The 57671-nt window shown below is 68.7% G+C and carries 50 protein-coding genes (1 of these 50 running past the window's edge); 29 read left to right on the forward strand and 21 right to left on the reverse strand.

Annotation, left to right across the window (positions count from 1 at the left end; genetic code table 11):
- The 4 genes from cydD to hisC form a co-directional block, all read right to left on the reverse strand.
- Positions 1-1673 (reverse strand): thiol reductant ABC exporter subunit CydD (gene cydD, locus WH07_RS01040; protein WP_046494357.1); only part of this gene is annotated, 1673 nt, incomplete at its 3' end.
- Between the two features lie 84 nt (positions 1674-1757).
- Positions 1758-2756, reverse strand: a complete 999-nt coding sequence (cydB, locus tag WH07_RS01045) for a cytochrome d ubiquinol oxidase subunit II (protein ID WP_046494277.1) — start codon at positions 2754-2756, stop codon at positions 1758-1760.
- A gap of 27 nt (positions 2757-2783) precedes the next feature.
- Positions 2784-4292, reverse strand: a complete 1509-nt coding sequence (locus tag WH07_RS01050; RefSeq protein ID WP_046494278.1) for a cytochrome ubiquinol oxidase subunit I — start codon at positions 4290-4292, stop codon at positions 2784-2786.
- Between the two features lie 342 nt (positions 4293-4634).
- Positions 4635-5741 carry a histidinol-phosphate transaminase gene (hisC, locus tag WH07_RS01055; RefSeq protein WP_046494279.1) on the reverse strand — a complete coding sequence of 369 codons (1107 nt, stop codon included), beginning with the start codon at positions 5739-5741 and terminating at the stop codon, positions 4635-4637.
- Between the two features lie 623 nt (positions 5742-6364).
- Between hisC and WH07_RS01060 the strand changes: the two genes are divergently transcribed.
- The 3 genes from WH07_RS01060 to WH07_RS01070 all read left to right on the forward strand — a co-directional run bounded on the left by WH07_RS01060 (position 6365) and on the right by WH07_RS01070 (position 10046).
- Positions 6365-7477, forward strand: coding sequence for a LacI family DNA-binding transcriptional regulator (locus tag WH07_RS01060; RefSeq protein WP_079022854.1), 1113 nt, complete (start codon positions 6365-6367; stop codon positions 7475-7477).
- A 382-nt stretch (positions 7478-7859) separates the two neighbouring features.
- On the forward strand, positions 7860-8963 hold the full coding sequence (locus tag WH07_RS01065) for a metallophosphoesterase (RefSeq protein ID WP_046494281.1): 1104 nt from the start codon (positions 7860-7862) through the stop codon (positions 8961-8963).
- 147 nt (positions 8964-9110) lie between these two features.
- Positions 9111-10046, forward strand: a complete 936-nt coding sequence (locus WH07_RS01070; protein WP_046494282.1) for a membrane protein — start codon at positions 9111-9113, stop codon at positions 10044-10046.
- A 288-nt stretch (positions 10047-10334) separates the two neighbouring features.
- Here WH07_RS01070 and thiC read toward each other — a convergent pair whose 3' ends face one another.
- Positions 10335-12203 carry a phosphomethylpyrimidine synthase ThiC gene (gene thiC, locus WH07_RS01075; RefSeq protein WP_046494283.1) on the reverse strand — a complete coding sequence of 623 codons (1869 nt, stop codon included), beginning with the start codon at positions 12201-12203 and terminating at the stop codon, positions 10335-10337.
- A 158-nt stretch (positions 12204-12361) separates the two neighbouring features.
- Between thiC and WH07_RS01080 the strand changes: the two genes are divergently transcribed.
- Entirely contained in the window at positions 12362-13849 is a 1488-nt protein-coding gene (locus tag WH07_RS01080; protein ID WP_046494284.1) for a YibE/F family protein, read from the forward strand.
- A 137-nt stretch (positions 13850-13986) separates the two neighbouring features.
- Here the strand turns inward: WH07_RS01080 and WH07_RS01085 are convergent, their stop codons facing one another.
- From WH07_RS01085 to WH07_RS01095, 3 genes are all read right to left on the reverse strand, one after another.
- Complete coding sequence (locus WH07_RS01085) at positions 13987-14421, reverse strand: SsgA family sporulation/cell division regulator (protein WP_046494285.1); 435 nt, start codon at positions 14419-14421, stop codon at positions 13987-13989.
- A 551-nt stretch (positions 14422-14972) separates the two neighbouring features.
- Complete coding sequence (locus WH07_RS01090) at positions 14973-15191, reverse strand: DUF5326 family protein (RefSeq protein WP_046494286.1); 219 nt, start codon at positions 15189-15191, stop codon at positions 14973-14975.
- 162 nt (positions 15192-15353) lie between these two features.
- Positions 15354-15671 carry a cupin domain-containing protein gene (locus tag WH07_RS01095; RefSeq protein WP_046494287.1) on the reverse strand — a complete coding sequence of 106 codons (318 nt, stop codon included), beginning with the start codon at positions 15669-15671 and terminating at the stop codon, positions 15354-15356.
- Between the two features lie 14 nt (positions 15672-15685).
- Between WH07_RS01095 and WH07_RS01100 the strand changes: the two genes are divergently transcribed.
- The 4 genes from WH07_RS01100 (at position 15686) to WH07_RS01115 (ending at position 18876) form a co-directional block, all read left to right on the forward strand.
- Entirely contained in the window at positions 15686-16063 is a 378-nt protein-coding gene (locus tag WH07_RS01100; RefSeq protein ID WP_046494288.1) for a phage holin family protein, read from the forward strand.
- The gene (locus tag WH07_RS01105) at positions 16056-17207 is read left to right on the forward strand and encodes a cystathionine gamma-lyase (RefSeq protein ID WP_232788661.1); all 1152 of its coding nucleotides are present in this window, start codon (positions 16056-16058) and stop codon (positions 17205-17207) included. Before WH07_RS01100 ends, WH07_RS01105 begins: the two co-directional genes overlap by 8 nt.
- Positions 17208-17450: 243 nt before the next feature.
- Complete coding sequence (locus WH07_RS01110; protein ID WP_046494290.1) at positions 17451-18344, forward strand: LysR family transcriptional regulator; 894 nt, start codon at positions 17451-17453, stop codon at positions 18342-18344.
- A 52-nt stretch (positions 18345-18396) separates the two neighbouring features.
- Positions 18397-18876 carry an NUDIX domain-containing protein gene (locus WH07_RS01115; RefSeq protein WP_046494291.1) on the forward strand — a complete coding sequence of 160 codons (480 nt, stop codon included), beginning with the start codon at positions 18397-18399 and terminating at the stop codon, positions 18874-18876.
- A 57-nt stretch (positions 18877-18933) separates the two neighbouring features.
- Here WH07_RS01115 and WH07_RS01120 read toward each other — a convergent pair whose 3' ends face one another.
- A complete protein-coding gene (locus WH07_RS01120) occupies positions 18934-20415 on the reverse strand; it encodes a globin domain-containing protein (RefSeq protein WP_106409486.1) in 1482 nt (493 codons plus the stop codon).
- Between the two features lie 854 nt (positions 20416-21269).
- Positions 21270-21911, reverse strand: coding sequence for an HAD family hydrolase (locus WH07_RS01125; RefSeq protein ID WP_046494292.1), 642 nt, complete (start codon positions 21909-21911; stop codon positions 21270-21272).
- 76 nt (positions 21912-21987) lie between these two features.
- Here WH07_RS01125 and WH07_RS01130 point away from each other — a divergent pair, with 76 nt between their 5' ends.
- The 3 genes from WH07_RS01130 (at position 21988) to WH07_RS01140 (ending at position 24191) form a co-directional block, all read left to right on the forward strand.
- Positions 21988-22539: a hypothetical protein gene (locus WH07_RS01130; RefSeq protein ID WP_046494293.1), complete on the forward strand. Its 552-nt coding sequence runs from the start codon at positions 21988-21990 to the stop codon at positions 22537-22539.
- Positions 22540-22544: 5 nt separating this feature from the next.
- Positions 22545-23582, forward strand: coding sequence for a GNAT family N-acetyltransferase (locus WH07_RS40740; RefSeq protein ID WP_046494294.1), 1038 nt, complete (start codon positions 22545-22547; stop codon positions 23580-23582).
- Between the two features lie 156 nt (positions 23583-23738).
- Positions 23739-24191 carry a GNAT family N-acetyltransferase gene (locus WH07_RS01140; RefSeq protein WP_046494295.1) on the forward strand — a complete coding sequence of 151 codons (453 nt, stop codon included), beginning with the start codon at positions 23739-23741 and terminating at the stop codon, positions 24189-24191.
- Between the two features lie 133 nt (positions 24192-24324).
- Here WH07_RS01140 and WH07_RS01145 read toward each other — a convergent pair whose 3' ends face one another.
- Positions 24325-25734, reverse strand: coding sequence for a serine hydrolase domain-containing protein (locus WH07_RS01145; RefSeq protein WP_079022862.1), 1410 nt, complete (start codon positions 25732-25734; stop codon positions 24325-24327).
- Between the two features lie 191 nt (positions 25735-25925).
- Between WH07_RS01145 and WH07_RS01150 the strand changes: the two genes are divergently transcribed.
- The 4 genes from WH07_RS01150 (at position 25926) to WH07_RS01165 (ending at position 29096) form a co-directional block, all read left to right on the forward strand.
- The gene (locus WH07_RS01150; RefSeq protein ID WP_046494297.1) at positions 25926-27302 is read left to right on the forward strand and encodes a pyridoxal phosphate-dependent decarboxylase family protein; all 1377 of its coding nucleotides are present in this window, start codon (positions 25926-25928) and stop codon (positions 27300-27302) included.
- 35 nt (positions 27303-27337) lie between these two features.
- Positions 27338-27958, forward strand: a complete 621-nt coding sequence (locus WH07_RS01155) for a GNAT family N-acetyltransferase (RefSeq protein ID WP_052744182.1) — start codon at positions 27338-27340, stop codon at positions 27956-27958.
- Positions 27955-28590, forward strand: coding sequence for a DUF6875 domain-containing protein (locus WH07_RS01160; protein ID WP_046494361.1), 636 nt, complete (start codon positions 27955-27957; stop codon positions 28588-28590). Before WH07_RS01155 ends, WH07_RS01160 begins: the two co-directional genes overlap by 4 nt.
- A gap of 137 nt (positions 28591-28727) precedes the next feature.
- On the forward strand, positions 28728-29096 hold the full coding sequence (locus WH07_RS01165) for a VOC family protein (RefSeq protein WP_046494298.1): 369 nt from the start codon (positions 28728-28730) through the stop codon (positions 29094-29096).
- A 19-nt stretch (positions 29097-29115) separates the two neighbouring features.
- Here WH07_RS01165 and dnaB read toward each other — a convergent pair whose 3' ends face one another.
- Positions 29116-30603, reverse strand: a complete 1488-nt coding sequence (gene dnaB, locus WH07_RS01170) for a replicative DNA helicase (RefSeq protein WP_046494299.1) — start codon at positions 30601-30603, stop codon at positions 29116-29118.
- Between the two features lie 423 nt (positions 30604-31026).
- Between dnaB and WH07_RS01175 the strand changes: the two genes are divergently transcribed.
- The gene (locus tag WH07_RS01175) at positions 31027-32364 is read left to right on the forward strand and encodes an MATE family efflux transporter (RefSeq protein WP_046494300.1); all 1338 of its coding nucleotides are present in this window, start codon (positions 31027-31029) and stop codon (positions 32362-32364) included.
- Between the two features lie 11 nt (positions 32365-32375).
- Here WH07_RS01175 and WH07_RS01180 read toward each other — a convergent pair whose 3' ends face one another.
- The 6 genes from WH07_RS01180 to rpsF form a co-directional block, all read right to left on the reverse strand.
- Positions 32376-32945, reverse strand: a complete 570-nt coding sequence (locus tag WH07_RS01180) for a S26 family signal peptidase (RefSeq protein WP_046494301.1) — start codon at positions 32943-32945, stop codon at positions 32376-32378.
- Positions 32942-33529 carry a hypothetical protein gene (locus tag WH07_RS01185; RefSeq protein ID WP_046494302.1) on the reverse strand — a complete coding sequence of 196 codons (588 nt, stop codon included), beginning with the start codon at positions 33527-33529 and terminating at the stop codon, positions 32942-32944. Before WH07_RS01185 ends, WH07_RS01180 begins: the two co-directional genes overlap by 4 nt.
- A 402-nt stretch (positions 33530-33931) precedes the next feature.
- A complete protein-coding gene (gene rplI, locus WH07_RS01190) occupies positions 33932-34378 on the reverse strand; it encodes a 50S ribosomal protein L9 (protein ID WP_046494303.1) in 447 nt (148 codons plus the stop codon).
- 18 nt (positions 34379-34396) lie between these two features.
- Positions 34397-34633 carry a 30S ribosomal protein S18 gene (gene rpsR / locus WH07_RS01195; protein WP_003967857.1) on the reverse strand — a complete coding sequence of 79 codons (237 nt, stop codon included), beginning with the start codon at positions 34631-34633 and terminating at the stop codon, positions 34397-34399.
- A 44-nt stretch (positions 34634-34677) separates the two neighbouring features.
- Positions 34678-35262 carry a single-stranded DNA-binding protein gene (locus tag WH07_RS01200; protein ID WP_046494311.1) on the reverse strand — a complete coding sequence of 195 codons (585 nt, stop codon included), beginning with the start codon at positions 35260-35262 and terminating at the stop codon, positions 34678-34680.
- Positions 35263-35356: 94 nt separating this feature from the next.
- Positions 35357-35647, reverse strand: coding sequence for a 30S ribosomal protein S6 (gene rpsF, locus WH07_RS01205; protein ID WP_006604399.1), 291 nt, complete (start codon positions 35645-35647; stop codon positions 35357-35359).
- 264 nt (positions 35648-35911) lie between these two features.
- Here rpsF and WH07_RS01210 point away from each other — a divergent pair, with 264 nt between their 5' ends.
- The 3 genes from WH07_RS01210 to WH07_RS01220 all read left to right on the forward strand — a co-directional run bounded on the left by WH07_RS01210 (position 35912) and on the right by WH07_RS01220 (position 38616).
- On the forward strand, positions 35912-36226 hold the full coding sequence (locus WH07_RS01210; protein WP_046494312.1) for a hypothetical protein: 315 nt from the start codon (positions 35912-35914) through the stop codon (positions 36224-36226).
- Between the two features lie 110 nt (positions 36227-36336).
- Entirely contained in the window at positions 36337-37455 is a 1119-nt protein-coding gene (locus tag WH07_RS01215; RefSeq protein WP_046494313.1) for a lipid II:glycine glycyltransferase FemX, read from the forward strand.
- A 129-nt stretch (positions 37456-37584) separates the two neighbouring features.
- The gene (locus tag WH07_RS01220; RefSeq protein WP_046494314.1) at positions 37585-38616 is read left to right on the forward strand and encodes an alanine racemase; all 1032 of its coding nucleotides are present in this window, start codon (positions 37585-37587) and stop codon (positions 38614-38616) included.
- Positions 38617-38755: 139 nt separating this feature from the next.
- Here WH07_RS01220 and WH07_RS01225 read toward each other — a convergent pair whose 3' ends face one another.
- Together WH07_RS01225 and WH07_RS01230 are read right to left on the reverse strand one after the other, a co-directional pair.
- Positions 38756-40246 (reverse strand): glycosyltransferase family 87 protein, encoded by a 1491-nt coding sequence (locus WH07_RS01225; protein WP_046494315.1) that lies wholly within the window; start codon positions 40244-40246, stop codon positions 38756-38758.
- Between the two features lie 132 nt (positions 40247-40378).
- Complete coding sequence (locus WH07_RS01230; protein WP_046494317.1) at positions 40379-43039, reverse strand: transglycosylase domain-containing protein; 2661 nt, start codon at positions 43037-43039, stop codon at positions 40379-40381.
- A gap of 370 nt (positions 43040-43409) precedes the next feature.
- Between WH07_RS01230 and WH07_RS01235 the strand changes: the two genes are divergently transcribed.
- From WH07_RS01235 to WH07_RS01245, 3 genes are all read left to right on the forward strand, one after another.
- The gene (locus tag WH07_RS01235; protein ID WP_046494318.1) at positions 43410-44117 is read left to right on the forward strand and encodes a PadR family transcriptional regulator; all 708 of its coding nucleotides are present in this window, start codon (positions 43410-43412) and stop codon (positions 44115-44117) included.
- 56 nt (positions 44118-44173) lie between these two features.
- The gene (locus tag WH07_RS01240) at positions 44174-45256 is read left to right on the forward strand and encodes an inositol-3-phosphate synthase (protein ID WP_046494319.1); all 1083 of its coding nucleotides are present in this window, start codon (positions 44174-44176) and stop codon (positions 45254-45256) included.
- Between the two features lie 127 nt (positions 45257-45383).
- Positions 45384-46667 carry an MFS transporter gene (locus WH07_RS01245; RefSeq protein WP_046494364.1) on the forward strand — a complete coding sequence of 428 codons (1284 nt, stop codon included), beginning with the start codon at positions 45384-45386 and terminating at the stop codon, positions 46665-46667.
- On the opposite strand, the gene WH07_RS01250 is transcribed toward WH07_RS01245, so the two are convergent.
- A complete protein-coding gene (locus WH07_RS01250; protein ID WP_198533694.1) occupies positions 46639-48105 on the reverse strand; it encodes a CCA tRNA nucleotidyltransferase in 1467 nt (488 codons plus the stop codon). The two genes, WH07_RS01245 and WH07_RS01250, sit on opposite strands and share 29 nt — an antisense overlap.
- A 212-nt stretch (positions 48106-48317) precedes the next feature.
- Here WH07_RS01250 and WH07_RS01255 point away from each other — a divergent pair, with 212 nt between their 5' ends.
- The 7 genes from WH07_RS01255 to trxA all read left to right on the forward strand — a co-directional run.
- Entirely contained in the window at positions 48318-50645 is a 2328-nt protein-coding gene (locus tag WH07_RS01255) for a DUF6049 family protein (RefSeq protein ID WP_046494322.1), read from the forward strand.
- 45 nt (positions 50646-50690) lie between these two features.
- On the forward strand, positions 50691-52856 hold the full coding sequence (gene murJ / locus WH07_RS01260; RefSeq protein ID WP_046494323.1) for a murein biosynthesis integral membrane protein MurJ: 2166 nt from the start codon (positions 50691-50693) through the stop codon (positions 52854-52856).
- Positions 52857-52975: 119 nt separating this feature from the next.
- A complete protein-coding gene (locus tag WH07_RS01265; RefSeq protein ID WP_046494324.1) occupies positions 52976-54688 on the forward strand; it encodes a protein kinase family protein in 1713 nt (570 codons plus the stop codon).
- Positions 54689-54713: 25 nt separating this feature from the next.
- Positions 54714-55418, forward strand: coding sequence for an RNA polymerase sigma factor SigM (gene sigM / locus WH07_RS36920; RefSeq protein ID WP_079022855.1), 705 nt, complete (start codon positions 54714-54716; stop codon positions 55416-55418).
- On the forward strand, positions 55415-56383 hold the full coding sequence (locus tag WH07_RS01275) for an anti-sigma factor family protein (RefSeq protein ID WP_046494326.1): 969 nt from the start codon (positions 55415-55417) through the stop codon (positions 56381-56383). The genes sigM and WH07_RS01275 overlap by 4 nt, the downstream gene beginning before the upstream one ends.
- Before the next feature lie 118 nt (positions 56384-56501).
- Positions 56502-57473 carry a thioredoxin-disulfide reductase gene (gene trxB, locus WH07_RS01280; protein ID WP_046494327.1) on the forward strand — a complete coding sequence of 324 codons (972 nt, stop codon included), beginning with the start codon at positions 56502-56504 and terminating at the stop codon, positions 57471-57473.
- A 42-nt stretch (positions 57474-57515) separates the two neighbouring features.
- A protein-coding gene (gene trxA / locus WH07_RS01285) for a thioredoxin (protein ID WP_046494328.1) crosses the window boundary here: on the forward strand, positions 57516-57671 show its 5' portion. It continues 177 nt past the right edge of the window; only the first 156 of its 333 coding nucleotides appear in the window; the start codon lies at positions 57516-57518; its stop codon lies off the right edge, out of view.

Raw genomic sequence — 57671 nt, forward strand, 5'->3', positions numbered from 1 at the left:
CCCACGCCCCGCCCCGGACCCGTCTCGCCCTCCGACCGCCCCCGCAGCGCGATCACACGGTCCGCCACCGCGAGCAGCGCCGGCCGATGGACGACGAGCAGTACCGTACGGCCCCGGGCCAGCCGCCGTACCGCCTCGACGATGCCCGCCTCCGTCTCACCGTCGAGCGCCGCCGTGGGTTCGTCCAGCAGCACCAGCGGCCGGTCGGCGAGAAACGCCCTGGCCAACGCGAGCCGCTGCCGCTGACCGGCCGAGAGCCCGGCACCGTCCTCGCCGAGCACGGTCCGCACCCCCTGGGGGAGCACCGCCACGAACTCGTACGCCCCCGCCTCCCGCAGCGCTTCCCGTACCGCCGCGTCGTCCGCCTCCGGCCGGGCCAGCCGTACGTTCTCCGCGATCGTCCCGGCGAAGAGGTACGGCCGCTGCGGCACCCAGGCGATCCGCTCCCGCCAGCGGTACGGATCGAGCGAGGCCAGATCGCGGCCGTCCACCCGTACCCGCCCTTCGTCCGGCGCGGTGAATCCCAGTACGACATCGAGCAGCGTGGACTTCCCCGCCCCGCTCGGCCCGACCAGGGCGACCGTCTCCTCCGGTTCGACCGTCAGCAAGGCCGCGTCCAACGAGGGTTCCTTACGGCCCTGATGGCGTACGGTCACCGCCTCCAGCTCCAGCCGTGGCGCACCGGAGCCGGGGATCACCTCCGTACCGCTCGCCGGAGGCCCGGTCTCCAGGACCGTAAAAATCTCCTCGGCGGCCGACAGCCCCTCGGCCGCCGCGTGATACTGCGCGCCCACCTGGCGGATCGGCAGATAGGCCTCGGGCGCGAGGACCAGCACCACCAAGCCGGTGTACAGATCGAGATCGCCGTGCACCAGCCGCATCCCGATACCGACCGCGACCAGCGCCACCGACAGCGTCGACAGCAACTCCAGCGCGAAGGACGAGAGGAAGGCGATCCGCAGGGTACGGAGGGTGGCCTGCCGGTACTCGGAGGTGATCGTACGGATCGACTGGGCCTGTGCCTTGGCCCGGCCGAAGACCTTGAGGGTCGGCAGCCCGGCGACCACATCCAGGAAGTGGCCCGACAACCGGGACAGCAGCCGCCACTGACGGTCCATCCGTGCCTGGGTGGCCCAGCCGATCAGCACCATGAACAGCGGGATCAGCGGCAGGGTCACCACAATGATCGCCGCCGAGACCCAGTCCTCGGTGACGATCCTCGCCAGGACCGCCACCGGCACCACCACGGCGAGTCCGAGCTGAGGCAGATAGCGCGCGAAGTAGTCGTCCAGGGCATCGACCCCGCGCGTGGCGAGCGCGACCAGCGAACCGGTGCGCTGCCCGCTCAGCCAGCCCGGACCGAGTTCCGCCGCCCGTTCCAGCAACCGCCCACGCAGCTCGGACTTGACCGCGGCGCTCGCCCGGTTGGCCGCCAGCTCGGTCAGCCAGGCAACCAGAGCGCGCCCGACGGCGACCGCGGCCAGCAGAAGCAGGGGAGTACGCAGCCCTGAACCATCGAGCCCGCGCTGGAACCCGCCCACCACCACCTCGGCGATCAGCATCGCCTGAGCGACCACCAGCCCTGCGCCGACCAGCCCCAGACCCACCACGGCAGCCAGAAAAAAGCGGGTCGCGCGGGCATATCGCAACAGGCGCGGATCGATTGGTTTCACGTGAAACACCTACTCCCGATGCCGGCCGACACTCATGACTCCGGTGACCCTGGGCGCATCACCCAGCGAATCCCCCATAGCTGCTCACGCGTCCGCTATGTGCTGTGTCCCGATCCGCTTGCGGAACACCCAGTACGTCCACCCCTGGTAGAGCAGCACCACCGGAGTCGCGATCCCGGCGCACCAAGTCATGATCTTCAGCGTGTACGGGGTGGACGAGGCGTTCGTCACCGTCAGGCTCCAGGCCGGATCCAGCGACGACGGCATGACATTCGGGAAGAGCGTCAGGAAAAGCATCGCCACGACGGCCACGATCGTGACGCCGGAGAGGGCGAACGACCAGCCCTCGCGCCCCATCGCGACAGCCCCGACCGCACCGGCCAGCGCCGCCACGGCCACGATCAGCGCGACCAGACTCGTACCGTCACCGTTGTCCGCCTGGGTCCAGAGCAGAAAACCGAGCGCCAGCAGGGCGGTGAGCAGCCCCAGCCCGACGGCCAGCTTCCTGGCCCGGACCCGTATGCCCCCCACCGTTTTGAGCGCGGCGAACACCGTGCCGTGGAAGGTGAAGAGGGTCAGCGTGACCAGTCCGCCCAGCAGCGCATACGGATTGAGCAGGTCCCCGAAGCTGCCGACGTACTCCTTGTGCGCGTCGATCTCGACGCCCCGCACGATATTGCCGAAGGCGACACCCCACAGCACCGCGGGCAGCAGCGAGGTCCAGAAGATCGCGTGCTCCCAGTTGCGCTGCCAGTTCTCCTCGGGCCGCTTGGCCCGGTACTCGAAGGCGACACCGCGCACGATCAGACAGACCAGGATGAGCAGCAGCGGCAGATAGAAGCCGGAGAAAAGGGTGGCGTACCACTCGGGAAAGGCGGCGAAGGTCGCCCCGCCCGCGCTCAGCAGCCAGACCTCATTGCCGTCCCAGACGGGCCCGATGGTGTTGATGAGGACCCGCCGCTCCTTGCGGTCGCGGGCCAGTAGCTTGGTCAGGATGCCGATGCCGAAGTCAAAGCCTTCAAGGAAGAAGTAGCCGGTCCAGAGAACGGCGATCAGAACGAACCACACATCGTGGAGTTCCATAGCTCCTCACGTCCCTCGGTCGAATCGTCAGTACGAGAAGGCCATCGGCCGGTCGGCGTCCGCCGGATCGCCGCCGATCTTCGTGGGCGGATGAAGATCCGCGTCCGTCAGCTCCGGCGGCCCGGCCTTGACGTACTTGATCAGCAGCCTGACTTCGATGACCGCGAGGACGGCGTACAGCAGGGTGAAGACGATCATCGAGGTGAGCACCTCGGCCTGCGAGACACCGGGGGAGACCGCGTCGGCCGTGCGGAGCACCCCGTACACGACCCAGGGCTGGCGACCCGTCTCGGTGAAGATCCAGCCCCAGGAGTTGGCGATCAGCGGGAAGAGCAGGGTCCAGAGGGCGGTGATCCAGTACCACTTGGCGAGCTTCGGGCTCAACGCCTTCTTCCTGAAGAGGACAAGATGCGGCACCTCGTCCTCTCCGGTCCGCAGGGCGGGCGGCAGCAGAAACTTCTTCCGGGTCAGCCAGAGTCCGAGCAGGCCGATGGCGAACGACGCCATGCCGAAGCCGATCATCCAGCGGAAGCCCCAGTAGGCGACCGGGATATTGGGCCGGTAGTCGCCGGGCCCGTACTTCTGCTGCTCGGACTTGTTGACGTCGTTGATGCCGGGGACATGCGAGCTGAAGTCGCTGTTGGCGAGGAAGGACAGCAGTCCGGGGACCTCGACGGCCACGGTGTTGTGGCCCTTCTCGACATCTCCGTACGCGAAGAGCGAGAAGGGCGCGGGCGCCTGGCCCTCCCAGAGGGCCTCGGCCGCGGCCATCTTCATCGGCTGCTGCTTGAACATGACCTTGGCGAGCGTGTCACCGCTCACGGCGGTGAGCAGTCCGGCGATCACCACCGTGACCAAGCCGAGGCGGAGCGAGGTCCGCATCACCGGGATGTGCTTCCTGCGCGCGAGATGGAAGGCCGCGATTCCGACCATGAACGCGCCGCCGACCAGGAAGGCGGCCGTCAGGGTGTGGAAGAACTGGGTGAGCGCGGTGTCCTGGGTGAGGACTTTCCAGAAGTCGGTGAGTTCGGCGCGTCCGGCTTCCTCGTTTATACGGAAGCCGGTCGGATGCTGCATCCAGGAGTTGGCCGCCAGGATGAAGTAGGCGGAGAGGACCGTGCCGATCGAGACCATCCATATACAGGCGAGATGGATCTTCTTCGGCAGCTTGTCCCAGCCGAAGATCCACAGTCCGATGAAGGTGGACTCGAAGAAGAAGGCGATCAGCGCCTCGAAGGCGAGCGGGGCTCCGAAGATGTCACCGACGAAGCGCGAGTAGTCGGACCAGTTCATCCCGAACTGGAACTCCTGCACGATGCCGGTGACGACCCCCATCGCGATATTGATCAGAAAGAGCTTGCCCCAGAACTTGGTGGCTTTGAGGTACTTCGGATTCCCCGTGCGGACCCAGGCGGTCTCCAGGCCGGCGGTGAGCGCGGCGAGCGAGATCGTCAGGGGGACGAAGAGGAAGTGGTAGACGGTGGTGATGCCGAACTGCCATCGGGCCAGGGTCTCCGGCGCCAGAGCCAGGTACACGTCGCCTTCTCCTTAATCGCCTTGCACAACCGCCTTGTGCGCCTTCACCGCGGTGGTGACGGCGACGGCTTGCCCCTTTCACCCCGGACATACCGCAACGAACAAGGCGAGCTTGTGAACGCGTTCACATTCACAAGCATTATGTCGCACACGCTTCCGGACCGGCGCAGGGGGGGTCGAAGACAAGCCACCAGCCATCCCCGGTCGGCCACCGGCCGCCCCCGGACATGCGGAAGGGGCGGCCCCGAAGGGACCGCCCCGCCCGGCATCGCCCGGCACTCCCGGCCACGACAGGCCCGGCTAGGGTCTTTCGTTTGGGCCTGGCTGGATCAGGAACAGGCCCTACATCTCCTTGCGGAACGTCTCGGCCGCCTGAAGGAACAGGTCATTGGCCTCGTGCTCGCCGATCGTGACCCGTACCCCCTCGCCCGGGAAGGGCCGTACGACCACGCCGGCCGCCTCGCAGGCCGCCGCGAACGCGACCGTACGCTCGCCGAGCCGCAGCCAGACGAAATTGGCCTGGGTCTCCGGCACGGTCCAGCCCTGGCCGACCAGCCCCGCGTGCACCCGCTCGCGCTCGGCGACCAGCGCGCCCACCCGCCCCAGCAGCTCGTCCTCGGCACGCAGCGAGGCGATCGCCGCCTCCTGCGCGATCTGGCTCACGCCGAACGGGACCGCGGTCTTCCGCAGCGCGGCGGCCACCGGCTCATGGGCGATCGCGAAGCCCACCCGCAGCCCGGCCAGACCGTACGCCTTGGAGAACGTACGCAGCACCGCCACATTCGGGCGGTCGCGGTAGATCTCCACCCCGTCCGGCACCTCGCCGCCCTCCGCACCCCGCCCGGGCCGGATGAACTCCCGGTACGCCTCGTCGAGCACCACCAGCACATCGCCGGGCACCCGGTCGAGGAACCGTTCCAGCTCGGCCCGGCGCACCACCGTGCCGGTCGGGTTGTTGGGGTTGCAGACGAAGATCAGCCGGGTCCGCTCGGTGATCGCCTCGGCCATCGCGTCCAGGTCGTGCGCGTCGCCCGGGGTCAGCGGCACCTTTATGGAGGCCGCGCCCGCGATCTGGGTGATGATCGGGTACGCCTCGAAGGAGCGCCAGGCGTAGATGACCTCGTCACCGGGGCCCGAGGTGGCCTGGAGCAACTGCTGGGCGACCCCCACCGACCCCGTACCGGTCGCGAGGTGCGAGACGGGCACCCCGAAGCGGTCGGCCAGTTCCTCCATCAGCCCGCTGCATGCCAGGTCCGGGTAGCGGTTGAAGGCGCCCGCGGCCTCGATGGCCCGCTCCATCACGCCCGACAGCGGCGGGTAGGGGTTCTCGTTCGAGGACAGCTTGTACGCGGCGGGGCCGCCGGACGCCGTCGGCTTGCCAGGTTTGCCCGGCTTGTACGTGGGGATGCCGTCCAGCTCGGCACGCAGCTTGGGGCTCGTCTCGCTCACCGCAGGTCCTCCTCGGCCGTTCACGGGTCCGTACGACTTCGACTCCGGCATCACCGTCATGGGTACCGGCGTCGGCGCCGGCATCGATGACGACTTCAATGCTGCACACCTTATGAGGATTCGTGTCCGCTGCGAATGGCCACTGAGGGAGGCCCGCCCCACACCAGCCCCCACACCGGCCGCGCGCCCGCCGCACTCCCGTCACACCCCGGCCGCGCGCCCGCCGTGCACCAGCCACACTCCCGTCACCCCCTGGCCTGCGGCCGCAGGACACGCGCCGCGCGGCTGCCGGCCCCGCCCCGACAGCCGCAGGACGTCCTGCGGGAGGCCGGCGGATGGCCTTCGGGAAGCCCGCCCGGGGAGGGGCGCACGCGCTTCACTGGCGCGCGCCGGTGGCACACGCCGTGGCGCGCGTCCCCCGTAGAGGTGAGTTGAGACCTCTTCGAAACATGGCCCCTTCGCCAGGTCCATGCCGCTCGTTGCATGGCAGAACATAGCTACACGTGTTAACTCCCTTGCCTTCCAAGGCCATTTACCGCCTTCAACCATGCAAAAACGTGCCTGCCCATAGGTGATTGTGCGACCGGACCCACCGCCCGCCCGAGCCCTACTATCGGCTCGCCATGACAGCAGCAGGGAAACACCAGGTGAGCCGGACGGACACATCCCGCCGGGGCAGCCGGCAAGGTCGGGCGGGCATCCGGGACGTGGCCGCCGCAGCCGGTGTCTCCATCACGACTGTCTCGGACGCGCTCAACGGCAAGGGCCGGTTACCCGACGCCACCCGACGCCATGTCCGAGAAGTCGCCGAACGCCTCGGCTACCGGCCGTCCGCCGCCGCCAGAACCCTCCGTACCGGCAAGTCCGGCCTCATCGGCCTGACGGTGACGACGTACGGGGATGAACCTTTCACCTTCACCGAGTTCGCCTACTTCGCCGAGATGGCCAGGGCCGCCACCTCCGCCGCACTCGCCCGCGGATACGCCCTCGTCATCCTCCCCGCCACCTCCCGCCATGACGTCTGGGCCAATGTCGCGCTCGACGGCACCGTCGTCATCGACCCCTCCGACCACGATCCCGTGGTCACCGAACTCGTCCGCCAGGGTCTTCCCGTCGTCTCCGACGGCCGGCCCGCGGGCACCCTTCCCGTCACCGCCTGGGTCGACAACGACCACGAAGCGGCCGTCCTCGATCTGCTCGACCATCTCGCCGCGGCCGGCGCACGCCGGATCGGCCTGCTCACCGGCACCACCACGGACACCTACACCCGGCTCTCCACCACCGCCTATCTGCACTGGTGCGAACGAGTCGGCCAGGACCCGGTCTACGAGTCCTATCCCGCCCACGACCCGTGCGCGGGGGCCGTCGCCGCCGACCGGCTGCTGGCCCGCCCGGACCGGCCCGACGCCGTCTACGGGCTCTTCGACCCCAACGGCACCGATCTGCTCGCCGCCGCACGGCGGTACGGACTGCGCGTACCGGACGACCTTCTGCTCGTCTGCTGCAGCGAGTCCACCGTGTACGCCTCGACGGAGCCGCCGATCACCACGCTCTCGCTCAAGCCGCGCCGTATCGGCACCGCGGTCATCCAGCTCCTCATCGACGCCATCGAGGGGCTGGAGACCGACCGGCCGGTCGAGCAGGTGATACCGACCGAACTGATCGTCCGGACCTCCTCCCAGCGCCGCCCTCCGCGCACCACGGTCAGCGCGCCCCGGTCCCCCGCGGGTGACTGACCATCAGTACGGCGGACCATCAGTACGGCGGACCCCGGGCCGCGCGAGGCACAGCACGCGGCCAGGGGCTGCCGAGAGCCCCGGAACACATCGGGAACAGGTGGTACGGGCGGGACGGACAGGGCCGGTGGAGAACTGGTTGAGCCGGTGCAATGACCGGTGAAGACCCAGACCTTTGACATTTCGGGCGATCGGCCAGAAAACAGCCGGTGAACCAGAGGTGCAATCGGATTCACCACCCCTGGTGCGTCACACGGGAGGACCCGCATTCCTATGATGGGCGCACGACACCACGGACCTTCGCTCACCGCCGACGGGCTCACCCCCACCGGCCGGGCGGGCCCCACGGGTGTACGGCGGCACGACGGCGGTGGAGGGGTCGATGACACAGGGGGCCGGCCAGGGACCCGTGGTGCGGACGGCGACGTTGCGCGACTTCCGCGTACCGCCGTACGCGCTGGTTCCCGTGCAGTCCGGAGAACCCGGCCCGTCAGGCCCCACGGCCGCCGGCCCGTCCGGGCACCCCGGCAACGCGGTCCCCGATGACGAGTTGCCGGAGGGCTACACCCCCACCGAACGCGATCTCCCGGTGATCAACCGGGGGGACACGGTCCAGGTGCACGTCGGCCCCGCGGCGGAGTCGTCGGTGCCCGACGGTCTCGGCCCGCTCTATGTCGTCGGCGATGTCCACGGTTATCTCGACGAACTCCTCGCCGCGCTGGCCGAACAGGGGCTGATCGACGCCGACGGCCACTGGACCGCGGGCACCGCGCGTCTCTGGTTCCTCGGCGACTTCACCGACCGCGGTCCCGACGGCATCGGTGTCATCGACCTCGTGATGCGGCTCTCCGCGGAAGCGGCGGCGGCGGGCGGCTACTGCAAGGCCCTGATGGGCAATCACGAACTTCTGCTGATCGGCGCCAGACGCTTCGGCGACACCCATGTCAACTCCGGTGCGGGTACGGCCACTTTCCAGGCGGCCTGGCTGCTCAACGGCGGTCAGCGCACCGATATGGAGCGCCTCCAGGACGTCCATCTCCAGTGGATGTCCCGGCTCGACGCGGTGGTCGAGGCGGACGGACATCTCCTCCTGCACTCCGACACGACGGCCTATCTGGACTACGGATCCACGATCGAGGACGTCAACGACACGATTCATCAGATCCTCACCCGCAATGACGCGGACGAATGCTGGGATCTGTTCCGCAAACTCACCAAGCGCTTCGCCTTCCGCGACGAAGGCGGCCCCGAGGCCGTACGGGAACTGCTCTCCCGGTACGGCGGAGAGCGCATCGTCCATGGTCACAGCCCGATTCCCTATCTGCTGGGCGAAGTCGGCACCGAAGACGCCTCGGACGGCGAAGCCGACACGGGTCCGCTGGTGGAAGGGCCACACGTATATGCCGACGGACTTGCCATCGCGATGGACGGCGGAGTGACGATGGCAGGAAAGCTGCTGGTCGTCCGGCTTCCCCTGGAGAACTGAGACAACAGGGTCCAGCCGATTTATGTAAACCCCCTGTCACCCCACGCCGAAACAGCTCTACCATCGGCTTATCCGTAGCAGGCTCTCCTCCGTTTCCGCCAACTGCCCGTACCACGCGGGCGAGCCGGCCCTACGGAGCATCGGGGGATGCACATGAACAGCGCTCCGCACCTGCTGAGCGAGGATCGCGCGGAATTCGAGCGGATCCTCGATGACGTGCTGCACAACGCGCACGAGCGCCCTGATCTCGCCGCGATCGGGGAGCGGCTCAACAGCGAGCAGCTACGCACCATGGCCCTGAAGTCCACGGCGCGGATCACCACGGCCGCGGCCGCCGAGTACGAGCACTACAGAAAGATCCGCGAGGAGTTCCGCTCACCGAGCCTTTCCGCTTCGACCGGCTCGGACTCCGTACGGGCCGACTCCGTACGGGCCGACTCGGCGCGTCCCGACTCGGTCCGCTCCGGTTCAGCTCGCTCCGACACGGCTCGCCACGACTCGGCGCGCGATTCCGTGCCGACCCCGGCCGACGCCGAAGTGCCGGTGTCCGGCGCGGGGTTCACGGCGATCATCACGGTGCTGGTCCCGGTCCTCGGCGGCATCGCCGCGATGATCTTCCTGCTTGTCGGCTATCTCCTCAAAGCGCTCAGCCGACCGCCCGCGTTCGCCGACAGCCTGCTCGCCGTGGGCTGGTTCTTCGGTGCCATCACGGCGCTGGGCATCCTGGCCGCCGCGATCGGTCTGCTGGTCACGGCTCTGCGCAACCGCAAGACCCAGCTCCCGGCCGAGGAGTCGCCGAGCGGTGAGCTGCCCGACGAGGTGGCCAGGGCCCGGGAGGCCTGGCGCCACGCACTGCTGGAGCGGGGTGTTCTGCCCTTCCTGCGCGACGTTCTGGCCGACCCGAGCGCGGACCCGGCCGCCCCGGGACCGGCCCGGCCGGCCAAGCACCTGCCCAAGATCGGCTACAGCCGGCCGGACTTCACCAGCCCGGACGAGGGTGCCGCCACCGACCGGCGCCCGAGCTTCACCAGCCCGGACTTCACCAGTCCCGATTTCGGCGGCCCGGACCACCGACCGGAGTGACCCCGGCCGGGACCAACATCCCGGGTGCCCCCGGACCGGCCGAGATCCCCGGGGACCTCGGGGGCCTCGGCTTGGCCGACCACCAGCCGGAGTGACCTCCGGCCGGTGCCTGGCTGCGATCGCCCGCCGTTCCACAGGCCTGCCCTGCAAAGCTCAGCGCGGTGTTCAAGGCCCGGCGCCGGGCCCTGTCCGGTCAGGGCCGTGTCGGTCGGTGCCCGGGCCGTGTCCGACACATCCCGTCCGGCACGGCCCGGGCCCGGCGCGCTGCCGGTCCTCAATCCGCTGCGCTCACTCCGCCAGCGGCAGATAAACCCGATTGCCGGCCGCGGCGAATTCCTTGGACTTCTGTGCCATGCCCGCCTCGATCTCGGCGTCCCCGATCGCGGTACCCGCCACGCCCGCGCTTCCCGTACCGTCGCCGCCGCTCTCCATCTCGCCGCCGTGCCGCCGCCGGATGTCCTGGGAGATCTTCATCGAGCAGAACTTCGGGCCGCACATCGAGCAGAAGTGCGCCGTCTTCGCCGGTTCGGCGGGCAGCGTCTCGTCGTGGAACTCCCGGGCGGTGTCCGGATCCAGGGCCAGATTGAACTGGTCCTCCCAGCGGAACTCGAACCGGGCGTCGGACAGCGCGTCGTCCCACGCCTGCGCCCCCGGGTGCCCCTTGGCGAGGTCCGCGGCATGCGCGGCGATCTTGTACGTGATGACACCGGTCTTGACGTCGTCCCGGTCCGGCAGCCCGAGGTGCTCCTTGGGCGTGACGTAGCAGAGCATCGCCGTACCCCACCACGCGATCATCGCGGCGCCGATGCCGGAGGTGATGTGGTCGTACGCCGGGGCCACATCGGTCGTCAGCGGGCCGAGCGTATAGAACGGCGCCTCCTCGCAGATCTCCTGCTGGAGGTCGATGTTCTCCTTGATCTTGTGCATCGGGACATGGCCGGGGCCCTCGATCATGGTCTGTACGCCCAGCCGCTTGGCGGTCGAGTTCAGCTCCCCGAGCGTGCGCAACTCGGCGAACTGGGCCTCGTCGTTGGCGTCCGCGATGGACCCCGGCCGCAGGCCGTCACCGAGGGAGTACGTCACGTCGTACGCCGCGAGGATCTCGCACAGTTCCTCGAAGTTCTCGTACAGGAACGACTCCTTGTGGTGTGCGAGGCACCACGCCGCCATGATCGAGCCGCCGCGCGAGACGATGCCCGTCTTGCGGCGCGCCGTCAGCGGAACGTACCGCAGCAGCACCCCGGCATGGACCGTCATGTAGTCGACGCCCTGCTCGGCCTGCTCGATGACCGTGTCCTTGTAGATCTCCCAGGTCAGCTCCTCGGCCTTGCCGTCGACCTTTTCGAGCGCCTGGTAGAGCGGCACGGTGCCGATCGGCACGGGGGAGTTGCGCAGCACCCACTCACGAGTGGTGTGGATATTGCGGCCGGTGGAGAGATCCATGACCGTGTCGGCGCCCCAGCGGGTCGCCCAGGTCATCTTCTCCACCTCCTCCTCGATGGACGAAGTGACCGCGGAATTGCCGATGTTGGCGTTGACCTTCACCAGGAACCGCTTGCCGATGATCATCGGCTCGATCTCCGGGTGATTGACATTGGCCGGCAGTACGGCACGGCCCGCGGCGATCTCCTCGCGCACGACCTCCGAGGACACGTTCTCCCGGATCGCGACATACTCCATCTCCGGCGTGATCTCACCACGCCGGGCGTACGAGAGCTGCGTCACGGTCTGTCCGGCACGCGCCCGTCGCGGCTGGCGCGGCCTGCCGGGGAAGACCGCGTCGAGGTTGCGCAGCCCGCCACGCGGCGCCGTGTGCTTGAGCCCGTCGTCCTCGGGGCGGACCGGCCGGCCCGCGTACTCCTCCGTGTCCCCCCGCCCGACGATCCAGTTCTCCCGCAGCGGCGCGAGACCGCGGCGTACATCGGTCTCGACGGCCGGATCGGTGTACGGGCCCGATGTGTCGTACAGCGTGACGTCCTGGCCGTTGGTGAGGTGCACCTGGCGGACGGGTACCTGGAGGTCAGGGCGCGAGCCCTGGACATATCCCTTGTGCCAGCCGATAGTCCTTTGAGTCCGGCTCGAACCATGAGCCTCGCTCGGATTTCCCGACTCGTTTCCAGAATCGGAGGCAGGCGTGTGTGCGCCCTGAACGGTCATGAGACCTACTCCCTACGCCGGCATTACCCGGTAACAGGTTCAGCGGTCGGCGCAGCTCAGGGGTCCAGGGGACATGCCCCGGAACGCCACAGTCAGCGCCCTCTCAGCCCGGTGCTCCGAGCTCCCGCGTGTGCAAAAGGTGCCCCCACGCTAGCGTCATGTCCGGCGTGCTGAACAGAGGGCCTCAGGCTTCTTGCGATGATCGGTCGGTGACCTCATCCCAGCAGACCCACGAATCGCACGGGCACACGCACAGTCATGGCCCCGCCGCACCGGTCTCCCTGCACCTTCGCAGGGTCATCGCGGCGGTTCTGATCCCGTTCGCGGCCGCCGTGGCGGTCGGTCTGGTGGTGCTCTGGCCGGGCGGCGCTCCGGCGCATGAGCGTACGGGTGTGGGCTTCGACCGGCAGACCGAGCAGGGCCGGGTCGTGCAGATCCAGCAGGTCGACTGCAAGTCCGTGAACGCCGCCCAGGTGCCGTCCACCGGTGACACCTCGAAGCCCCAGGGGCGCGAGGCGGACCGGGAGCAGACCGGTGACTGCAAGAAGGCCACGATCGAGGTCACCACGGGCAAGGAGAAGGGCCGGACCTTCGTCGAGATCGTCCAGCCGGACGCGCCACGGCAGTTTCACGTGAAACAAGGCGTTGTGGTGGCATACGCACCCGACGCTCCGCGTGATCTCCAGTACTCGGTGACGGATGTCAACCGGAAGCTCCCCATGGCCCTGCTGGCCGGGATCTTCGCGCTCGCGGTGGTCGTGGTGGGGCGGCTGCGCGGGGTCATGGCACTGGTCGCGCTGGCCGTCTCGTTCGCCGTGCTGACGCTGTTCATCCTGCCCGCGATACTTCAGGGCTCGAATCCGCTGGTCGTGGCGGTGGTCGGGGCCAGCGCGATCATGCTGATCGCGCTCTATATGTGCCATGGACTGACGGCCCGTACCTCGGTCGCGGTCCTTGGCACCCTGGTCTCCCTGCTGCTGATCGGGCTGCTGGGGTCGGTCTTCATCGGCTGGGCGAGCCTGACCGGCAACACCGATGACAACACCGGTCTGATCCACGGTCTCTATCCCGGGATCGATATGAGCGGTCTGTTGCTCGCGGGGGTCATCATCGGTTCGCTGGGTGTCCTCGACGATGTGACCGTCACGCAGACCTCGGCGGTCTGGGAACTGCATCAGGCGGATCCGTCGATGGGTCCCCGTGCCCTCTACCGGGCGGGTATCCGGATCGGCCGGGACCATATCGCCTCGGTGGTCAATACGCTGGTCCTGGCCTACGCGGGCGCCGCCCTGCCACTGCTGCTGCTCTTCTCGATCGCGCAGTCGGGTGTGGGTACGGTCGCCAACAGTGAACTGGTGGCGGAGGAGATCGTACGGACCCTGGTGGGCTCGATCGGTCTGGTCGCGTCGGTGCCTGTGACCACGGCGCTGGCGGCTCTGGTGGTCTCCGCCGACCGGGCGGGACACAGGGCGCCTCCCGTGCCTCCCGTACCACCGGCCCAGGCTCCTGGGACCACGAATCCCTGGCCCACGGGCCCGGCGGGTCCAGCAAGCCCGACAGGCCCCCAGGCAGGGCCCGCGCTGCCGGTACAGAGCACACCGGCGCGCGGGCTGGGCGGCGGCAAGGGCCGGCGCCGCAGGAAGTAGGCCGGCAAGAGTGGATACGTTCAGCGCCGACCGGGGCCCTCAGTACCGACCGGGGCCGCGCAACGGCCGCGGCCGGAGCCCGGGACCGCGAAACGGCCGCCGGGAAGGATCACCCGTACGGCCCCGTCCAGCCGGGCTCAGCCGGCGTTCTCCCCGGCCAGGATGCGGCCCAGCGCCTGCTCCAGATTGACCTCGAAGTCACCGAGCGTGCGCTCCTGGCCGAGCGGCACCAGCCGGTCCGTACGGTCGAGGAAGGCCACCAGCGGTGCGGCACTGACCCGGAAGAGCGCCTGATCGTCCCCGACCTGGAGCCGGATATGGACATCGGAGAGGTCCTCGGGCTCCGTCGGCGCGATGTGCACATCGCCGTCACCGCTCGGCGTATTGATGCCGTCGAGCAGTAGCTCACGGCCAAAAGTCCAGGTCACAGGAGCATCGCCGGGCAGATGGAATGTCATGCGCACGGCATAGGGATCCCGCACCTCGTAATGGAGTTCCACCGGGATCCGGAACGCCAGCTCCTCGGAGACGAGGAAGCTCATCAGGACCTCGGCCTGCACCGACTCGCGCATCGCTGTACTCCGGAGTAGATGAAACAGTGGCTGGGAATGATCCCCGTTGACCCTCTTGACGCAATCGTCCTGTAAGCGCTAGCAGATCACAAGGAGTAATTTTCCAGATACGGAAAGAGAAGGCGAGCGGGCTGACCAGCGATGCGATCCCGTTGCGTAATCGTTCCACCTCCGGGAGCGGTCGCTCCCGTTGACGGTGGGACATGGAAAGACCCACGGCCCGCGCTCTACATCGCGGGGCCGTGGATCGCGAAACCGTGGATCGGAAAGCAGACAATCGCCGCGCTTCAAGCCGACGATCTTGCCGCGACGATTCTGCACAGCGTGTTGACGAAGCCGCACGTCGCGTTGTGGGGCCGTGGCCACGGTCTCACCCCCGGGATGCCGACGGGCGAGGGCCCGCCCGCGGGGGCCGCCCCCGCGTGCCCGCCGCACCCCTGAGGGGGACTGGGGGACGGAGAGATATGTCACTCTAAGGGTAGGTCCGCGGCCGAGATGGTTTCTGGTTCACCTTTCCCTCGCGCGGGCTAACGGGCACGCGGCCCGCTGACCTACCAGTCGCCCCGCGAGGACGACGAGGACATGAACTTCCGTACGACGTAGATGAGTCCGCCGACAAGTGCCACAAAGATCAGCACCTTGAAGAGCAGGCCGATCACAAACGCGACCACGCTCATGATCAGCCCGCCGAAGACCACGATGGCGATGACGGGCACCGCGATCCACTTCACCCACCAGGGCAGCCCCGTGAGTATCTCCCGAACCGCCATCGTCCTTACCTCGCTTCACCGAGTGGCACACGAATCCCCTTGCACCATCGATGCTAGAGGCGCCACGGTGCCCATGGAGGCCGCGCGGCCCCCCGCTCTCCCCTGATCCGACCCTGAGCCACCCCTGAGAAACGGAATCCCGAGTGCGCCTGGAAGACACGGTCAGCTCTCGGGCGGCGAGAACACGACCATCACCCGCAGATCCTCCGTGATGTGGTGGAACTTGTGCGCGACTCCGGCCGACACGTAGACCACGCTGCCCCGGCCGACCTGTGTCGTCTCCATCCCCACCGTGATCGAAGCCCGGCCGCTCACGACGAAGTACACCTCGTCCTGCCGGTGCGGCAGCTGCGGGTCGATCTCCCCGGCGTCCAGCGCGTACAGGCCCACTGACATGTTGCGTTCCCGCAGAAACTGCAGATACGCCCCGTCGTTGGCGGCACGCTCCGCCTCCAGCTCATCAAGTCGGAATGCCTTCATGCCACGATCAGACCATGAAGAATTTCGTAGTCAAGACGATCGCCAACGCGGGCGCTCTGGCAGTGGCCATCTGGCTGGTCCCGGACATCACGCTCACTGGTGACAACACCGCGAATCAGGCCTTGACGCTGGTGCTCGTGGCACTGGTCTTCGGCCTGGTGAACTTCATAGTCAAGCCGGTGGTGAAGCTCCTGACGCTGCCACTGTTCATCCTCACGCTCGGCCTGATCACCCTGGTGGTCAACGCCCTGATGCTGCTGCTGACCTCATGGCTCGCGGACAAGCTCGACCTGAGCTTCCACGTCGACGGCTTCTGGACCGCCGTCCTCGGCGGACTGGTCATCTCGATCGTCTCGTGGGCACTCCATGTCGTACTCCCCGACAATGACTGACCACCCCATGAGCGGCGACAGCACGGGCATCGGGGACGGTACGCGGGCGGTACGCGCCGGGCTCCCGGACCCCGTGACCTACGAACCGACCCTGCCGGGGCCGGTCTTCGCCGCCCACTACCACCTCCCGGGCGAGCCGACGGGCCCGTACACCTACGGGCGGGACGAGAACCCGACCTGGACCCATCTCGAACGGGCCATCGGCGAGCTGGAGGCACCGGGGGAGTCCGTCGAGACCGTCGTCTTCGCCTCCGGCATGGCCGCGATCTCGGCGGTGCTCTTCTCGCAGCTCCGCGCCGGAGAGATCGTCGTACTGCCGGACGACGGCTATCAGGCCCTGCCGCTGTTGCGGGAGCGCCTGGAGGCGTACGGCGTGACGGTACGGACGGCGCCGACCGGCGGCGACGCCCAGCTCACCGCCCTCGACGGCGCCAGACTGCTCTGGATCGAGACTCCGTCCAACCCGGGTCTCGATGTCTGCGACATCCGGCGGCTGGTGGACGAGGCGCATGCCGCGGGTGCTCTCGTCGCCGTGGACAACACCCTCGCCACTCCGCTCGGCCAGCGGCCCCTGGAACTGGGCGCGGACTTCTCCGTGGCCAGCGACACCAAGGGCATGACGGGCCACGGCGATGTCCTGCTCGGCCATGTGACCAGCGCGGATCCCGCGCTCGCGGCGGGGGTACGGCGCTGGCGCAAGGTCGTCGGGGCGATCCCGGGGCCCATGGAGGCCTGGCTCGCGCACCGTTCGCTGGCAACGCTCCAACTCCGCCTCGACCGGCAGTGCGCGAGCGCGCTGACGCTGGCCCGGGCACTGGAGGGGCGCGAAGAGGTGACCGGGCTGCGCTACCCCGGGCTGCCGGGCGATCCCTCGCACCCCGTCGCCTCGCGGCAGATGCGGCGGTTCGGCTCCGTGGTCTCGTTCGTACTGCCGGACCGGGAGCGGGCCGAGCGTTTTCTCGCCGGACTGCGGCTGGTGGACGACGCGACAAGCTTCGGCGGCGTACGGTCGACCGCCGAGCGCCGCGGGCGGTGGGGCGGCGACGCCGTACCGGAAGGTTTCATCCGCTTCTCCGTCGGGGCCGAGGATCCCGAGGACCTGGTGGCGGATGTGCTGCGCGCGCTGGCCGAGGCGGCTCGCTGAGCGGCGCGTCCGCCGGGCAGCGCGTTCACCGCGGAAACACGGACGGTCCGAGCCTCCCCCCTCATGGCTCGGACCGTCCCAGGTCCCGTGCGTTCCACGCGCGGAGAACCATTTGCACAAGGCTAGTTGACTCTGCGTCAGTGTCCAATCACAGTAGCGACAGCAAGCTATCGACTTATTTATAGTTGACGGCCCGAAGATGCCGCGGGGGGTGCTACGAGACAGGAGAGCAGGACACGGGACATGGACCTCGCTCTGCTGCGTACCTTCGTCACCGTCCACCGCGCCGGCTCCTTCACCCGTGCCGCGGCGCTGCTAGGACTCTCCCAGCCCGCCGTGACCAGCCAGATCAGAACCCTGGAGCGGCAGCTCGGCCGCCCGCTCTTCCTGCGCCAGGCGCGTGGCGTGACCCCCACGACGATCGGCGACGAACTCGCGCAGCGGGCGGCGCCCCATCTCGACGCGCTCGTCGAGATCGCCGAGAGCGGGCTCGACGAGGAGTACGGCGTACGGACGCTCCATCTCGCCGGGCCGCCGGAGTTCATCTCCCTGCGCGCGCTCCCCGCGCTCACGCCGCTCACCACCCAGGGCCTCGCACTGCGCACCTCGTTCTCCGGCAATGCCGAGGAGGCCCTGGAGGGGCTGGCGGCCGGACACCACGATCTGGTCATCACCACGGCGCGGCCCCGCGGCGGACTGCTCACCGCCACTCCCCTCTGCGACGAGGAACATGTGCTGGTGGCCGCGCCCCGCTGGGCCGCGCGGCTGGGACACACGGTGCTGCGCGAGGGGCATGTGGTGCTGGAGCGGCTGCCGGTGGTGGAGGTGCACGAGTCCCTGCCGCTCGTCTCGCGCTACTGGACGGCCGTCTTCGACTCGCGACCGGCCACCGCGGGCACGGTGATCGCGCCCGATCTGCGGGCCGTACTGGAATGCGCGGTGGCGGGCGCGGGCCTCGCCGTACTGCCCCGCTACCTCTGCCAGGGGGCACTGGAACGGGGAGAGGTGGTCGCGCTCCTCGATCCGCCGGTCCCTCCGCTGCGCACCTACTTCATGGTCGTACGCACCGGCACCCTCGCCCTGCCGCCGGTCGCGCGGGCGCACGAGTGGCTGCTGCGCGCCGCGGCGGACTGGTGACCGGGCGCCCAGCCGGAGTTTCAGAACGGGTGGTACGGGCGAACCTCTTCCCATGACCGAACGGCCCGTGGTCAAGCGCACCGCACGCGCCATCCTGCTCGACGGGGACGATCTGATCCTCATCAAACGCACCAAGCCGGGGGTGGACCCGTACTGGATCACTCCGGGCGGCGGGGTCGAGACGGCGGACACCACCGTTGTCGACGCGCTCCACCGCGAAGTCCACGAAGAACTGGGCGCCAAGATCGTCGATGTGGTGCCGTGCTTCGTCGACACCGTGGAGCACATCGCCGGCGGCGGAGTGACCGGCGTCAAGGTGCAGCACTTCTTCGTCTGCCGGCTGGAGTCGATGGACACCTCGCTGCGGCACGGCCCCGAGATGGACGAGCCCTGCGGGGAGTACGAGATCGTCCGGGTGCCGTTCAGCCGGGTCGGGATCGCCGCCGTCCATCTCGTACCGCTGTCGCTGCGGCACTATCTGGACGGCAATATCGAGGGCGTGCGCGCGATGCACGCCCCCGACCTGGGCTGATGGCCGCCATTGACATGGTGTCCTTCCGTGTGGCCGTCCGTGAGTCCGGGCACACGGTCAGTTGGCGCCGGCTGCCACCAGCTCTTCGAGTGAGTCGTGGCGTATCCGCTCGGAGGGGATCCCCGCGCCCTTGAGCGCGTCCAGCCCGCTGCGGATCATCCCGGGCGGCCCCGACAGATACGCGTCGTACTCGTGCCAGGGACCGTGCTCGCGCACCGCCTCCGGCAGCTGTCCCTTCAGGCCCAGGCTGGGCCCCTCGGCGACCACCGGGCGTACGGAGAGCCAGGGGTGCTCGCTCTGGAGCCGCAGCATCGTCTCGATGTCGTACAGGTCCTGGTCGCTGCGCGCGCCGTAGAAGACCTCGACCGGGCGCCGGTGGCCGTGCTCGGCTACATCCTCGACGAGCGCCTTGATCGGGGCGATGCCTGTGCCGCCGCCCAGACAGAGCAGCCCGTTCCGGCTGCTGTGGTCGACGGTCATCGAACCGGCCGGCGGACCGAGGCGCAGTACGTCGCCCGGACTGGCGTGATGGACAAGGGCGTTGGACACCCAGCCAGCCGGGACTGCCTTGATGTGGAAGGACAGCAGCCCGTCCGGGCGCGGCGCCGAGGCGAAGGAGTAGTGCCGCCAGACCCGGGGCCACCTCGGTGTCTCCAGGCTGGTGTACTGCCCGGCCAGGAAGGGGTACGGCTTGTCGGGCCGGACCGTGACGACGGCTATGTCCGGGGTGCGCAGTTCGTGCGAGACCACTTCGGCCTGCCACCAGGCCGGGGCGTACAGCTCGTTCTCGGCGGCGGCGTCGATCATGATCTGCGAGATGGTCGTGTACGTCCTGACCCAGGCGGCCTCGGTCTCGTCGTCCCAGGTAAGGAGCGCGTAGCGGGTCAGGGCGCCGATGAGGGCCTCGCCCACGGCGGGGTAGTGCGTGGCCTGGGTGCCGTACTTCCGGTGGCCACGCCCGAGCTGGCGGAGATAGCCGGTCAGGATGTCCGGGGTGTCCATGTGCTCGGCGGCGGTGAGCAGCGCCTTGAGGAGCCGGTCGCGCTGGGCGTCCATGGCCGCGGGGAACAGACTGCGCAGATCGGGGTGGCGGACGAAGAGCAGCGCGTAGAAGTACGAGGTGAGCTGGTCTGCGACGGGTGCGACCTCGTCCAGCGTGCGGCGGATGAGGACCGCGTCGGGGGACGCGTTCGCGTCCTCGGCGAAGAGCGAGCCGGAGGACTCGGGCGCGGTGGTGGACGGCTGCGAGGCCGGCACCTCGGGCGGCAGCGCGGCGGACACCGAAGCCGCTCGCGGCGCCGGAGCCTCCTGGGGCAGCGGTGCCGCCTGGGGAGGCAGCGGACCGGCGCCCTTGACCTCATCGGCGCGCGGCTCGGACGAGCGCGGCTCAGCGACGCGCGGTTCGGAGGCGCGCGGTTCGGAGGCGCCGGTATCCGTTGCTCGCGGCATGGCCCCGGGCTGTGCCGCGGCGGGCTGCGCGGCCGGGGGGCGCGCTTCGAACGGCTGTTGTACGGGGCCGGGCCGGACGGGCGCCTGCATGGGGGCCTGCACGGAGGCCTGCTGTACGGGCTCCTGCCGCGCGCCGGCAGATCGTACGGCCGCTTCCCCCGGGGCCGCGGGAGAGGCCGGCCGCGGCGCTCCACCGGGCGCGGCCGTCGTGCCGGGACCCTCGTGGACCGGCGGATGCACGGCCGGTACATCCCCGCCGCGGGGCCCCTTGGTGCGAGGCCGGAAGGCGTCGGGTACGTCATTCACGGGCGCGGGAGGCCGGGAGGCGGCATCCGGCCGGCTGTCATGCCCCGCGGGGCCCTCGCGCGGAGGCCGTCCAGGACGCGCCGCTCCGGAACCGACCGGGCGTATGGACGCAAGTGACCGGCTCGGCACGGCTATTCGCTCCCGGCCTGCCGCCTCCGGCGTACCGGTCGCGGTCCCCTCCGCCGTACCGGAGTCCGTGCGGCCGTCGCCGCTCGGCGCTCTGCGGGGAGCGAACCAACCGCCCCTTCCGTTCCCTCCGGAAGTGCCGTTGTCGGCCGACGTGGTGGTCGGAGCGTCCATGGTGTGCCTCGCCTCGAACATCTTTCGGTCGGTCTGCGCACTTCCGCTGGCCCGGAATGCGCTAGCAATTCCCCGCTCTGACTAGGACTGTTGGCAGCCCACATTAGCCGCCGCCATACCTCTCACCGGGGTCGGAACCGGCAGAGTGTGAGATTGACCGCTATCCCTGCCGTCGCAGCATGGCAGGAAGCGTCAGCGCATGGGACAAAGAGCGCGAAGTCCGGCCATCCACACCGGATTTACCGTTAGGCTCCATTGCTCCCGTGCCCATTCGCGGTTTCCAGCCGCGTTTCCCGCAGCACCTGCGGGCCAGGGTATTACTGTCGCGGGCGCCCCACTTACCGTACGGGACAGACGAGTTGGTACGCCTCGCGCAGATCGCCTCCGCTGTACGTGTGGGTGGCCAGCCCGGACAGATGGTGGTCCGCATTCACCGCCACCGCCCTGGGCACCACCGCGAAGATCTCGGCGTCCGACATCGAATCACCGTATGCAACGCAGTCGTCCAGCCTTACCCCGAACTCTGCACACAGCCGGTTCGCGACCTTCACTTTCGCCGCCGGGCTCAGAATGCCCGCCCGGTCGACCGGCTCGGTGAAAGGCACCAGCGGCCAGCGTGAACCATGGGCCGCATGGGCGCCCCAGTCCAGCAGCCGCGTAACAAAGAAGTCGGGCGAGAGGGAAATAACGGCACAGTAATCACCTTGGCTCCGGATATCCGCCCAGACCTCACGGATTCCGGCCAGCCAGGGCGCCCCTTCGAAGGCCGCCGACACCTGCGCAACAGTCAGATCGGCCCACAGCTCCCGCGCCCGGACCGCGAACTCGTCCGGCGCCATCCCCCGGGAGAGGAAGTCGGCCTCCAGCGCGGCGATCTCGGTGCTCAGCCCGAGCTGCCGGGAGATCTCCACAGCGGCGGCCGATCCACGGATGAGCGTTCCATCGAGGTCAAAGAGATGCAGTCTGCGTACGCTCGCCATGTACGCCGAGGTTAGTACGTACGGTTACTCCCGTCGTCAGACGCCCTTCCACCGGCCGGACGGCACCGTGTTTCACGTGAAACCACTCACTCGGTCCGTCCGTCGGGCGCTCCTCGTTGTCCATGTCGCCACCTCTGTGAGCTGGCTGGGGCTCACCCTCGGCCTGCTGACGCTTGGCGTGACCGCCTACACCACCGACGCCCCCGCCACCACCCAGGCCAGCTATGACGCCATGAAGATCCTCGCCAACTGGCTGATCGTCCCAGTGGCACTGCTCGCTCTGGTCAGCGGACTGGTGCTCTCACTCGGTACGCCCTGGGGCCTGGCCCGCCACTGGTGGGTCTCGATCAAGCTCTGGCTCACCCTGATCACCTTCGTGGCGACGGTCTTTGCACTGCGGCCGACCATCAATCAGGCCGCGGTCCTCGGGATACCCAACACCAGCCTGATCGCCGCCCCCACGGTGGCGAGTTCCGCGTATTTCTTTATGACCGCGATCTCGGTACTCAAGCCCTGGGGGCCGACCCGGCGCGGCCGACGCCATCGGATCACGACCACTTCCCGCGCCGCTTCTCGCACCACTTCCCGCAAACTGGTGGACGAACGATCATCGACTCCGACAGCCTGATCCCCATGCCGACAGCGACACCACTCTCCGCTTTGCCGATCCGCCGTCTGACCATGAACGACCTCATGTCCTGTGCGGACCTCGCCGAGGACCGCGGTTGGGCGCGAGAGGAGCGCAGGTGGGGTCTGCTGCTGACGGCGGGCACCGGATACGGCATCGACGATCCGGAGGGCAGAGGGCTGGCCGCCGTCTGTGTGATCACGTCGTACGGTTCCGCATACAGCGCCTCGTACCGGTCGTACGGGTCCCCTGGGTCCCCGAGGTCCCCTGGGTCCCCGAGCGGCTCCTCTGGGTCCCCGAGCGGCTCCTCGTACGGCTCCCGCTCCGGGAGCGAGACCCCGCGCCTCGGGGCGTACGGCGTCTCGGGCGACCGGGGTCTCGCCACGGTCGGCATGATGCTGGTCGCCGGACGGCATGCCCGGCAGGGCCTCGGCCGCCGGATGATGACGCATGTGCTGCGCGAAGCGGGGGACACTCCGCTCATCCTGAACGCCACGGAGTACGGCCTGCCGCTCTATCAGCAGCTCGGCTTCACCAGCATCGGCCTGACCCAGACGGTTCTCGGGCACTTCAAGACCCCGGAGTCGATGCCGTCGCAGGCCCGGGTGACGACCCGGCCCGCGACCGCCGATGATCTGTCGGCCATCGTCCGCCTGGACAGTCAGATCTTCGGTGCCGACCGTACCCATTTGATCGTGCGCCTCCCTGCCTTCGCGGACCACCTCAGGGTCGCGGAGGACAGCTCGGGGCTCATCGGTTACGCGGCCGCCTGGCCCACACCCGCGGCGGATGTGATCGGCCCGCTGATCGCCAAGGACACCGATACGGCGAAGGCCCTTGTCAGCTCCCTGACGGCCGGGATCGCCGATTCCGGTCGGCCGCTGCGTACGGTGATCGACATACGCCACGAAGAGCTGCTGGCCTGGGTGAAGGACCATGGTCTGGAGCCGACCACCCGGACCACCACGATGATCCATGGCATCCCCGACCAACCGGGTGACTGGACCAGGCGGTTCGCACCGCTGAATCTGGCGACGGGCTGAACCGGACGGCGGACCGTCGCGGTACGAGCCACCGGCCGGGATCGCCCCTGAGCCGTGCCGACCGCCGCGCGCCAGACGGGATGCGGCAGACACGGCCCAGGTCCTGGCCGGCGCCCTTGGATCCCCCCGCCGGGGTCCCGGCGTACCCTGCGGATCATGAGCGATCCGGAGATACGGCGTGCGGCCCCCGACGACATCCCCGCCATTGTGGCGATGCTCGCGGACGATCCGCTGGGCGCCCAGCGCGAGTCCCCCGACGACCTCACGCCGTACACCGCGGCCTTTCAGCGCCTCGCGAGCGACCCGAACCAGCATCTGATGGTGGCCGTACGCGACGGCCGGGTGGTCGGTACGCTCCAGCTCACCATCGTCCCCGGACTCTCCCGGCGAGGTGCCCTGCGCTCAGTCATCGAGGGAGTACGCGTCCATCGCGATGAGCGTGGCAGCGGGCTCGGCACCCGGTTCATCGAGTGGGCGGTCGATGAATCCCGGCGCCAGGGCTGCCAGTTGGTCCAGCTCACCTCCGATGCGAGCCGTACCGACGCGCATCGCTTCTATGAGCGGCTGGGCTTCACCGCCTCCCATCTGGGCTTCAAACTCCAGCTCTGACCCCCAGGGCTCGGGCCCTGCCCCCCTCACCCCCGAGCACCGAATCCTGCCCCCGAGCACCGAGCACCGAGCACCGAAGAGCCTGTCGGAGATCAACCAGCTATGCCTGTTTCACGTGAAACATCCGCTTGTTTCACGTTGCCAAACCGCGCCAGCCGCCCTCGTCCACCCCGCCGGGCACATCCGCCTCTGGGTCATAGGGATGGCGGGTAAAGGCGAACGAGCCAAGGTCGAGATGGTCCACCGAGCCGTCCGGCCTGCGCACCACTCGCAAGGTCTCCCCCGCGTAGTAGCCGTCGAGCCCCGTCCAGGTGCCATCCGGCTCCGCGGCAAAGCGCGAGCCACGCCCGCCGCCGCGTAGTGGGTGCAGATCCACCCCGCGGTCCGCCGCCAGCTTCAGGGCGAAGGCATGGGTGCCCCAGTACCACGGTCCGGTGAGGTCCAGCACCTTCTGATCGACCTCGGGCAGCGGGCGCCAGGGCTCGGGGATCCGAGGCTCGGCATCCGCCACAATCCCGATGAGATCGACGGCGACAGCCCCGACCGCCGGCCCCGAGGTGGCATTGGCGAGCACCACCGCCCCCACCCCGTCCGCCACGCTCACCCACAGGGAGGCGACAAAGCCCGGCAGCGACCCGCCATGGCCGAGCAGGCTCCGGCCGCCCCGGCGGGCAAGCTGGACACCGAGCCCATAGCCGCCGTCCCACTGCCCGGCCTCGGGCGGAGCGGACGGGGTTCGCATCTCCCGTACGGACTCGGCACTCAGCACCGTGTCGTCGCCCTCGGCGAGGAAGACCGCGAAGCGGCACAGATCGGCGGCGGTCGACCAGAGCTGTCCTGCCGGGGCCATCAACCCGAGGTCCATGGCGGGCTCGGGCAGCATCACATCGGCCCAGGGATGCACGGCCCAGCCTCCGGCATGCGGGGCGACGGGCCGAGCGGTCGTACGGTTCATGCCCAGCGGCTCCAGGATCTCCCGCCGCAGCGCCTCCTCCCAGGACACCCCCCGTACCGCCTCGATCAGCGAACCCAGCAGGGTGTAGCCGGGATTGGAGTAGTGGTGCCGGCGCCCGGACGGATGGAGTACGGGCCGCTCGCCGAGGACATCGGAGAGTTCCGGGCGTGAGGTGCCCGGTGTCCGTTCCCACCAGGGTGCCGGAGTCTCGGCAGCCAGTCCCGCGGTGTGGTCGAGAAGCTGGGCGACGGTGATCTCGCCCACCCCGGTGCCCGGAAGGTGCTTCTCCAGCGGGTCGCTGAGATCGAGCAGTCCTTCGTCGCGCAGCCGCAGCACCAGTACGGCGGTGAAGGTCTTGGTGATCGACCCGATGCGGTACTGGGTGTCGGCGTCCGGGGCATGCCCGTCCACACAGGTACGGGAACCCGTCCAGACCATCCGTCCCTCCCGGGCCACCGCCGCGACCAGCGAGGGGGCGCGGCCCTCGGACTGGGCGAGGGCGATGCGGTGCAGCAGGGCCCGTCGGGTGCCGGGCAGCAGCTCTTCAAAAGGCGATGCGGGCGATGTGGACAATGCAGGCGATGTCATGAGCCACATCTACCGGTGCCGCCCTGCCGAGTCGACTCCATTTCGCAAGCCGCGGAACGGCTGGCACGGGCGGGTCGACGCGCGTTGCGCGCCGCTTGCGGTCCGGCCCGTATACGTATTCCCGCGTACATCCGAGTCGTACATCCGAGCTGTATGCCCGTATCCGAGTCGTATGCCCGGGAAGGCTGACCGTGGATCTTCGCTACTGGCTGCCGCGCGCGGTGGATGTGGCCGAGCAATGGGGCGAGCGGTTCGGCCCCTACGAGCCGCATATGGCGCACCGGGTGAGCGACGAGGCGTTCGCCGACGCCTTCAGCCGCTTCGCCAAGCGGATGGAGGACAACTACCCCTTCTTCCATCCGCGTTACGCGGGGCAGATGGTGAAGCCGCCGCATCCGGCCGCCGTCGTCGGCTATCTCACGGCGATGCTGTTCAACCCCAACAACCACGCGGCGGAGGGCGGTCCCGCGACCACCGAGATGGAGCGGGAGTGCGTCGCGGCCCTGGCGGAGATGTTCGGCCTGCCCGCGCATGTCGGACATCTCACGACCAGCGGCACGATGGCGAACCTCGAAGCGCTGTATGTGGCCCGGCGGCTGCACCCGGACCGCGGCGTGGCGTACAGCTCGGAGTGCCACTACACGCATGAGCGGATGTGCGAGGTGCTGGGCGTCGAGGGCCACCGGGTCGCGGTCGACTCGTACGGGCGGATCGACCTGGACGCGCTGGAGAGCCTGCTCAAGACGGGACGGATCGGCACGGTGGTGGTGACCACGGGCACCACGGGTCTGGGGGCCGTGGACCCGGTGCACGAGGTGCTGCCGCTGGCCCGGCGGTACGGGGCGCGGGTACATGTGGACGCGGCGTACGGCGGTTTCTACGCGCTCCTCGGGCGGGCCGACGCCACCGAGGGGATCGACCCGAGGCCGTGGCAGGCGGTCGCCGAGTGCGACTCGGTCGTGGTGGATCCGCACAAGCACGGCCTTCAGCCCTATGGCTGCGGGGCGGTGCTCTTCCCGGATCCGCGCGCGGGCCGGCACTTCGCGCACGACTCGCCGTACACCTATTTCACCGATGCCGAGCTGCATTTGGGCGAGATCAGCCTGGAGTGCTCGCGGGCGGGTGCCGCGGCGGCCGGGCTGTGGCTGACTCTCCAGCTCCTGCCGCTGACCCCGGACGGGTTCGGGGCGATCCTCGCGGCCAACCGCCGCGCGGCGCTGCGCTGGGCGGATCTGCTGGCGGCCTCGGACGCCCTGGAGCTGTACCAGCGGCCCGATCTCGACATCGTCAACTACTTCCCGGTGACCCGGCCGGCCTCGCTGTCCGCCGTCGACGCGGCGTCGGGACGTCTGCTGCAGGACGGCATGACCGCTCATCAGGAGCCGGTCTTTCTGAGTGTGCTGCGTACGGACGCCGAGGCGTTCGTACGCCGGCATCCGCGGATCGTCCGCGACGCCGATGCGGCACGGGTAATGCGCAGTGTCCTGATCAAGCCGGAGGCCGAGCACTATCTCGACCGCCTGCACGCCCGGGTGGAGCAACTCGCCGTACGCGGCGAGGAGCGGTAGCGCACGGCCCCCGCACCGCCTTCCGGAGGGAACCGTTGTCCACGATCGAAAGTCCGCCGCGTGGTGTCCCGCGCCGTCCTGCCAGGCCGGACACCGATGATCTGGCCGCGCTGCTGGCCGCGGCCTTCCACGACGATCCGCTGACCCGCTGGATCATTCCGGACGGCCGACGCCGGGCCGAGCTGCTGCCCGGCCTGTTCCGGATCTTCGTCGAGGTCTCGCACGACTACGACGGGGTGTCCGTCTCGCCCTGCGGCGACGCGGTGATGCTGTTCCTGCCGCCGGGCGCCTCGAAGCAGGTGGACGAGCGCGGAGAGGAGCTGGAGCGGCGGTTCGCCGAAGCGCTCGGTGAGTACGCCGAGCCGCTCGGGACCATCGTCAGGCTCCAGGCCGAGCGCCATCCGGCCGAACCCGACCACTACTACGCGTCGTTCGGCGCGGTCCGCCCCTCGCGGCAGCGGAACGGTCTGCTCTCGGTACTGCTCCAGGAGCTGCTCGACCGTGCCGACCGGGACGGCTGCCCGGCGTACACGGAGGCCAGTTCACCCGGTGGTGAGGCACTCTGCCTGCGGCAGAACTTCGTACGGCTGGGCGACGACATCGTGCTGCCGGACGGCGGCCCTTCGCTCCGGCCCATGTGGCGGGACCCGCGATGAGGGGCGACGAGCAGATCCGGTTCTGGACGGCGGCCGAAGTGGCCGCGGGTGAGGTGCCGCGGCTCCATCTCGGCCACCTCCGCGAGGTCCTGGAGTGGAGCGGCGACTTCCTGGTGTCCGGCCATCCCGAACTGGGCCGCAGCGGCCCGGTGTGCCCGTACACCCAGCCCTCGCTGCGCAAGCAGCTCTTCCACCTGGCCGTCCTGGCCGACGCGGGGAGCACGGACCTGTCCGCGGCCGTCGGCTCCCTGCGGGCCTGGTACGAGCGGCTCTCGGCCGACCTCGACGAGGAGGACCAGGAGCTGCTGACCCTGCTGCTGGTCCTGCCGCACTTCGACCGTACGGACTCGGGCGAGCTGGACGAGCTTCAGCGCAAGGCCAAGGACGAGTTCGTGGCCGACGGCCTGATGATCGGCCAGTTCCACCCGGTCTGCGAGGAGCCGGGCCTGTGGAACTCCGGCTTCCGCCCGCTGCGCGCTCCCCTGCCGCTGCTGGCGGTCCGTAAGCTCCTCGTCTTCGACCTGCCGTTCCTGCTGGGCGACGACACACACATGGACCACTACCTACGCCGCTTCGCCCCAGCCATCCCGGCCCGCGTCCGCGGCCAGTTGGTCAGCCGAGTCGTCTCCTAGAGACCCGCCAAGCCCCGGTGCCCCGCCCCCTGCCGACGGAGCGGGGCACCGGCCATTGTTACGTCTGTCGTGTCCGGCCCACGGCCCAACGCCTCCCGGACACAGCCCGCGCTGGCCCGTCACAGCCCGGAGGTGCTATGTCCTCACGGATGAAGTTGACCGCGATAACGCTCGACTGCCCTGATCCGCCGACTCTCGCGGCGTTCTATCAGCAGGCCACCGGCCTCGAGCCCCACCCGAAATCCGACGCCGACTTCGCCGGTCTCAGCCGTGGGGACGGGCTCGTCATCGGCTTTCAACGAGTCGACGACTACCAGGCACCACGCTGGCCCGACCAGACCGTCCCCCAGCAGTTCCACCTCGACTTCGCGGTCGACGACCTGGACGAGGCCGAGACCCGGCTCCTGGAACTGGGTGCGGTCAAGCCGGATCACCAGCCGGGAGGAGACAGATGGCGCGTCTTCACCGATCCGGCCGGCCACCCCTTCTGCGTGGTCAAGGTTTAGCACCCCTCCCGACAACGGCTCACGTCTGCGCCATGTCCACGAAGCGCGAGTAGTGGCCCTGGAAGGCCACTGTGATCGTTGCCGTCGGGCCGTTGCGGTGTTTGGCGACGATCAGGTCGGCTTCGCCGGCGCGGGGGGATTCCTTTTCGTACGCGTCCTCGCGGTGGAGCAGGATCACCATGTCCGCGTCCTGCTCGATGGAGCCCGATTCGCGGAGGTCGGAGACCATCGGCTTCTTGTCCGTACGCTGCTCGGGGCCTCGGTTGAGCTGGGAGAGGGCGATGACCGGCAGTTCCAGTTCCTTGGCGAGGAGCTTGAGGTTTCGCGACATGTCCGAGACCTCCTGCTGGCGGCTCTCGGCGCGTTTCGAGCCGCCGGACTGCATGAGCTGGAGGTAGTCGATGACCACCAGCTTGAGGTCGTTGCGCTGCTTGAGGCGGCGGCACTTGGCCCGGATCTCCATCATCGAGAGGTTCGGCGAATCGTCGATGTAGAGCGGCGCCTGGGAGACATCGGGCATCCGGCGGGCCAGCCGGGTCCAGTCCTCGTCCGTCATCGTGCCGGAGCGCATATGGTGCAGCGCCACCCGCGCCTCCGCGGACAGCAGACGCATCGCGATCTCGTTCCGGCCCATTTCGAGCGAGAAGATCACGCTGGGCAGATTGTTCTTGATGGACGCGGCCCGGGCGAAGTCCAGGGCGAGCGTCGACTTTCCCATCGCGGGGCGGGCGGCGATGACGATCATCTGGCCGGGATGCAGACCGTTGGTGAGGGAGTCGAAGTCCGTGAAACCCGTCGGCACCCCGGTCATCTCCCCGCTGCGCGAACCGATCGCCTCGATCTCGTCGAGCGCGCCCTCCATGATGTCGCCCAGCGGCAGATAGTCCTCGCTGGTCCGCTGCTCGGTGACCGCGTAGATCTCCGCCTGCGCCGAGTTGACGATCTCGTCGACATCGCCGTCGGCGGCGTACCCCATCTGCGTGATCTTCGTGCCTGCCTCGACGAGCCGCCGCAGCACCGCCCGCTCATGCACGATCTCCGCGTAGTACGACGCGTTGGCCGCGGTCGGCACCATCTGGACGAGCGTGTGGAGGACCGAGGCACCGCCGATACGGTTGATCTCCCCGCGTCTGGTCAGCTCCGCCGCGACCGTGATCGGGTCGGCCGGCTCCCCCTTCGCGTACAGGTCGAGAATCGCCTGGAAGACGGTCTCGTGCGCGGGGCGGTAGAAGTCGTGCCCCTTGATGATCTCGACGACATCGGCGATGGCGTCCTTGGACAGCAGCATGCCGCCCAGGACCGACTGCTCGGCGTCCAGGTCCTGCGGGGGAACCCGCTCGAAACCGGTGGCCCCGGGGGATCCACCGTCCCAGACCCCGGTGTCCCGGCCACGCTCATGCTGCTCGTCGCGACCCCGGCCCTCGCCGCGGCGCTGCCGCGAGACAGGCAGTCGGTCGCTGGGACCGGCGTCGGTCCAGGGATCGTCCAATGGCTCGGGAATGCTCACCGGCCACCTCCTCCCGTCCGCCCTGCGGACCTCGCCGTGCCACTCTTTCTACGGCACGACACTGACAAAACGAGAGGGCCTGAACCCGGTTCCGGCGCGTCGGACGCCGGTCCACGTTAGGCCTGCGGGCACCGTCAGCCAATCTGGTTATCCACAGGCCATGTGGACGACGGACCAGATGCTGTGGAGAACCCCGGTGAACCTGTGCACGGAGCGGGGGACAGCACTGTGGACAAAGTCGGAGCGCCCCCGCCGCACCCACCATGAGCTGGCCTTTTTCCATCCACCGGCTGTGGGGGAGAAAAACTTTCCCAACTGGGCCAAGATCACGGAAAACAGCGTGCGGCGGAGCCCTCACTCACACACCGGGTAAGGACTCAAAGCCCATTGCGTCGCTTACCTGTGGAAGATTAGATTGAGCCCATGACAGAGGCGCCCGCGGCACCCAGAACCCTCCGGCGACGGCACGACCGCGAGATCGTCGCACTCGCCGTCCCCGCCTTCGGTGCCCTGATCGCCGAGCCGCTCTTCGTCATGGTGGACAGCGCGATCGTGGGACACCTCGGCACCCCGCAGCTCGCGGGACTGAGCATCGCGGCAGCCCTGCTCACCTCCGCGGTGAGCATCTTCGTCTTCCTCGCCTACGCCACCACCGCGGCCGTCGCCCGCCGCGTCGGCGCGGGCGATCTCCCGGGCGCCATCCGCCAGGGCATGGACGGCATCTGGCTCGCGCTCCTCCTCGGTGCCGCCGTTGTCGCCGTCACCCTCCCCACCGCGCCCGCGCTCATCGGACTCTTCGGCGCGTCCGACACCGCGGCCCCTTACGCCATCACCTATTTGCGGATCTCCAGCCTGGGCATCCCCGCCATGCTGGTCGTACTCGCCGCGACCGGCGTACTGCGCGGGCTCCAGGACACCCGTACCCCGCTCTATGTCGCCATCGGCGGCTTCGGCGCCAACGCCGCACTCAACGCCGCTCTCGTCTACGGTGCCGGTCTCGGTATCGCGGGCTCCGCCTGGGGCACGGTCGTCGCCCAGTGGGCCATGGCCGCCGTCTATCTGGTGGTCGTCGTACGGGGAGCGCGCCGGCATGGCGCGTCGCTGCGCCCCGACCCCGCCGGGATACGGGCTGGCGCGCATGCCGGTGTCCCGCTGCTCGTCCGTACGCTCTCGTTGCGCGCGGTCCTGATGATCGCCACGGCGGTCGCCGCGCGTCTGGGCGACGCGGATGTGGCCGCCCACCAGATCATCCTGTCGCTGTGGAGCCTGATGGCCTTCGCGCTCGATGCGATAGCCATAGCGGGGCAGGCGATCATAGGCCGCTATCTCGGGGCCGGAGACACCGAGAGCGCCCGGGCCGCCTGCCGTCGCATGGTGCAGTGGGGGATCGTGTCCGGGGTGCTGCTCGGCGCCCTCATCGTGCTCGCGCGTCCGCTGTTCATTCCGCTCTTCACCGGCGATCAGGAGGTACGGGACACCCTGCTGCCGGCCCTGCTGGTGGTGGCCGTCTCACAGCCAATCGCCGGCATCGTCTTCATACTCGACGGCGTCCTGATGGGCGCCGGGGACGGCCCGTATCTTGCCGGAGCCATGCTCGTGACCCTGGCGGTCTTCGCGCCCGTCGCGCTGCTCGTCCCCGTCCTCGGGGGCGGGCTGACGGCCCTCTGGTGGGCGATGGGGCTGATGATGGCGGTCCGTATGCTGACCCTCTGGCTGCGCACCCGCTCCGGCCGCTGGCTGGTCACCGGCGCGACTCGCTGATACGGAACGGCTCACTGCTTCTGCGGGCTGCGGCTGCGCAGGGGCAGAACGGCAAACGTGAGCAGAGTGGCAAGTCCGAGCAGCACGATCGCCACGGGCACGGGCTGCCTTGCGCGCCAGAGCTGGACCGGCAGCCCGATCCAGGGCACGCGCAACCGCGCTACGCCTTGGAGTGCCGCGGGCCGTACCGGGGTCGAGTCCGGTGCGGAGTTGGCGTCGCCTTTGGTGATCAGGGACTTGTTGGGAAGTACGTGATGGACCCGATGGGTGAGCAGACGGTTCGGTCGGGTGGGGTCCTCGGTCAGCACGATGTGGCCCACCGCCGGTGCGCTGTCGCGCGGTGGTGGCTGGTAGAGAACGACATCGCCCGGCACAAGGGCGGGACGCATGGAGCCGGACTGGACCACGCCCGCTGTCCAGCCCAGCACCGCCACGGGCAACTGCGCCCACACCAGCAGCCCGGCCATCGAGCCGAGCACGGTACGTGAGATGACCGAGGTGACCACGCGCATCGGGTGCGGGGCGCCCTCAGTCGCGGGCCGGCGGAGCACTCCGATGGCCAGGTCATTCGGGAGAGTCACTCGTGATCCCGCGCTTCCCATGTGAAGGTCACCTCGTTGGTGTCCTCGTTCTGCGCGGTGTCGGGTGCGCTCGGGCTGAACTGCCACGCGAAGCGAAACGTCAGCGAGTTGGGAGGCTTGCCGGGCAGGGTCCAGGGTCCCAGGCCGGTGCGGAAGTCGGTGTTCAAGGAGACGAAGGTGTCCAGGGTGCCGTCGAACGCGGACCTGTGCGGAGTGAAGCCTTTGCAGTTTCCTGAGCTGCCGCCGCTGCCCACGTCGATTTTGAGGTTGATGAAGGACTGGAAGTTGCTGGGCCAGTTCGTTGCCACGCTGTACAGCTTGAGCGCGGTGGGAAAGTCGGCGTTCGACTTGATCCTGATGCAGTTGGAGCCCGTATCGCCGGGGTGCATGTCCTTGACGCGGAACATGGACACCTTGCTGTCGTTGGCCAGCCCCAGCGAGCTGGCGGTCCACCTGTTGCCGTCGTTGCTGGTGGTCCCGCTCCAGTCGGCATTGGTGGCACCCCAGACCAGAGCACCGCTGAGCAGTAACCCGAGCGGAATGGGCACCACCTGTGCCGCCACCGTCAGCCAGGGACGCGCCATCGCCCACTCCGTTCAATTCCGTCGCTTATGCAGAATATTGTCCCCTCTTGTCTCACCTGTGGCGGTGCCGCTCCGTGTCGCGATGCGGGTCTGATGGAGGCTCGATTTCCTGAGGAGGGTCGCGAACCGGATCCGCTCCGAGCGCGGGTCGCACTGTCATGACATCGCGGCTGATGACCACCAGCGACCGCTGTCGGCCGAACGATGTAACGCACTCCACGCCGACCGACATCGACGCGCATCTGTTCGGCCGTCAGACACGCGACTGACGTGTTTCACGTGAAACATCACCGGACAACAGCAGCCGGACAACGGCAGCGGGAGAACGGCAGCCCGATCACGGCAAGAGGGCCGCACCCCACGCGGGATGCGGCCCTCTCCATGCTCTACCGAGCGCAACGCTTACGCGGCGACAACCTCGATGCCGAGCTTCGCGGCGACCTCGGGGTGCAGACGTACGGACACCTGGTGCGAGCCCAGGGTCTTGATCGGCGCGCCCAGCTCGATACGGCGCTTGTCGACCTCCGGACCACCAGCGGACTTGATCGCCGAAGCGAGGTCGGCCGGGGTGACGGAGCCGAAGAGACGGCCGGCGTCGCCGGAGCGAACAGCCAGACGCACCTTGACGGCTTCAAGGCGGGCCTTGACCTCGTTGGCCTGCTCGATGGTCGCGATCTCGTGGATCTTGCGGGCGCGGCGGATCTGCGCCACGTCCTTCTCGCCGCCCTTGGTCCAGCGGATCGCGAAACCGCGCGGGACCAGGTAGTTGCGAGCGTAGCCGTCCTTGACGTCGACGACGTCGCCGGCGGCACCGAGGCCGGAGACCTCGTGGGTGAGGATGATCTTCATCAGTCGGTCACCCTTCCCTTATCGCGCGGTGGACGTGTAGGGCAGCAGCGCCATCTCACGGCTGTTCTTGACGGCCGTGGCGACATCACGCTGGTGCTGAGTGCAGTTGCCGGTGACGCGGCGGGCACGGATCTTGCCGCGGTCGGAAATGAACTTCCGCAGCATGTTCGTGTCCTTGTAGTCCACGTACTGGGTCTTGTCCTTGCAGAACGCGCAGACCTTCTTCTTAGGCTTGCGCACAGGCGGCTTCGCCATGGTGTTTCTCCTGTGTGATCAAGAAGTGGGGGTACGGGCCCGCCCTAGAAGGGGGGCTCGTCCGAGTAGCCACCGCCGGAGCTTCCGCCCCAGCCGCCTCCATTGCCCCCGCCGCCCTGCGACTGCTGGCCGCCGGCCGGTGCACTGGTCGCCCACGGGTCGTCGGCGGGAGCCCCGCCGCCGCCCTGCTGGCCGCCGCCACCGGGGCCGCCGCCCCAGTTGCCGCCGCCCTGGCCGCCGCCGTAGCCACCCTGGCCACCGCGGCCGGTGGTCTTGGTGACCTTGGCCGTGGCGTTCTTGAGGCTGGGGCCGACTTCCTCGACATCCAGCTCGTAGACCGTGCGCTTGACGCCCTCGCGGTCCTCGTACGACCGCTGCTTCAGCCGGCCCTGCACGACGACGCGCATGCCTCGCTGGAGCGACTCGGCGACGTTCTCCGCCGCCTGGCGCCAGACCGAGCAGGTCAGGAACAGGCTCTCGCCGTCCTTCCACTCATTGGTCTGCCGGTCGAAGGTACGAGGAGTGGACGCGACGCGGAACTTCGCGACCGCCGCACCGGACGGGGTGAAGCGCAGCTCGGGGTCGTCGACGAGATTGCCGACGACCGTGATGACGGTCTCGCCTGCCATGGGTGAACCTCTCGGCGGGGATTGCTTCTGGCTGCTGTGCTACTCGAAGAACTACTCGGAGCCGTTCGGCCCCGATGACCGCTGAGCCGGATGCTCAGTGGGTCTCGGGACGGAGGACCTTGGTCCGGAGGACCGACTCGTTCAGATTCATCTGCCGGTCGAGCTCCTTGACGACGGCCGGCTCGGCCTGGAGGTCGATGACCGAGTAGATGCCCTCGGGCTTCTTCTTGATCTCGTAGGAGAGACGACGACGGCCCCAGGTGTCGACCTTCTCGACCTTTCCGTTGCCCTCACGGACGACGGAGAGGAAGTTCTCGATCAGCGGGGAGACAGCGCGCTCCTCGAGATCGGGGTCGAGGATGACCATCACTTCGTAGTGACGCATGTGGAACCCACCTCCTTTGGACTCAGCGGCCACGGTCGTTCCGTGGCAGGAGGGTCGTGATGCGTACGCAACGGTATCGGCCGCCTCTGACAAGCTCGGCGGTACGAGGGGCACACGCCTGGGCAGACACCGGTGCAGAACGTACAGACTACCCGCACCCCGCCTTCCGCTTGAAATCCGGCCGCAGGCGGACGCAATCTGTATACATCGGGTGTGTGCGACGCTACGATGCGCCGCCTTCCGGCTATGGCCAGGAGGTGCCACATGGCACAGGCAATGCGACCGAACTCCGCCACCTCTCTCTTCTCCACGGACGGCAAGCGTCATCCCCGCCAGGACATCCTGATGGGCGTGACGCTGGCGCTGGGACTGCTCGCCTTCTTCTCCGCCTTCTTCTACAACCTGCATCTGCTCAGTTCATGGGCCGGACTGATCGGAATCCTCACCGGCGCGTACGGGCAGTTTGTCTCCGTGACCACACGTGAACGCTTTCTGACCATCATCGGTCTGGGCGCCTCAGCGGTCGGCTTCTTCCTCGGAATGGCGCACGGCGGACTCTTCGGCGGAGTGATCGGCTGAGGTCCACTGTCCACAGGGCCAGACGGGGTGCTCCATCGGCGCAGTAGGCTTCGGCGCGAGAGCCGGAGCCCCTGTATCCATGGGGACACACCTGCCGAGGAGCGCCCCGCATGAGCCTTACCCTGAGGACCATCAGCCGAGAGCAGCATCTGGCGTACATCCAGAGCCTGCCCGCGGCGAGTCACTGCCAGGTCCCGGCATGGGCTGACGTCAAGACGGAGTGGCGCTCCGAGAATCTGGGCTGGTTCGACAAGAACGACCAGCTCGTCGGGGCCGGCCTGGTCCTCTACCGTCAGCTCCCCAAGATCAAGCGGTACTTGGCGTATCTGCCCGAGGGCCCCGTGATCAACTGGTACGCCCCCAACCTCGACGAGTGGCTCCAGCCGATGCTGGCGCACCTCAAGCAGCAGGGCGCCTTCTCCGTGAAGATGGGGCCGCCCGTCGTCATCCGCCGCTGGGACGCGAACGCCATCAAGTCCGGTATCCAGGACCCGGACGTCAAGCGGCTGCGCGATGTCGAGGCCACGCACATCGAGCCGCGCGCCTTCGAAGTGTCCGACCGGCTGCGCAAGATGGGCTGGCAGCAGGGCGAGGACGGCGGCGCCGGCTTCGGTGACGTACAGCCGCGCTATGTCTTCCAGGTGCCCCTCGCCAACCGCTCGCTGGACGACGTGCTCAAGGGCTTCAACCAGCTCTGGCGCCGCAACATCAAGAAGGCCGAGAAGGCCGGCGTCGATGTCGTCCAGGGCGGCTACGACGATCTCGCCGAGTGGCAGCGCCTGTACGAGATCACCGCGGTGCGCGACCACTTCCGCCCGCGCCCGCTCTCGTACTTCCAGCGCATGTGGTCCGTCCTGAACGCCGAGGACCCCAACCGTATGCGCCTCTACTTCGCCCGTCACGAGGGCGAGAACGTCGCGGCGGCGACGATGCTGATCGTCGGCGGCCATGTCTGGTACTCGTACGGCGCGTCCGCCAACCACAAGCGCGAGGTCAGGCCCTCGAACGCGATGCAGTGGCGGATGCTGCGCGACGCCTACGCCATGGGCGCCACCGTCTACGACCTGCGCGGCATCTCCGACTCGCTCGACGAGACCGACCATCTCTTCGGTCTGATCCAGTTCAAGGTGGGCACCGGCGGCGAGGCCGTGGAGTACGTGGGCGAGTGGGACTTCCCGCTCAACAAACTGCTCCACAAGGCGCTCGACATCTACATGTCGCGTCGTTGACCGGCGGCACGGCATGCCGTTAACCGCGATGATGGGCCCCGGACACTTCCGCGAGGCACCCAGAATCCCCTATATCCCCCATAATCTTCATTCCTCATACCGCAGCCAAGAGAAAGGTTCCGGACCGGCATGGCGCTCTCCCTCTACGTCGACACCGCGCGCTGGCGGGCGCACCAGAAGTCGGTCATCGAGCAGTTCCCCGGGCTCGTCCCGGTCTGCAAGGGCAATGGCTACGGCTTCGGGCATGAGCGTCTCGCCGACGAGACGACCCGCTTCGGCTCCGACACGCTCGCGGTCGGCACGATCTACGAGGCGGCCCGGATCAAGGACTGGTTCAGCGGTGACCTGCTCGTACTGACCCCCTTCAGGCGCGGCGAGGAGCCGGTGCCGCTGCCCGACCGGGTGATCCGCTCCGTCTCGTCCGTCGACGGGGTGTTCGCGCTGGTGGGCGCCCGTGTCGTCATCGAGTGCATGTCCTCCATGAAGCGCCATGGCGTCAAGGAGGAGGAGCTGGGCCAGTTGCACGCGGCCATCGAGGACGTACGGCTGGAGGGCTTCGCCCTGCACCTCCCGCTCGACCGTACGGACGGTTCCGACGCGGTCGAGGAGGTCATCGGCTGGATGGACCGGCTGCGGGCGGCGCGGCTCCCGCTGCACACCATGTTCGTCAGCCATCTCCGCTCCAGCGAGCTGGCGCGGTTGCAGCAGCAGTTCCCGCAGACCCGTTTCCGCGCCCGTATCGGCACGCGGCTCTGGCTCGGCGACCATGAGGCCACGGAGTACCGCGGCTCCGTCCTGGATGTCACCAGGGTCATCAAGGGGGACCGGTTCGGCTACCGCCAGCAGAAGGTGGCCTCCGACGGCTGGCTGGTGGTCGTCGCGGGCGGTACGTCCCATGGCGTCGGCCTGGAGGCTCCCAAGGCCCTGCACGGTGTGATGCCGCGTGCCAAGGGCGTCGCCCGGGCCGGGCTGGCCACGGTCAACCGCAATCTGTCGCCGTTCGTCTGGGCCGGCAAGCAGCGCTGGTTCGCGGAGCCGCCGCACATGCAGGTGTCGATCCTGTTCGTACCGTCGGAGGCCGACGAGCCCAAGGTCGGCGACGAACTGGTGGCCCATCTGCGCCACACGACGACCCAGTTCGACCGCCTGGTCGACCGCTGAGACCGCTCAGTCCGCCGCAGTGGACCCCCGCTCGGCCCCTCCAAACCGTACGTTCACGCCTCGGAGCGCCCTCAAAAGCGCTCTGAGCGCCTGAGAGCAGTTTCGGAGGCCCCGGGAACCCCGAGGCCTCCGAAACTGCTCAGCCGGCCTCGGGCGGGCGCGTTCCCCACTCGACGCGTGGCGCCTCCGCCGTCTGGGCCTGGTACTCCGCCAGGCGGTACGACTGTCCGAGTACGAACCTGTCCTCCGCGCCGTCCAGCACCCCGCCCGAGGGGTCGTCCGTACCGTCCGTCCGTACGCCGTCCCGCTCGGGCAGCAGGGCGTCCCGTACGACCATCGCGCACAGGTAGAGCGTCCCGGCCAGGTGCACGGCGATCGCGAGCTGGTAGCCCTCCGTGGGCAGCCCCTTGTGGGCGTCGCCGCTGGTCGTGTACGCGAGGTACATCCAGATGCCCAGGAAGTACATGACCTCGCAGGCCTGCCAGATCAGGAAATCGCGCCAGCGCGGCCGGGCCAGCGCGGCCAGCGGGACCAGCCACAGGACGTACTGCGGCGAGTAGACCTTGTTGGTCAGGATGAACGCGGCCACGACCAGGAAGGCGAGCTGCGCGAACCGCGGCCTGCGCGGAGCCATCAGGGCCAGCGCGCCGATCCCCGCGCACGCCAGCACCATCAGCACCATCGCATAGGTGTTGACGGTGCCGACCTCCAGGGACTTGCCCGTGCGCTGGGTGATGATCAGCCAGAACGAGCCGAAGTCGACCTGCCGCTCCTGGCTGAAGGTGTAGAACTTCTTCCAACCCTCGGGCGCGAGCACCATCACCGGCAGATTCACCACCAGCCACGCGCCCGCCGTGCCCAGCAGGGCCGTCCCGAACTCCCGGAACCTCCCGGCCCGCCAGCACAGCACGAACAGCGGTCCCAGCAGCAGTACGGGATAGAGCTTGGCGGCGGTCGCGAGCCCGATGAGGATGCCGAAGGCCAGATTCCGGCCGCGCGACCACATCAGCATCGCCGCGGCGGTCAGCGCCACGGCCAGCAGATCCCAGTTGATGGTGGCGGTCAGCGCGAAGGCGGGAGCGAGGGCGACCAGCAGCGCGTCCCAGGGGCGCCGCCGGTGGGTACGGGCGACACAGACCGCGATGACCACGGCGCAGATCATCAGCATCCCCGCGTTGACCATCCAGTACATCTGCTCGCGGTACTGGATGGAGCCGCCCGGGGTGAGCCAGGAGGCGACCTCCATGAAGAGGCCGGTGAGTACGGGGTACTCCAGGTACTGCATGTCGCCGTTCAGCCGGTCGAAGTACGGCACGAGGTTGTCGGCGAAGCCGCGCCCCAGGAAGAGATGCGGAATGTCCGAGTAGCAGGCATGGGTGTACTGGGAGCTGGCGCCCCGGAACCACGCCCAGTCGTAACAGGGCATCTTCTGCACCATGCCCAGCGCGAACATGCCGATCGCGACCAGAGCGACCACGCGCACGGGTGTGAGCCGACTGCTGCCGAGCCAGGCCCAGCGCCCGATCGGGCCGCCGATCAGCTCGCTGCCGGCCGCGGCGATCTCGTCCCGCCGGGTGGGGGCCACGACCGGCGGGTCCTGGTGCACGGTTGTCTCTTCTGCGCTCGGCATGGCGCCCATCCTGCCGTACGCGCCCATGAACGCGACGAGGGCCGCCGCACCGTACGTACAGAGAGTCTGTACGTGACCGGTGCGACGGCCCTCGTGTCGGCCGTCAATCAGGGTTTGACGGGGCGGACGGTCCTACCCTCCGGTGCCCCCGAAGAAGCCTCCGTCGGAGCCGCCGTTCTGGCCGCCGCCCGGATCGGTATTGGTCGCCGACGGGGAGTTGGTGACTCCGCCGCCGCTGCCACCGCCGTTGTTGCCACCGCCGTTGTTGCCGCCTCCGTTGTTGCCACCGCCCTGATTGCCACCGCCGTTGTCACCGCAGCCGAAGAGCTGCGTGCAACTGTCGCTCGGCGTGGGCGGTTCCTCCTTGGACGGAGTCTCCGACGGCGTCTCGGACGGGGTCTCCGAAGGCGTCTCGGAGGGCGTCTCGGTCGGCGTCGGGGTCGGGCTCTCGGCGCCGCCGCCCCACCAGGCCTCGCCGATGGGCTCGGGCTTGGGGAACGTCTCGGTCGGCTGGCCCTTCAGCGCCTGCTCCATGTAGTCGTGCCAGATCTCGGACGGGAACGACGCACCGTGGATCTTCTCCTGGCCACCGGTGCCGAACATCTCAAGGAACTCGCGGTGCTTGTTGTTCGCGTCGTCGTCCAGCCGGTACATGTCGATGGCGGTCGAGAGCTGCGGGGTGTAGCCCACGAACCAGGCCGACTTGTTGCCGTCGGTGGTACCGGTCTTGCCCGCCACCTCACGCCCTTCGAGCTGGGCGTTCGTACCGGTGCCGTCCTCCACCACGGTCTTCAGGACGTCCGTGACATTGTCCGCGACCGCGGCCGGGAACGCCGTCTCCGTCTTCACCTCGTGCTTGAAGACGGACTTGCCGTTCTTCTTCACCTCGGTGACCGAGTACGGGTCGCGCTGCTTGCCGCTGGACGCGAACGTCGCGTACGCGCCCGCCATACGGATGGCGCTGGGGTCGGAGATGCCGATCGAGAACGACGGCACATCGGACTTGCTGAGGGAACTGTCCAGCAGGCCGGAGCGGATCGCGTAGTCCCGCACCACCGGGATACCCACGTCCATACCGAGCTGGACGAAGGGGGAGTTGGCGGATTCACGCATGGCCTCGCGCAGATCGATGTCGCCGTACGACTCGTCGCCGTCGTTCCGCTGGAGCCACTCCTTGTCCTCTTCGTTGGTCCAGATCGACCCGTCGTAGTTCTTGATCTTCAGCTTGTTGTCGCCGTTGTACTTCGTCTTGTCCGGCGAGATCTGGGTGCGCTCGCCCTGGCCCTGTTCCGGCGGTCCGCTGGGGTCGCGCACGCCCTTGTCCATCGCCGCGGCCAGCACGAACGGCTTGAAGGTCGATCCGACCTGCGCACCCGTCTGATCGGCGTTGTTGGTGAAGTGCTTGGTGGCGTCCGCGCCGCCGTAGATGGCGACGATCTTCCCCGTCGCGGGCTCGACGGAGGCGCCGCCGAACTGGACGTGCGTATCGGTCTTGGGACGCTTCTTGGGATCGATATTGGCGTCGTAGACCGTCTCGACGGCTTTTCTGAGCTGCTCGACCTTCTTCTTGTTGAAGGTCGTGTGGATCTCATAGCCGCCGGTGGTGAGCATGTCGGCCGTGATGCCTTGGTCGTTGTTGTTCACGAAGTACGCCTTGGCGAGGTCGACCAGATAGCCGATCTGCCCACCGAGCTGCGCGTTCTTCTTCGGCGGGTCGGGCATCGGGAACTCGGTGTACTTGGCGCGCTCGGCGGCGTCGAGGCGGTTGTCCTTGACCATCTCGTCGAGAATCCAGGCCCAGCGCTCAGTGGCCCGCTCGGTGTTGGCCGCGGGGGTGGCGATCGAGTTGATCTCGGTGGCCCCGGCGGGGTCGTACAGCGTCGCGCCCTTGAGGAGCGCGGCCAGGAAGGCGCACTCGCTCGGGTTCAGCTTCGACGCGTCCTTGCCGTAGTACGTACGGGCCGCCGCCTGGATGCCATACGCGCCGCGACCGTAGTACGAGGTGTTCAGATAGCCCGCCAGAATTTCGGGCTTGTCCATGTCCGTGCCGACCTTCATGGAGATGAACATCTCCTTGAACTTACGGCTGAGGGTCTGGCTCTGGTCACCGAGGCGGGCGTTCTTGACGTACTGCTGGGTGATGGTCGAGCCACCCTGCGTGTCGCCGCCCCTGGCCATGTTGAACAGCGCCCGGCCGATGCCCATGAAGTCGACACCGGGGTCCTCGTAGAAGGACTTGTTCTCCGCGGAGATCACCGCGAACTGCATCGCCTTCGGGATGCTCTCGATCCCGACGATCTGCCGGTTGACCTCACCACCGGTGGCGACCATCTGGGTGCCGTCGTCCCAGTAGTAGACATTGTTCTCCGCCTGCGACGCCTGGCTGTCCTTGGGCACCGAGACCACGGCGTACGCGATCGTGCCCGCGGCCAGGATGGAGCCGAGGAAGCCGATCGACAGAGCGGTGGTCTGTCTCCAGGACGGCACCCAGCGCCGCCAGCCGTACTTGCCGTACCGCGGATAGTCGATCAGCCGCTTCTTGCCGGGGCCCGCGCCACGGCCGGGCCCTTCGGGGCCGCCTCCTCCGCGCCGACGGCCGCCCCGCTGGGCGGCACGCCTGGCTGCGGCGCGTCCTCCGTAGGGGGGCTCCTCGTCGTAGGAATCAGAGTGGGAGACCGAAGGGGTCCCGTGGGAAGGGGCAGCGCGGCGGCCTGGGGGCTGCTGGGCCGCGCGCCTGGCCGCGGCACGTCCGCCACCTTGCGGCTGCGGCTGTTTGCGACGGTGCTCACTCATCGAACGACTACTCCTCGGGCAGGCGCGGACGCCTGGAAGCGGCAGTTGAGTTCCGGTCCCCCCGAAATGAATACGGACCATCCCGGCATGGGGCTCATCCGGCAGACAGCCGGTAACCCGACAGTCTTGACGCTCAGTCGCGTCACTCGGTTCCCGGTGGTCTCCATGCCGCACAGACTACGCACGGCCAAAACCCTCCGAGTACTGAAGTTCATCTCAAATCAGGCAAGTTACTTCCTGAGAATTGTCAATGTGATGCCGTTCACGATGGCCCCGCTTGTCCCCTCAGCCTCTCCGTTCTATCGTCGGGATGTATCGAGTCGATACATCAGAACGAAATAAGGTTCCCGGACAGTGGAGGAGGCGCAGGGTGAGCCGACGCTCGGGCATCCTCGAGTTCGCTGTCCTCGGTCTGCTCCGCGAGTCCCCCATGCACGGGTATGAGCTGCGGAAACGGCTCAACACCTCGCTGGGGATCTTCCGGGCCTTCAGCTACGGAACGCTCTACCCCTGCCTCAAGACGCTGGTCGCCAACGGCTGGTTGATCGAGGAGCCCGGGAGCGCTCTGGAGGACGCGCTCGCCGCCTCGCTCGCGGGGCGGCGAGCCAAGATCGTCTACCGGCTGACGGCGGAAGGTAAGGAGCACTTCGAGGAGCTCCTGTCGCACACCGGGCCCGACGCGTGGGAGGACGAGCACTTCGCTGCCCGGTTCGCCTTCTTCGGGCAGACGGAGCGCGAGGTGCGGATGCGGGTGCTGGAGGGCCGGCGCAGCCGGCTGGAGGAGCGTCTGGAGAAGATGCGCGCCTCTCTGGCCCGTACACGCGAGCGCCTCGACGACTACACGCTTGAGCTGCAGCGCCACGGAATGGAGTCCGTGGAGCGCGAAGTGCGCTGGCTGAACGAGCTCATCGAGAGCGAGCGGGCGGGACGGGACCAGCGACGGTCCAGTCCCGAGGTGCCCGCCGAGCAGGGAGACACATCGGGGGAAGCGGATGGCCTGCCCCGGCGCCGGGACGTTCCCGGGGGTACGCCCCCGGGACGTGCCGGACCGGATCCGTCCGCGGACACCACCAAGTGAGGTCCTGCATCTCCGCAGGGTCTCATCACGCACACTGATCACAGGGAGCAACCGGAATGGGTTCGGTTCGCGTAGCCATCGTCGGCGTGGGGAACTGCGCCGCCTCGCTGGTGCAAGGCGTCGAGTACTACAAGGACGCCGACCCGGCGGGCAAGGTACCGGGTCTGATGCACGTCCAGTTCGGCGAGTACCACGTGCGGGACATCGAGTTCGTCGCCGCCTTCGACGTCGACGCGAAGAAGGTCGGTCTCGACCTCGCGAACGCCATCGGCGCCAGCGAGAACAACACCATCAAGATCTGCGACGTGCCGGCCACGGGCGTCACCGTCCAGCGCGGCCACACCCTCGACGGTCTGGGCAAGTACTACCGCCAGACGATCGAGGAGTCCTCCGAGGCGCCGGTGGACATCGTCCAGACTCTCAAGGACAGGCAGGTGGACGTGCTCGTCTGCTATCTGCCCGTGGGATCCGAGGCCGCCGCGAAGTACTACGCGCAGTGCGCCATCGACGCCAAGGTCGCCTTCGTCAACGCCCTTCCCGTCTTTATCGCCGGTACGAAGGAGTGGGCGGACAAGTTCACCGAGGCCGGGGTCCCGATCGTCGGCGACGACATCAAGTCCCAGGTCGGCGCCACCATCACACACCGCGTCATGGCGAAGCTCTTCGAGGACCGGGGTGTCGTCCTGGACCGTACGATGCAGCTCAACGTCGGCGGCAACATGGACTTCAAGAACATGCTGGAGCGCGAGCGCCTGGAGTCCAAGAAGATCTCCAAGACCCAGGCCGTCACCTCCCAGATCCCCGACCGCGATCTGGGCGCGGACAATGTCCACATCGGCCCGTCGGACTATGTCGCCTGGCTCGACGACCGCAAGTGGGCGTACGTCCGTCTGGAGGGCCGCGCCTTCGGTGATGTCCCGCTGAACCTGGAGTACAAGCTGGAGGTCTGGGACTCCCCGAACTCCGCAGGGGTCATCATCGACGCGGTGCGCGCCGCGAAGATCGCCAAGGACCGCGGCATCGGCGGCCCTGTCCTGTCGGCGTCCTCGTACTTCATGAAGTCCCCGCCGGTGCAGTACTTCGACGATCAGGCGCGGGAGAACGTCGAGAAGTTCATCAAGGGCGAGGTCGAGCGCTAGGTCCTGTCCGGTCGGACAGGACCTGGGGCCCGCTTGCCCCAGATGAGCCATACGAGAAGGGTCACCGGGCAGCCGTCCGGTGACCCTTCTCGTATGGTCCGCCGGTGCGTGTGTGACGCTGGCTCACATGCCTGTCGTACGTGATCTGCGCGTACTCCTGCGCCTCGGCCCCTTCCGCCGGCTGCTGTCGGTCCGCCTGCTGTCCCAGGCGGCCGACGGGGTCTTCCAGGTCGCGCTCGCCGCGTACGTCGTCTTCTCCCCCGAGAAGCAGACCTCGCCCGCCGCGATCGCGTCCGCCATGGCCGTACTACTGCTGCCGTACTCGCTGCTCGGCCCGTTCGCCGGTGTGCTGCTCGACCGCTGGCAGCGCCGCCAGGTCTTTCTGTACGGCAATCTGCTGCGGGCCGTTCTGGCGAGCGCCACGGCGGTGCTGATCCTGGTGTCCGTACCCGACTGGCTCTTCTATGTCTCGGCGCTGTCCGTGACCGCCGTCAACCGGTTCGTCCTCGCCGGGCTCTCCGCCGCCCTGCCACATGTCGTCGACGACGAGCGGCTCGTCCTCGCAAACTCGATCTCCCCGACCGCGGGCACGCTCGCCGCGACCGCGGGCGGCGGTCTCGCCCTTGGCGTACGGCTGGCGATCTCGGACTCGGACGCCGCCGTGATGCTGCTGGGCGCCGCCCTCTATCTGACCGCGGCGCTCACCTCGCTTCTGCTGGCACGCGAACTGCTCGGCCCCGACAAGGCACTCGTCCAGCCACGGCTCGGTGCCGCCCTGGCCTCCACCGCACGAGGGCTCGTGGGAGGACTGCGGCATCTACGGGAACGACGGAGGGCGGCCCGCGCACTGGCCGCCATGACGGTGATGCGCTTCTGCTACGGGGCACTCACCGTGATGGTGCTGATGCTCTCCCGGTACGCCTGGACCGACCGGGACTCCGAAGGGCTGGCGCTGCTCGGGCTCGCTCTCGGCGTCTCCGGGGCGGGATTCTTCGCCGCAGCGGTACTGACTCCCTGGGCGGCCGGCCGACTCGGTCCATTCGGTTGGATGACGGCGTGCGCGGGGGCGGCGGCCATCCTTGAACCCGCCCTGGGACTGCCGTTCGCCCCCGTACCCATACTGACCGCCGCGTTCGTTCTCGGTCTGATCACTCAGGGCGCGAAGATCGCCACGGACACCGTGGTGCAGACGGCGGTGGACGATGCGTTCCGGGGCCGGATCTTCTCCCTATATGACGTCCTCTTCAATGTCGCCTTCGTCGGGGCTGCGGCGGTCGCCGCGCTGATGCTTCCGCCGGATGGCCGGTCGGTTCCACTCGTGGCGACAGTCGCTGTTCTCTATGCGGCCGTCACCGTGGCGCTGATGCGCTGCTGTGGCGGCACTAGCCCTCGGCGGCCCACCACTCCCTGAGAGCGGCGACAGCCGCATCGTGCTCCATCGGCCCGTTCTCCAGCCGCAGCTCCAGCAGGAACGAGTACGCCTTGCCGATCACCGGCCCGGGGCCCACGCTCAGGATCTCCATGATCTGGTTGCCGTCCAGATCGGGCCTGATGGCGTCCAGCTCCTCCTGCTCCTGAAGCTGCGCGATGCGCTCCTCCAGCCCGTCGTACGCGCTGGAGAGCGCGGCCGCCTTCCGCTTATTACGGGTGGTGCAGTCCGAGCGGGTCAGCTTGTGGAGTCTGTTCAGCAACGGCCCGGCGTCTCGTACATACCGGCGCACCGCGGAATCGGTCCACTCACCCGCCCCATAGCCATGGAAGCGCAGATGCAGCTCCACCAGCCGCGAGATGTCCTTCACCAGGTCGTTGGAGTACTTGAGCGCGGTCAGCCGCTTCTTGGTCATCTTCGCGCCCACCATCTCGTGGTGGTGGAAGGAGACCCGGCCGTCCTTCTCGAAGCGTCGTGTTCTGGGCTTGCCGATGTCATGCAGCAGAGCGGCCAGGCGCAGCACCAGGTCCGGCCCGTCCTCCTCCAGATCGATGGCCTGCTCCAGCACGGTCAGCGAGTGCTCGTACACATCCTTGTGCCGGTGGTGCTCATCGCTCTCCAGCCGCAGGGCCGGCAGCTCCGGCAGTACCCGGTCGGCGAGCCCGGTGTCGACGAGCAGTGCCAGCCCCTTGCGCGGGTACGCGGAGAGCACCAGCTTGTTCAGCTCGTCCCGCACCCGCTCGGCGGAGACGATCTCGATCCGGCCGGACATGGCCTTCATGGCCGCGACCACCTCCGGAGCGACCTCGAAGTCGAGCTGCGCGGCGAACCGCGCGGCCCGGAGCATCCGCAGAGGATCGTCGGAGAACGACTCCTCGGGGGTGCTGGGTGTGCGCAGCACCCGGGCGGAGAGGTCCTCCAGCCCGCCATGAGGATCGATGAACTCCTTCTGCGGCAGCGCGACGGCCATCGCGTTCACCGTGAAGTCCCGGCGTACCAGGTCCTCCTCGATGGAGTCCCCGTACGACACCTCGGGTTTGCGCGACGTCCGGTCGTACGCTTCCGAGCGGTACGTCGTCACCTCGATCTGGAAGCGCTGAACGGTGTCCCCGGTACGGGCGTCCTTCTGGACCCCGACCGTGCCGAAGGCGATCCCGACCTCCCAGACCGCGTCCGCCCAGGGCCTGACGATCTTCAGAACGTCCTCGGGGCGGGCATCGGTGGTGAAGTCCAGGTCATTGCCGAGCCGGCCCAGCAGGGCGTCCCTGACCGAGCCGCCGACCAGAGCGAGGCCGAATCCGGCATCCTGGAACCGGCGCGCCAGTTCATCGGCGACGGGGGACACCCGCAGCAGTTCACTGACCGCGCGGCGCTGCACCTGGCTCAGTGCGCTGGGACTGACTTCATTGGCATTCGGCACAACAGAAAAGGGTACGTGCCGCGGCTGGTGCTGGCGTCCCGGTTTCGGGCCCCCAGCCTCCGATGCACGGGTTTCCGGCGGCGCATGAGATTCTTCCGATCATGTGGAGCAGTCCCCAGCACTTCGCCACAGCGCACATCGTTACCATGCGTGGACGCAGGAACAGACAGACCACCGACGGCAGCAAACGATGACGAGGGACGGGCGAGCGCGTGGCGGAGGCGGCAGACTTCCAGGGGATGGGTCACTCTCCTGCCCGTCGGCGGCTACGGCGCAGAGCCTGCCTGATCGCGGGAGCGCCGCTGCTGGCCGGTCTCCTGGCCGGCACAGCGGCGGTGCCCATGGCCCATGCCACGCCCTCGGTCACGACAGGGACCCCCACGGCGGCCCCCACCGGCTCCCGCACGGTCGCCGTGGCGCTGGACACGCTGTCCCCCGGGGCTCCCGTGCAGGGCGACACACTCACCATCTCCGGCACGGTGACCAACAAGGGCAAGAAGACCGTCACCGACGCCCAGGTGGATCTGCGGGTGGGCCCGCGGCTGTACGGCAGGACCGCCATCGATGACGCCGCGGCACGCTCCGGCAGCTCCTCGTCCGACGCGGCTCCGCTCGGCGGCAAGTACAAGGTCACCTTCCCGAAGCTCGCTTCCGGGATCCCCCAGGACTTCACCCTCGCCGTACCCGTCAACAAGCTCGGGCTCGACGACGAGGGCGTCTACCAGCTCGCCGTCTCACTGACCGGCCAGACCTCGTCCGCCCCGTACCCACAGACGCTGGGCATCCAGCGGACCTTCCTGCCCTGGCAGCCGGAGGCCACCGAGAAGCGGACCGAACTCACCTATCTCTGGCCGCTGATCTCGTCGACGCACCTCTCCGCGGAGACCGGCTCGGACGACCAGCAGACACCGGTCTTCGAGAACGACGGTCTCGCTGAGGAGCTGGCCCCCGGCGGGCGGCTGGAGCAGATGGTCTCGCTGGGCAACCAGCTTCCCGTCACCTGGGTCATCGACCCCGATCTGCTCGCGACCGCCGACGCGATGACCCGTAGCTACCGCGTCAGGAGCGGAACCACCACCGTCGCGGGCACCAACCAGGCGCTGGCCATCAAGTGGCTCAACGCCCTGGAGAAGGCCGTACAGGGCCGCAAGGTCGTCGCCCTGCCGTTCGCCGACCCGGATCTGGCGGCGCTGGCCCACCGCGGCAAGGACGTCTCCGGCGCGCTCAGCCACCTTCAGCCCGCCACGGACGTGGCGGGGAAGACGGTGGAGACCGTGCTCCACGTGAAACCGTCCGTCGACTTCGCCTGGCCCGTCGACGGCGCGATCGACCCCTCGATCGTCGATGTCGCGACCTCGGCGGGCGCCCACAACGTCATCACCCGCAGCGACAGCCTCCAGGACAACCTCTCGTACACCCCCAGCGCCGCACGGCCGATCGGCGGCGGTACGACGGCCGTGGTCGCGGACACCCGCCTCTCCACCGCCTTCCAGGGCGATATGACGGCCGCGGGCAGCTCCACCCTCGCCGTACAGAAGTTCCTCGCGCAGTCGCTGGCCCTGACGCTCCAGGAACCCGACAACCAGCGCAGCATCGTCGTCGCCCCGCAACGGATGCCGACCGCGGCGCAGGCGCAGTCGATGGCACGCGCGCTGCGCGGTCTGGACGCGGAGCGCTGGACCGAGCCGTCCGATCTGCTCACCGCGGCGGCGGCCACGCCCGACACCGAGGCCAGCACCAAGATCCCGGGCGCCTCGCGGTACCCGAAGAAGCTGCGCGACCGGGAACTGCCCACCCAGGCGTTCCTCGACATCAAGAGGACCCAGAACCGGCTCGACAACTTCAAGGCCATCCTCAGCTCGCCGGACCGGGTGGCCGCGCCCTTCGGCAACGCGGTCGGCCGGGCGATGTCGACCTCGTGGCGCGGCGACCAGGGCTCGTCCCAGCAGTACCGCGACACCGTCGACAACTACCTGCTGGGCCTCACCACCGAGGTGCAGCTCATCCCGAAGTCCGTCCTCACCCTGTCGGGACGCAGCGCCACCATCCCGGTGACCGTGCAGAACAAGCTGGTGCAGGGCGTCCAGAACCTGGTGCTGCGCCTCACGTCCGACAAGCCGACCCGCCTCAAGCTCGACGACGGCGCGGCCGTCGCGGAGCGGCCCATCAAGATCGACGGCGGGCACAGCCAGTCCGTGAAGTTCACCGGCGCGGGCAACGCCAACGGCCCGGTCCAGGTGACCGCGCAGCTCTACACGCAGGACGGCAAGCCGTACGGCAGCTCCATGACCTTCCAGGTGAAGGTCTCCGAGATCACGCCCACCGTGATGCTCGTCATCGCCGGCGGTGTGCTGCTGCTCGTGCTGGCCGGTGTCAAGATGTACAGCCAGCGGAAGCGGGCGGTGGCCCGCAAGGCGGCCGCTGAGCGGACGGAAACCGGGCAGGAGCAGACGGAACCCGAGCAGCCGAGTGACCCGACACCGGACACCGCACCGGAAAGCGCGGACGCGTCGGGCCCGGGTGAGAAAGTGGACCGTTGAGCGATGTCGTGGCCGGTCGGCCGGGGACGATGAGGTGGGGTAACCATGAACGCGCCGTACGACGGTGACCGCGGACAGAGCGCGGGCGGCGATCCGGCGGGCCAGGTTCCGCCTTCCGCGCCGCCCGCCCAGGATCCCTATGCCCAGTCGCCCGCACAGGATCCCTATGTCCAGGAGGCCTACAACCGGGACCCCTACTGGTCCCAGGACCTCTCCGCACAGGACCCGGTGACCGAGGCGCTGTACGACCGCGCCTCGCACCCGCCGCCTCCGCCGGGCGCCTATCCGGATCCGCAGCGGCTGTACGAGCAGCCGCCAGCGCAGCAGTACGCCCCCGACCCCCGTGTCTGGGCCCAGACCCCGGCGCCCGAGCCCTCGGGACCGTCCCGCCGCCTCCCCTACGGTGACGACCCGAGGACCACCCAGTACACGGGCGTCGACGATCTCGTCTCCTGGGCCGGCGACGAGGCCCCGCAGCAGGACGCGTTCGCCCACCTCTACCGCGACCAGCAGGGCACAGGACAGATGCTCACCGACCCGGAGCCGAAGGCCGCCCCCGCGCCGCCCGCCCCGAAGAAGCAGAGCAAGGCCGCGGGTCTGCTCAAGTCGAGCGCGGTGATGGCCGCGGGCACCCTGGTGTCCCGGCTCACCGGCTTCGTACGGAGCCTGGTGATCACCGCCGCTCTGGGCGCCGCACTGCTCGGTGACTCCTTCACCGTCGCCTACACCCTGCCGACCATGATCTACATCCTCACCGTCGGCGGCGGCCTCAACTCGGTCTTCGTACCGCAGCTCGTGCGGGCGATGAAGAACGACGAGGACGGCGGCGTCGCGTACGCCAACCGGCTGCTGACCCTCGTCATGGTGGCGCTCGGCGCGATCGTGGCACTCGCCGTGTTCGGGGCGCCGCTGCTCGTACGCCTGATGTCGGACACGATCGCCGGCGATCCCGCCGCCAACAACGTCGCCGTCACCTTCGCCCGCTACTGCCTGCCCACGATCTTCTTCATGGGCGTGCATGTGGTGATGGGTCAGATCCTCAACGCCCGCGGCAGGTTCGGCGCGATGATGTGGACGCCGGTCCTCAACAACATCGTGATGATCTGCACGTTCGGCCTGTTCATCTGGGTGTACGGCACGGCCGCCGACTCGGACATGACCGTACGGACGATCCCGCCGGACGGTGTGCGGCTGCTGGGCATCGGCACCCTGCTCGGCCTTGCCGTCCAGGCCCTGGCGATGATCCCATACCTCCGCGACACCGGCTTCCGGTTCCGCCCGCGGTTCGACTGGAAGGGCCACGGCCTCGGCAAGACGGTCAAGCTGGCCAAGTGGACCGTCCTGTTCGTCCTCGCCAACCAGGCCGGTGTACTGGTCGTCACCCAGCTCGCCACCGCCGCCGGTGAGGCCTCCGGAAAGGACGGCACCGGCATCCTGGCCTACAGCAACGCCCAGCTCATCTGGGGCATGCCGCAGGCCATCATCACCGTCTCGGTCATGGCCGCGCTGCTGCCCCGGATCTCCCGGGCGGCCCACGACGGCGACCCGGGCGCGGTGCGCGACGACATCTCCCAGGGGCTGCGCAACTCGGCGGTCGCCATCGTCCCGGTCGCCTTCGCGTTCCTGTCGCTCGGCGTCCCGATGTCGATCCTGATGTTCTCGTCCAGCGGTCTGGAATCGGCGCGGTCCATGGGCTTCATCCTGATGGCGTTCGCCCTCGGGCTGATCCCGTACTCCGTGCAGTACGTCGTGCTCCGCGGCTTCTACGCGTACGAGGACACCCGGACGCCCTTCTACAACACCGTCATCGTCGCCGTGGTCAACGCCGCGGCATCGGCGGGCTGCTACGTGGTCCTGCCGGCCCGCTGGGCCGTGGTCGGCATGGCCGCCTCGTACGGTCTGGCCTACGCGGTCGGTGTCGGTATCGCCTGGCGCAGGCTGCGGAAGCGGCTGGGCGGGGACCTGGACGGCGGCCGCGTCATGCGGACCTACGCCAGGCTCTGTCTGGCGTCCGTCCCTGGGGCCCTTGTGGCCGGCGGCATCGCGTATCTGGTCCTCCAGGGCCTCGGCGGCGGCGCCCTCGCCTCCCTGGTGGCACTGGTCGGCGGCGGTATCGCCCTGCTCGGCCTTTTCTTCGTCGCGGCGAAGAAGATGCGGATCGAAGAGCTGAACTCCATGGTCGGTATGGTGCGCGGGCGTCTCGGCCGATAGACGGGCCCGGCCGAGCGCAACCATCGTCGGCTGCCGCGTGTCGTGCATAGCGTCCGACTGTGGGCACAATTGGCTTGGCTGTTGGATAGCGCGCAACGGATGGGGAGGCAGGAGCGACGGTGGCGGAACGTAGCACGGCTGCCGTCGACGTGGCTGACAACAGCGGTGACGAACCGCTGGCCGCCAAGGCGGACAAGGCCACGGCCGACGGGTTGGCGAAAGCCCAGAACACGGCGGACGCGTCCGCACCGGGCACGGGCGGCGAACGGCAGGGCACCGTGCCGCCCATCGTGACGCCCGAACTGCACAGCGGCCACAAACTCGCAAGACGCTACCGGCTGGAAGAGTGCGTCACCCGTCTGGACGGTTTCAGTAGCTGGCGTGCCGTGGACGAGAAACTGCGCCGCGCTGTCGGCGTCCATCTCCTGCCCGCCGACCATCCACGGGCCCGCTCCGTCCTGGCCGCGGCCCGCTCCGCCGCCCTCCTCGGCGACCCGCGCTTCGTACAGGTCCTGGACGCCGTCGAGGAGAACGACCTCGTCTATGTCGTCCATGAATGGCTGCCGGACGCCGTGGAACTCACCGCGCTGCTCGCGTCGGGCCCGCTGGAGGCCCATGACGCGTATCAGCTCGTGAGCCAGGTCTCCCAGGCCATGGCGGCGGCCCACCGGGAAGGGCTCGCCCATCTGCGGCTGACCCCCGGGGCCGTGCTGCGCACCTCCACCGGCCAGTACCGGATCCGCGGTCTCGCCGTGAACGCCGCGCTGCGCGGAATCCGCGCCGACCGGCCCCAGCGCACCGATACGGAAGCGATCGGCGCGCTTCTCTACGCCGCGCTGACTCAGCGCTGGCCCTACGAGACCGATGCCTATGGGCTGTCCGGCCTGCCCAGGGGAGTGGGGCTGATCGCCCCGGACCAGGTGCGCGCGGGAGTGCACCGCGGTCTGTCGGAACTCGCCATGCGGGCCCTGATCAATGACGGCGCCACCGCGTCCCGCCAGGAGCCTCCCTGCACCACCCCGGACGAGCTGGCCGCGGCGGTCGCCGCGATGCCCCGTATCCGGCGCCCCGAGCCCACCTTCACGGCTCCGCCCGAGTATCAGCGCACCACCTACCAGCAGGGCACGTACGGGCGCGCGCAGTCGGGCCTCGGCACGGTTCCCGTCCCGCAGGTGACGCCCCCGCCGCCACCGCTCCAGAGCCGTACGGGCAAGGCCCTCAAGTGGACCGTCGCCGCACTCCTGATCGCCGCCCTGGGCCTGGGGAGCTGGCAGGTCGCCGACCGGCTGCTGGACCAGGGCAACGAGAGCGACCCCACGCCCGTCCAGCCGGTCACCGGCGACGACAACAAGGCGACCGCGCCCGCCAAGCCGCTCCGGATCGCCGACGCGAGCGAGTTCATGCCCACCGGGAAGGGGATAAAGCCACAGCTCGCGCCGAACGCGGTCGACGGCAAGCGCGACACCTCCTGGATCACACTCCAGTACCAGGGCTACGCCAACTTCGGCAATCTCCCGAACCGCAGGCAGGGCAGCGGGATAGTCGTTGATCTCGGCAGTGTGAAGGAGGTCTCCGGCTTCGACATCGCCATGTACCGCGCCGGGCACACGGCGGAAGTGCTCGCCGCCGGTCCGGACGCGTCCGATCCCACGGATCTTTCGGATTTCCCGCAGCGCCTCACCAAGCTGGAATCAGTGGGTAAGAGCCTCAAAACCACGCTCGACAAGCCCGTGCGAACCCGGTACGTATTGATCCACATCACCGAACTGCCCGAGGACGGATCTTCCGAACTTTTCCGGGGCGGTATCTCGGAGATCAAGATCACCGGCTGACCGGACCAGGGGAGGGGGCTCACCGTTGGACGACGTCGCACTCGGCGACACCAGTGACCAGGATCTGCTGAGCGCTCATGTCTCGGGGCACCCTCATGCCTTCGGTGAGCTCGTACGGCGCCACCGCGACCGGCTCTGGGCCGTCGCCCTGCGGACGCTCGGTGACCGCGAGGAGGCGGCGGACGCGGTGCAGGACGCGCTGGTCTCCGCCTTCCGTGCCGCCCATACCTTCCGTGGCCAGTCCGCGGTGACCACCTGGCTGCACCGGATCACCGTCAACGCCTGTCTTGACCGGGCCCGGAAAGCGGCCTCCCGCAAGACCTCGCCCGTGGACGACACGGAACGGCTGGAGCAGCTTCTGGAGCCGCACGAGTCGGCGGAGGCGCCTGCCGAGCGCCAGGACCTCCATCGCGAGCTGCTGGCCGCCCTGGCCAAGCTTCCCGTCGACCAGCGGGCAGCCCTGGTGCTCGTCGATATGCAGGGCTACCCCGTCGCCGAGGCCGCCGCAATCCTGGGCGTACCCACCGGCACGGTGAAGAGCCGCTGTGCGCGCGGCCGGGCCAGACTGCTCCCCATGCTCACCCACCTACGTGGGGACGGCGGGGATAACAGCGGACTCGGCAGGGGAAGGAACCGGACGCCAGGGGTATCCGTCCCACCGGCATCAGGACCTAGGGATTCAGGACCAAGTGATCCTGCTGGAGTGAAGGGCGGAGGTGGGCGCGCATGACATCGACGACCGACATGGCTCAGCACCCGGATGTCTCGGAGATCTCCGATCTGACAGAAGGCCTGCTCCCGCCGCCCCGCGCCACTGAGATAAGGGCCCATCTCAACGGCTGTGCGCTCTGCGCTGATGTCCGTGACTCGCTCGAAGAGATCAGGGGACTGCTCGGTACTCTGCCGGGTCCGCAGCGGATGCCGTCCGATGTGGCCGAGCGTATCGATGCCGCTCTGGCCGCAGAGGCGCTCCTGAACGCGACCGCGCCGGCCGAGGCCACGTATGTTTCACGTGAAACAACGCCTGCCTCTGCGGTGTCCTCCGAGCCGGACGTCTCCCCCGTACCACTGTCACCGGAATCGTCAGGGCCGGACACCCCCCGTACGACCGACCGCCCCGCCGGCCGGCCAAGGGCAGCCACCGGCCCCGGCCGCAGCAACCCTCAGGCGCGCCGTCGCCGCCGTACCGCCGTCCTCGGAGCTGTCTTCGGCACAGCAGCCGTGGGTGTCAGCGTTCTGCTGCTCCAGTCGCTCAACGCGGGCAGCGGCAGCTCCGAGAACCAGGCCGACGCGACTGTCAACTCCACGACAGGCGGCGTCGAAGAATTCTCGGAGGCACGGCTCCAGAGCAGTGTGGACGCACTGCTGGCCTCCGGCACCACTGCCAAAGAGCCCGGGACCAAGCAGGACGGGGAGCTCGATGCCGGGCCCAGGGACCGGAGCGGCTCCAATACTCCCCTGATCCGCCCGCTCTCCCAGGTACCGCCCTGTATCGAGGAGGGCATCGGCCGCACCGAGCCCGTTCTCGCTTCCCAGCAGGGCATGTACGAGGGCAGCCGGGCCTTTCTTGTGGTGCTGTCGCACCCTGTGGACAGCAGCCGGGTCCAGGCCTATGTGGTCGATGCGACCTGCGTCGACAGCCAGCCCCAGGACAAGGGGAAAGTCCTGCTGATGCACTCCTACCCGCGCCGCTGACGACACCTCCCGCGCCATCGGGTCCCTCGGGAATGCGAGACCCTTAGGATCCGTTGGATGGGGTGACAGTCGATGATCCGGCCCCAGTAGTCAGTCTGCAGAGACGAGGAAGAAACCCGTGAGCGACGTCCGTAATGTGATCATTATCGGCTCCGGGCCCGCCGGCTATACGGCCGCGCTGTACACCGCGCGCGCATCGCTGAAGCCGCTGGTCTTCGAGGGCGCCGTCACCGCTGGTGGTGCCCTGATGAACACCACCGATGTGGAGAACTTCCCTGGGTTCCGCGACGGCATCATGGGTCCGGACCTGATGGACAACATGCGGGCACAGGCGGAGCGCTTCGGCGCAGAGCTGGTCCCCGACGATGTCATCTCCGTCGACCTCTCCGGTGACATCAAGACGGTCACCGACACGGCGGGTACGGTGCACCGCGCCAAGGCTGTGATCGTCACGACCGGCTCCCAGCACCGCAAGCTGGGCCTGCCCAACGAGGACAAGCTCTCCGGCCGCGGTGTCTCCTGGTGTGCCACCTGTGACGGCTTCTTCTTCAAGGACCAGGACATCGCCGTGATCGGCGGCGGTGACACCGCGATGGAGGAGGCCACCTTCCTGTCGCGGTTCGCCAAGTCCGTCACGATCGTCCACCGCCGGGACACGCTGCGTGCCTCCAAGGCCATGCAGGACCGCGCCTTCGCCGACCCGAAGATCAAGTTCGCCTGGGACAGCGAGGTCGCGGAGATCCAGGGCGATCAGAAGCTCTCCGGTCTGACCCTGCGCAACACCAAGACCGGCGAGACCTCGGCTCTCCCGGTGACCGGTCTCTTTATCGCGGTGGGCCACGACCCGCGGACCGAGCTGTTCAAGGGCCAGCTCGATCTGGACAGCGAGGGCTACCTCACCGTCGACGCGCCGTCGACCCGGACGAACCTCTCCGGTGTCTTCGCGGCCGGCGATGTCGTCGACCACACCTACCGCCAGGCGATCACCGCCGCGGGCACCGGATGCTCTGCGGCTCTCGACGCCGAGCGCTTCCTCTCGGCCCTCAGCGACCGGGAGAACGCCGAGGCGGAGAAGACCCTCACCGTCTGATCCGCTGACCGACCCACACCCCACAAACCGAAGGAGGCCGCCGTGGCCGGCGACCTGAAGCATGTGACCGACGAGTCGTTCGAGCAGGATGTCCTCAAGAGCGACAAGCCCGTACTGGTGGACTTCTGGGCCGCCTGGTGCGGACCGTGCCGCCAGATCGCCCCGTCGCTCGAAGCCATCGCGGCCGAGCACGGCGAC

The organism is Streptomyces odonnellii, from assembly GCF_000981895.1.
Taxonomy (GTDB): domain Bacteria; phylum Actinomycetota; class Actinomycetes; order Streptomycetales; family Streptomycetaceae; genus Streptomyces; species Streptomyces odonnellii.

Excerpts from the sequence above, each read along its gene's own strand:
- cydB (WP_046494277.1), bottom strand. The coding sequence starts at position 2,756 with ATGGAACTCCACGATGTGTGGTTCGTTCTGATCGCCGTTCTCTGGACC.
- WH07_RS01060 (WP_079022854.1), top strand. The coding sequence starts at position 6,365 with ATGACAGCAGCAGGGAAACACCAGGTGAGCCGGACGGACACATCCCGC.
- WH07_RS01065 (WP_046494281.1), top strand. The coding sequence starts at position 7,860 with ATGACACAGGGGGCCGGCCAGGGACCCGTGGTGCGGACGGCGACGTTG.
- WH07_RS01070 (WP_046494282.1), top strand. The coding sequence starts at position 9,111 with ATGCACATGAACAGCGCTCCGCACCTGCTGAGCGAGGATCGCGCGGAA.
- thiC (WP_046494283.1), bottom strand. The coding sequence starts at position 12,203 with ATGACCGTTCAGGGCGCACACACGCCTGCCTCCGATTCTGGAAACGAG.
- WH07_RS01080 (WP_046494284.1), top strand. The coding sequence starts at position 12,362 with ATGTCCGGCGTGCTGAACAGAGGGCCTCAGGCTTCTTGCGATGATCGG.
- WH07_RS01085 (WP_046494285.1), bottom strand. The coding sequence starts at position 14,421 with ATGCGCGAGTCGGTGCAGGCCGAGGTCCTGATGAGCTTCCTCGTCTCC.
- WH07_RS01090 (WP_046494286.1), bottom strand. The coding sequence starts at position 15,191 with ATGGCGGTTCGGGAGATACTCACGGGGCTGCCCTGGTGGGTGAAGTGG.
- WH07_RS01095 (WP_046494287.1), bottom strand. The coding sequence starts at position 15,671 with ATGAAGGCATTCCGACTTGATGAGCTGGAGGCGGAGCGTGCCGCCAAC.
- WH07_RS01100 (WP_046494288.1), top strand. The coding sequence starts at position 15,686 with ATGAAGAATTTCGTAGTCAAGACGATCGCCAACGCGGGCGCTCTGGCA.
- WH07_RS01105 (WP_232788661.1), top strand. The coding sequence starts at position 16,056 with ATGACTGACCACCCCATGAGCGGCGACAGCACGGGCATCGGGGACGGT.
- WH07_RS01110 (WP_046494290.1), top strand. The coding sequence starts at position 17,451 with ATGGACCTCGCTCTGCTGCGTACCTTCGTCACCGTCCACCGCGCCGGC.
- WH07_RS01115 (WP_046494291.1), top strand. The coding sequence starts at position 18,397 with ATGACCGAACGGCCCGTGGTCAAGCGCACCGCACGCGCCATCCTGCTC.
- WH07_RS01120 (WP_106409486.1), bottom strand. The coding sequence starts at position 20,415 with ATGCAGGCGCCCGTCCGGCCCGGCCCCGTACAACAGCCGTTCGAAGCG.
- WH07_RS01125 (WP_046494292.1), bottom strand. The coding sequence starts at position 21,911 with ATGGCGAGCGTACGCAGACTGCATCTCTTTGACCTCGATGGAACGCTC.
- WH07_RS40740 (WP_046494294.1), top strand. The coding sequence starts at position 22,545 with ATGCCGACAGCGACACCACTCTCCGCTTTGCCGATCCGCCGTCTGACC.
- WH07_RS01140 (WP_046494295.1), top strand. The coding sequence starts at position 23,739 with ATGAGCGATCCGGAGATACGGCGTGCGGCCCCCGACGACATCCCCGCC.
- WH07_RS01145 (WP_079022862.1), bottom strand. The coding sequence starts at position 25,734 with ATGACATCGCCTGCATTGTCCACATCGCCCGCATCGCCTTTTGAAGAG.
- WH07_RS01160 (WP_046494361.1), top strand. The coding sequence starts at position 27,955 with ATGAGGGGCGACGAGCAGATCCGGTTCTGGACGGCGGCCGAAGTGGCC.
- WH07_RS01165 (WP_046494298.1), top strand. The coding sequence starts at position 28,728 with ATGTCCTCACGGATGAAGTTGACCGCGATAACGCTCGACTGCCCTGAT.
- WH07_RS01175 (WP_046494300.1), top strand. The coding sequence starts at position 31,027 with ATGACAGAGGCGCCCGCGGCACCCAGAACCCTCCGGCGACGGCACGAC.
- WH07_RS01185 (WP_046494302.1), bottom strand. The coding sequence starts at position 33,529 with ATGGCGCGTCCCTGGCTGACGGTGGCGGCACAGGTGGTGCCCATTCCG.
- rplI (WP_046494303.1), bottom strand. The coding sequence starts at position 34,378 with ATGAAGATCATCCTCACCCACGAGGTCTCCGGCCTCGGTGCCGCCGGC.
- rpsR (WP_003967857.1), bottom strand. The coding sequence starts at position 34,633 with ATGGCGAAGCCGCCTGTGCGCAAGCCTAAGAAGAAGGTCTGCGCGTTC.
- WH07_RS01200 (WP_046494311.1), bottom strand. The coding sequence starts at position 35,262 with ATGGCAGGCGAGACCGTCATCACGGTCGTCGGCAATCTCGTCGACGAC.
- rpsF (WP_006604399.1), bottom strand. The coding sequence starts at position 35,647 with ATGCGTCACTACGAAGTGATGGTCATCCTCGACCCCGATCTCGAGGAG.
- WH07_RS01210 (WP_046494312.1), top strand. The coding sequence starts at position 35,912 with ATGGCACAGGCAATGCGACCGAACTCCGCCACCTCTCTCTTCTCCACG.
- WH07_RS01215 (WP_046494313.1), top strand. The coding sequence starts at position 36,337 with ATGAGCCTTACCCTGAGGACCATCAGCCGAGAGCAGCATCTGGCGTAC.
- WH07_RS01220 (WP_046494314.1), top strand. The coding sequence starts at position 37,585 with ATGGCGCTCTCCCTCTACGTCGACACCGCGCGCTGGCGGGCGCACCAG.
- WH07_RS01225 (WP_046494315.1), bottom strand. The coding sequence starts at position 40,246 with ATGCCGAGCGCAGAAGAGACAACCGTGCACCAGGACCCGCCGGTCGTG.
- WH07_RS01230 (WP_046494317.1), bottom strand. The coding sequence starts at position 43,039 with ATGAGTGAGCACCGTCGCAAACAGCCGCAGCCGCAAGGTGGCGGACGT.
- WH07_RS01240 (WP_046494319.1), top strand. The coding sequence starts at position 44,174 with ATGGGTTCGGTTCGCGTAGCCATCGTCGGCGTGGGGAACTGCGCCGCC.
- WH07_RS01245 (WP_046494364.1), top strand. The coding sequence starts at position 45,384 with ATGCCTGTCGTACGTGATCTGCGCGTACTCCTGCGCCTCGGCCCCTTC.
- murJ (WP_046494323.1), top strand. The coding sequence starts at position 50,691 with ATGAACGCGCCGTACGACGGTGACCGCGGACAGAGCGCGGGCGGCGAT.
- WH07_RS01275 (WP_046494326.1), top strand. The coding sequence starts at position 55,415 with ATGACATCGACGACCGACATGGCTCAGCACCCGGATGTCTCGGAGATC.